Annotated in this window: 56 protein-coding genes; 25 read left to right on the top strand and 31 right to left on the bottom strand. The window is 38.2% G+C overall.

The annotated features are described in order from the left end of the window. Positions 1–27: 27 nt before the first annotated feature. A complete protein-coding gene (locus J0M15_13945) occupies positions 28–2,076 on the bottom strand; it encodes a transketolase (protein ID MBN8538152.1) in 2,049 nt (682 codons plus the stop codon). A 104-nt stretch (positions 2,077–2,180) separates the two neighbouring features. Between J0M15_13945 and add the strand changes: the two genes are divergently transcribed. From add to J0M15_13930, 3 genes are all read left to right on the top strand, one after another. Further along, positions 2,181–3,251, top strand: coding sequence for an adenosine deaminase (add, locus tag J0M15_13940; protein MBN8538151.1), 1,071 nt, complete (start codon positions 2,181–2,183; stop codon positions 3,249–3,251). Next, a complete protein-coding gene (gene pip / locus J0M15_13935) occupies positions 3,248–4,198 on the top strand; it encodes a prolyl aminopeptidase (GenBank protein ID MBN8538150.1) in 951 nt (316 codons plus the stop codon). Before add ends, pip begins: the two co-directional genes overlap by 4 nt. A gap of 87 nt (positions 4,199–4,285) precedes the next feature. After that, a complete protein-coding gene (locus J0M15_13930) occupies positions 4,286–5,236 on the top strand; it encodes a trypsin-like serine protease (protein ID MBN8538149.1) in 951 nt (316 codons plus the stop codon). Here the strand turns inward: J0M15_13930 and J0M15_13925 are convergent. The 3 genes from J0M15_13925 to J0M15_13915 are packed head-to-tail and all read right to left on the bottom strand — an operon-like array spanning position 5,207 to position 8,784. Beyond that, positions 5,207–6,025, bottom strand: coding sequence for an alpha/beta fold hydrolase (locus tag J0M15_13925; protein MBN8538148.1), 819 nt, complete (start codon positions 6,023–6,025; stop codon positions 5,207–5,209). The two genes, J0M15_13930 and J0M15_13925, sit on opposite strands and share 30 nt — an antisense overlap. Continuing rightward, positions 5,973–7,643 carry a 2-succinyl-5-enolpyruvyl-6-hydroxy-3-cyclohexene-1-carboxylic-acid synthase gene (menD, locus tag J0M15_13920; protein ID MBN8538147.1) on the bottom strand — a complete coding sequence of 557 codons (1,671 nt, stop codon included), beginning with the start codon at positions 7,641–7,643 and terminating at the stop codon, positions 5,973–5,975. The genes J0M15_13925 and menD overlap by 53 nt, the downstream gene beginning before the upstream one ends. Continuing rightward, positions 7,636–8,784, bottom strand: a complete 1,149-nt coding sequence (locus J0M15_13915; protein MBN8538146.1) for a chorismate-binding protein — start codon at positions 8,782–8,784, stop codon at positions 7,636–7,638. The genes menD and J0M15_13915 overlap by 8 nt, the downstream gene beginning before the upstream one ends. A 72-nt stretch (positions 8,785–8,856) precedes the next feature. Here J0M15_13915 and aroF point away from each other — a divergent pair, with 72 nt between their 5' ends. From aroF to J0M15_13890, 5 genes are all read left to right on the top strand, one after another. Next, positions 8,857–9,672, top strand: coding sequence for a 3-deoxy-7-phosphoheptulonate synthase (aroF, locus tag J0M15_13910; protein ID MBN8538145.1), 816 nt, complete (start codon positions 8,857–8,859; stop codon positions 9,670–9,672). 8 nt (positions 9,673–9,680) lie between these two features. Continuing rightward, the gene (gene ubiE / locus J0M15_13905; protein ID MBN8538144.1) at positions 9,681–10,406 is read left to right on the top strand and encodes a bifunctional demethylmenaquinone methyltransferase/2-methoxy-6-polyprenyl-1,4-benzoquinol methylase UbiE; all 726 of its coding nucleotides are present in this window, start codon (positions 9,681–9,683) and stop codon (positions 10,404–10,406) included. Between the two features lie 136 nt (positions 10,407–10,542). Further along, positions 10,543–11,325 (top strand): hypothetical protein, encoded by a 783-nt coding sequence (locus J0M15_13900; GenBank protein ID MBN8538143.1) that lies wholly within the window; start codon positions 10,543–10,545, stop codon positions 11,323–11,325. An 8-nt stretch (positions 11,326–11,333) separates the two neighbouring features. Next, the gene (locus tag J0M15_13895) at positions 11,334–12,194 is read left to right on the top strand and encodes a hypothetical protein (GenBank protein ID MBN8538142.1); all 861 of its coding nucleotides are present in this window, start codon (positions 11,334–11,336) and stop codon (positions 12,192–12,194) included. A gap of 6 nt (positions 12,195–12,200) precedes the next feature. Continuing rightward, positions 12,201–13,178 (top strand): hypothetical protein, encoded by a 978-nt coding sequence (locus J0M15_13890; GenBank protein ID MBN8538141.1) that lies wholly within the window; start codon positions 12,201–12,203, stop codon positions 13,176–13,178. Here the strand turns inward: J0M15_13890 and J0M15_13885 are convergent. The 10 genes from J0M15_13885 to J0M15_13840 all read right to left on the bottom strand — a co-directional run bounded on the left by J0M15_13885 (position 13,168) and on the right by J0M15_13840 (position 23,661). Further along, positions 13,168–14,691, bottom strand: coding sequence for a Tim44 domain-containing protein (locus J0M15_13885; protein MBN8538140.1), 1,524 nt, complete (start codon positions 14,689–14,691; stop codon positions 13,168–13,170). The two genes, J0M15_13890 and J0M15_13885, sit on opposite strands and share 11 nt — an antisense overlap. Beyond that, positions 14,692–15,306, bottom strand: coding sequence for a hypothetical protein (locus tag J0M15_13880; protein ID MBN8538139.1), 615 nt, complete (start codon positions 15,304–15,306; stop codon positions 14,692–14,694). It abuts the gene before it with no gap. Further along, positions 15,284–15,763, bottom strand: a complete 480-nt coding sequence (locus J0M15_13875; GenBank protein ID MBN8538138.1) for a hypothetical protein — start codon at positions 15,761–15,763, stop codon at positions 15,284–15,286. The genes J0M15_13880 and J0M15_13875 overlap by 23 nt, the downstream gene beginning before the upstream one ends. 96 nt (positions 15,764–15,859) lie before the next feature. Further along, a complete protein-coding gene (locus J0M15_13870) occupies positions 15,860–17,386 on the bottom strand; it encodes an alpha/beta hydrolase (GenBank protein MBN8538137.1) in 1,527 nt (508 codons plus the stop codon). Between the two features lie 257 nt (positions 17,387–17,643). After that, a complete protein-coding gene (locus J0M15_13865) occupies positions 17,644–18,537 on the bottom strand; it encodes a hydroxymethylglutaryl-CoA lyase (protein ID MBN8538136.1) in 894 nt (297 codons plus the stop codon). 7 nt (positions 18,538–18,544) lie between these two features. After that, the gene (locus J0M15_13860; protein ID MBN8538135.1) at positions 18,545–18,943 is read right to left on the bottom strand and encodes a biotin/lipoyl-binding protein; all 399 of its coding nucleotides are present in this window, start codon (positions 18,941–18,943) and stop codon (positions 18,545–18,547) included. Continuing rightward, positions 18,940–20,409 (bottom strand): ATP-grasp domain-containing protein, encoded by a 1,470-nt coding sequence (locus J0M15_13855; GenBank protein ID MBN8538134.1) that lies wholly within the window; start codon positions 20,407–20,409, stop codon positions 18,940–18,942. The genes J0M15_13860 and J0M15_13855 overlap by 4 nt, the downstream gene beginning before the upstream one ends. Positions 20,410–20,467: 58 nt before the next feature. Continuing rightward, positions 20,468–21,244: an enoyl-CoA hydratase/isomerase family protein gene (locus J0M15_13850; GenBank protein ID MBN8538133.1), complete on the bottom strand. Its 777-nt coding sequence runs from the start codon at positions 21,242–21,244 to the stop codon at positions 20,468–20,470. Positions 21,245–21,316: 72 nt separating this feature from the next. Continuing rightward, positions 21,317–22,924, bottom strand: coding sequence for a methylcrotonoyl-CoA carboxylase (locus J0M15_13845; protein ID MBN8538132.1), 1,608 nt, complete (start codon positions 22,922–22,924; stop codon positions 21,317–21,319). 38 nt (positions 22,925–22,962) lie between these two features. Beyond that, positions 22,963–23,661, bottom strand: a complete 699-nt coding sequence (locus tag J0M15_13840) for a hypothetical protein (GenBank protein MBN8538131.1) — start codon at positions 23,659–23,661, stop codon at positions 22,963–22,965. A 76-nt stretch (positions 23,662–23,737) separates the two neighbouring features. Here J0M15_13840 and J0M15_13835 point away from each other — a divergent pair, with 76 nt between their 5' ends. Beyond that, positions 23,738–24,259: a hypothetical protein gene (locus J0M15_13835; protein MBN8538130.1), complete on the top strand. Its 522-nt coding sequence runs from the start codon at positions 23,738–23,740 to the stop codon at positions 24,257–24,259. After that, complete coding sequence (locus J0M15_13830) at positions 24,260–25,327, top strand: methyltransferase domain-containing protein (protein MBN8538129.1); 1,068 nt, start codon at positions 24,260–24,262, stop codon at positions 25,325–25,327. Between the two features lie 159 nt (positions 25,328–25,486). Here the strand turns inward: J0M15_13830 and J0M15_13825 are convergent, their stop codons facing one another. Then, a complete protein-coding gene (locus tag J0M15_13825; GenBank protein ID MBN8538128.1) occupies positions 25,487–26,092 on the bottom strand; it encodes a hypothetical protein in 606 nt (201 codons plus the stop codon). Positions 26,093–26,328: 236 nt separating this feature from the next. Here J0M15_13825 and J0M15_13820 point away from each other — a divergent pair, with 236 nt between their 5' ends. Next, a complete protein-coding gene (locus J0M15_13820) occupies positions 26,329–27,468 on the top strand; it encodes an ATP-binding protein (GenBank protein MBN8538127.1) in 1,140 nt (379 codons plus the stop codon). On the opposite strand, the gene J0M15_13815 is transcribed toward J0M15_13820, so the two are convergent. The 3 genes from J0M15_13815 to J0M15_13805 form a co-directional block, all read right to left on the bottom strand. Beyond that, positions 27,443–27,787, bottom strand: a complete 345-nt coding sequence (locus tag J0M15_13815; GenBank protein ID MBN8538126.1) for a DUF4143 domain-containing protein — start codon at positions 27,785–27,787, stop codon at positions 27,443–27,445. The two genes, J0M15_13820 and J0M15_13815, sit on opposite strands and share 26 nt — an antisense overlap. Positions 27,788–28,103: 316 nt before the next feature. Then, positions 28,104–28,838: a hypothetical protein gene (locus J0M15_13810; protein ID MBN8538125.1), complete on the bottom strand. Its 735-nt coding sequence runs from the start codon at positions 28,836–28,838 to the stop codon at positions 28,104–28,106. A 24-nt stretch (positions 28,839–28,862) separates the two neighbouring features. After that, positions 28,863–30,479, bottom strand: coding sequence for a hypothetical protein (locus J0M15_13805; GenBank protein ID MBN8538124.1), 1,617 nt, complete (start codon positions 30,477–30,479; stop codon positions 28,863–28,865). A 137-nt stretch (positions 30,480–30,616) separates the two neighbouring features. Between J0M15_13805 and J0M15_13800 the strand changes: the two genes are divergently transcribed. From J0M15_13800 to J0M15_13785, 4 genes are all read left to right on the top strand, one after another. Then, positions 30,617–31,423: a TIGR02147 family protein gene (locus J0M15_13800; GenBank protein MBN8538123.1), complete on the top strand. Its 807-nt coding sequence runs from the start codon at positions 30,617–30,619 to the stop codon at positions 31,421–31,423. Positions 31,424–31,608: 185 nt separating this feature from the next. Further along, positions 31,609–32,004, top strand: a complete 396-nt coding sequence (locus tag J0M15_13795; protein MBN8538122.1) for a YccF domain-containing protein — start codon at positions 31,609–31,611, stop codon at positions 32,002–32,004. 158 nt (positions 32,005–32,162) lie between these two features. After that, on the top strand, positions 32,163–35,930 hold the full coding sequence (locus tag J0M15_13790) for a hypothetical protein (protein ID MBN8538121.1): 3,768 nt from the start codon (positions 32,163–32,165) through the stop codon (positions 35,928–35,930). Between the two features lie 76 nt (positions 35,931–36,006). Continuing rightward, positions 36,007–36,168, top strand: coding sequence for a hypothetical protein (locus tag J0M15_13785; GenBank protein MBN8538120.1), 162 nt, complete (start codon positions 36,007–36,009; stop codon positions 36,166–36,168). 53 nt (positions 36,169–36,221) lie between these two features. Here J0M15_13785 and J0M15_13780 read toward each other — a convergent pair whose 3' ends face one another. Further along, the gene (locus J0M15_13780; GenBank protein MBN8538119.1) at positions 36,222–37,265 is read right to left on the bottom strand and encodes an NAD(P)-dependent alcohol dehydrogenase; all 1,044 of its coding nucleotides are present in this window, start codon (positions 37,263–37,265) and stop codon (positions 36,222–36,224) included. 144 nt (positions 37,266–37,409) lie between these two features. Between J0M15_13780 and J0M15_13775 the strand changes: the two genes are divergently transcribed. Beyond that, positions 37,410–38,312: a cysteine synthase family protein gene (locus J0M15_13775; protein ID MBN8538118.1), complete on the top strand. Its 903-nt coding sequence runs from the start codon at positions 37,410–37,412 to the stop codon at positions 38,310–38,312. Position 38,313: 1 nt separating this feature from the next. Then, a complete protein-coding gene (locus tag J0M15_13770) occupies positions 38,314–38,550 on the top strand; it encodes a hypothetical protein (GenBank protein ID MBN8538117.1) in 237 nt (78 codons plus the stop codon). Here J0M15_13770 and J0M15_13765 read toward each other — a convergent pair. The 7 genes from J0M15_13765 to J0M15_13735 form a co-directional block, all read right to left on the bottom strand. Beyond that, positions 38,545–39,117: a GNAT family N-acetyltransferase gene (locus J0M15_13765; protein ID MBN8538116.1), complete on the bottom strand. Its 573-nt coding sequence runs from the start codon at positions 39,115–39,117 to the stop codon at positions 38,545–38,547. The two genes, J0M15_13770 and J0M15_13765, sit on opposite strands and share 6 nt — an antisense overlap. A 111-nt stretch (positions 39,118–39,228) precedes the next feature. Next, entirely contained in the window at positions 39,229–40,383 is a 1,155-nt protein-coding gene (locus J0M15_13760; protein MBN8538115.1) for an AGE family epimerase/isomerase, read from the bottom strand. Positions 40,384–40,524: 141 nt separating this feature from the next. Further along, positions 40,525–42,057: an FMN-binding glutamate synthase family protein gene (locus J0M15_13755; GenBank protein MBN8538114.1), complete on the bottom strand. Its 1,533-nt coding sequence runs from the start codon at positions 42,055–42,057 to the stop codon at positions 40,525–40,527. 106 nt (positions 42,058–42,163) lie between these two features. Then, positions 42,164–42,379 carry a hypothetical protein gene (locus J0M15_13750; protein ID MBN8538113.1) on the bottom strand — a complete coding sequence of 72 codons (216 nt, stop codon included), beginning with the start codon at positions 42,377–42,379 and terminating at the stop codon, positions 42,164–42,166. Between the two features lie 148 nt (positions 42,380–42,527). Then, complete coding sequence (locus tag J0M15_13745) at positions 42,528–42,710, bottom strand: hypothetical protein (GenBank protein ID MBN8538112.1); 183 nt, start codon at positions 42,708–42,710, stop codon at positions 42,528–42,530. A 12-nt stretch (positions 42,711–42,722) separates the two neighbouring features. After that, a complete protein-coding gene (locus J0M15_13740; protein MBN8538111.1) occupies positions 42,723–43,079 on the bottom strand; it encodes a GFA family protein in 357 nt (118 codons plus the stop codon). Between the two features lie 135 nt (positions 43,080–43,214). After that, positions 43,215–44,108, bottom strand: a complete 894-nt coding sequence (locus J0M15_13735; protein ID MBN8538110.1) for a hypothetical protein — start codon at positions 44,106–44,108, stop codon at positions 43,215–43,217. 275 nt (positions 44,109–44,383) lie between these two features. On the opposite strand from J0M15_13735, the gene J0M15_13730 reads away from it, so the two are divergent. Further along, positions 44,384–45,088, top strand: coding sequence for a hypothetical protein (locus tag J0M15_13730; GenBank protein MBN8538109.1), 705 nt, complete (start codon positions 44,384–44,386; stop codon positions 45,086–45,088). A gap of 253 nt (positions 45,089–45,341) precedes the next feature. Further along, on the top strand, positions 45,342–46,307 hold the full coding sequence (locus J0M15_13725; GenBank protein ID MBN8538108.1) for an SRPBCC domain-containing protein: 966 nt from the start codon (positions 45,342–45,344) through the stop codon (positions 46,305–46,307). A 300-nt stretch (positions 46,308–46,607) separates the two neighbouring features. On the opposite strand, the gene J0M15_13720 is transcribed toward J0M15_13725, so the two are convergent. Continuing rightward, the gene (locus J0M15_13720) at positions 46,608–48,020 is read right to left on the bottom strand and encodes a hypothetical protein (protein ID MBN8538107.1); all 1,413 of its coding nucleotides are present in this window, start codon (positions 48,018–48,020) and stop codon (positions 46,608–46,610) included. A gap of 416 nt (positions 48,021–48,436) precedes the next feature. Beyond that, positions 48,437–48,580, bottom strand: coding sequence for a hypothetical protein (locus J0M15_13715; protein MBN8538106.1), 144 nt, complete (start codon positions 48,578–48,580; stop codon positions 48,437–48,439). 178 nt (positions 48,581–48,758) lie between these two features. On the opposite strand from J0M15_13715, the gene J0M15_13710 reads away from it, so the two are divergent. Both J0M15_13710 and J0M15_13705 read left to right on the top strand, forming a co-directional pair. After that, positions 48,759–48,980 carry a hypothetical protein gene (locus J0M15_13710; GenBank protein MBN8538105.1) on the top strand — a complete coding sequence of 74 codons (222 nt, stop codon included), beginning with the start codon at positions 48,759–48,761 and terminating at the stop codon, positions 48,978–48,980. 11 nt (positions 48,981–48,991) lie between these two features. Next, positions 48,992–49,318, top strand: coding sequence for a type II toxin-antitoxin system PemK/MazF family toxin (locus tag J0M15_13705; protein MBN8538104.1), 327 nt, complete (start codon positions 48,992–48,994; stop codon positions 49,316–49,318). 67 nt (positions 49,319–49,385) lie between these two features. Here J0M15_13705 and J0M15_13700 read toward each other — a convergent pair whose 3' ends face one another. The 3 genes from J0M15_13700 to dacB all read right to left on the bottom strand — a co-directional run bounded on the left by J0M15_13700 (position 49,386) and on the right by dacB (position 53,497). Continuing rightward, complete coding sequence (locus tag J0M15_13700; GenBank protein MBN8538103.1) at positions 49,386–51,020, bottom strand: DEAD/DEAH box helicase; 1,635 nt, start codon at positions 51,018–51,020, stop codon at positions 49,386–49,388. Between the two features lie 36 nt (positions 51,021–51,056). Continuing rightward, positions 51,057–51,878 carry an alpha/beta hydrolase gene (locus tag J0M15_13695; GenBank protein ID MBN8538102.1) on the bottom strand — a complete coding sequence of 274 codons (822 nt, stop codon included), beginning with the start codon at positions 51,876–51,878 and terminating at the stop codon, positions 51,057–51,059. 125 nt (positions 51,879–52,003) lie between these two features. Beyond that, positions 52,004–53,497 (bottom strand): D-alanyl-D-alanine carboxypeptidase/D-alanyl-D-alanine-endopeptidase, encoded by a 1,494-nt coding sequence (gene dacB, locus J0M15_13690; GenBank protein ID MBN8538101.1) that lies wholly within the window; start codon positions 53,495–53,497, stop codon positions 52,004–52,006. Between the two features lie 163 nt (positions 53,498–53,660). Between dacB and J0M15_13685 the strand changes: the two genes are divergently transcribed. From J0M15_13685 to J0M15_13670, 4 genes are all read left to right on the top strand, one after another. Continuing rightward, on the top strand, positions 53,661–54,806 hold the full coding sequence (locus tag J0M15_13685) for a poly(A) polymerase (GenBank protein MBN8538100.1): 1,146 nt from the start codon (positions 53,661–53,663) through the stop codon (positions 54,804–54,806). 367 nt (positions 54,807–55,173) lie between these two features. After that, entirely contained in the window at positions 55,174–55,911 is a 738-nt protein-coding gene (locus tag J0M15_13680; protein MBN8538099.1) for a hypothetical protein, read from the top strand. A 176-nt stretch (positions 55,912–56,087) separates the two neighbouring features. Beyond that, a complete protein-coding gene (locus J0M15_13675) occupies positions 56,088–56,642 on the top strand; it encodes a hypothetical protein (GenBank protein ID MBN8538098.1) in 555 nt (184 codons plus the stop codon). Between the two features lie 168 nt (positions 56,643–56,810). Further along, positions 56,811–57,404: a DUF3341 domain-containing protein gene (locus J0M15_13670; GenBank protein ID MBN8538097.1), complete on the top strand. Its 594-nt coding sequence runs from the start codon at positions 56,811–56,813 to the stop codon at positions 57,402–57,404. Positions 57,405–57,671: the final 267 nt, after the last annotated feature.

Raw genomic sequence — 57,671 nt, 5'->3', positions numbered from 1 at the left:
GTCCTTGGCCAAAATAATGCACCAGCTTTAGATTTCTGTTAACTCCAAGGCTGAATTCAAAATACTTTTTGCATCTAAATGGTGTTTTTCATAGAGCTCATCTGCTAAATAAGCACTTTGTCCAAAGTGCCCATCTACCGCATGTACTTTAAGTTTAAATGGAATTTGTTCTTCGCCTAGGGCCTGACTGAGCATTTGCGAAAGACCCCCAATTTTTTGATGATCTTCGAGAGTAATTAAATTCCCTTTGGTTCTCTGCAAACTTTCTTTAAGACATGGAATATCCATTTGTGTGATGGAATGCATATTGATAATTTCAGATCCAATGTTTTTTTCCATTAACAAGTCTGCGGCCTTTATAGCGGCAGAAACTAAAGATCCATAAGTCACAATTGTTACATTCTTTATGGCCATATTATTATTCACATCAGAATTCATATTTTTTTCTAATAATTGTGATCTCAAGACTTGAGCTTTACCTAATTGATAATTCTTAGCACCAAAACTCTTTGGAAAATTCTCTCTACCAAGAAAGAAGATTTTAGTATTTGGCACTTCATTGTTTTTTCTCTTTTCAGAGAATTCATGAATCGCTTGAGTGATTAACTCGTGAGCCTCTTCACTGCAGGATAAACAATAAACATCGACATAAGGAATTGAAGAAACCATGGCTAGATAACTTAAAGCCTGATGAGAAGCCCCATCAGCCGCATCTTGAAAACCCGTATGTGACAAAATCGCAATCACTGGAGCCTGAGATAAGGAGGCCATGGTAAATGGCAAGGCTCCCTTTGTTACTCCAAACTGAGCGAAAGTATCTACGAAAGGAATAAATCCTAATTTAGATAAACCGGCTGCTGTCGAAATCATATGACTTTCAGCGATTCCCACGTCGAAAGAACATTCAGGAAATTCTTTTCTAAACTCAGCAACGCCTGTTGACCCCGGTAAATCAGAAGTTATGGAAACAATAGGCAGGCCATTTTTTTTTGCCAAAATCATGCTGCTTGAAACACCCTTTTGAATCTTTTCTCCACTGTCTTTCTTGCCACTTGCTATGATTTGATTTTCAATTTCAATGGACTGTTGAATCCACTCGTTAAACTGATCTGGATAATTTTCACCATGATAAATTTCTCTTAAAAACTCTGGCAATTCCTTTGGAGACTTAAGCGGAAACCCATGCCCACCCGAACTGCTCTCTGCCGTTTTCTTGGTTCCAATACCTTTCGTTGTTTTGGCATGAATCACCACTGGCACCCTGGGGTTTGCCCTCGCCGTCGCCACTGCTTTTTCAATCGCTGTGTAGCAAGCTTGCAAATCATTTCCATTTTCAAGAGTGTGTAAATCCCAACCAATCATTTTTAAAGAAGCAAACATTGGCTGCAAAGAAAAACTATCTTTATCGATACGTCCGCTTAATTTCGTATTGTTATCGCTAATAATTAAAACATAGGGAGCGAGTTGTCCCTTTTGGGCAAAACCAGGAATAGTCGCCAGAGCTTCTTTAGCTTCACCCTCCATGCAAGCCCCATCAGAGAGCGCACATAAAGTGACTCGATTATTTTTAGTTAAGTAATCCCCAAGAGCTAAACCCACAGTTTGAGGCAAAGCCGAGCCAAGAGGTCCATTGCTTAAAAAAACGCCCTCAGGAAACAAATGAGCCTCGCCATGACCTGTAAGATTAGATCTTATAGACCGAAAATGCTTTAAAGAATTAATCTCTAATCCTGCAATTTGGTAATTGGCCTTAATGGCATAAAGTCCATTTTCACAATGCCCGGCATCGTTGACAAAATGAAAAAGATCGAACCAATTTTTTTGTGACATTTTAGCTTCTTCAAACATGTAGCCATGAACAGCAGACATCAGCTCTGCGAAGGCCGCAGGGCCCCCATAATGAGAAGCGGCACCACCAAGAACTGCATTCATGTCCATCAAAGAGATTAAAGCTCTCATGGCTCTGGGATCAGATAACGAAATGCTTTCATTTTTCAGGTTCTTTACAGAGGCTGAAAATGTTGGTTGTTGGGTAGGATTCGAAAATAATTGATTTTTAATTTTAAGATGATTCATAGCCTTTTCTAAACTGAAATTTAGTCCTTGTCCACTGATTGACAAGAAATAAAATTATTGTAAATTATTTATTCTTATTTACACTACTCCACGTAGATCTTGCTGTGGATTTGCAAGAAAAAACTGAAGGTGTGTTAAAAGCTATGGCTCAAATTAAGTCTGGACTGTTGTCTATTAAAAACCTTCCTAAGGTGGAGCTTCACCGTCATCTTGATTGTTCTTGGCGATATTCCACCCTCGTTGAAATTGCTGAAAAACAAGGGCTAGCGAATAAAACTGATTTTCTTAAAATTGAAGATGATTTCTTGGTCACGCGACCAATGAATAATTTAGCTGATGTTCTAAAAAAATTTTCTCAGTCTCAAAAAATTTTTAAAGAGCCAGGAATTTTGAAGCGGCTCGCCTATGAAGTAATAGAAGACGCTTATAATGATGGGATTCGCATTCTTGAATTACGATACTCTTTGAATTTTATTGCCGAAAGCTCCGGCCGTTCCTACGATCAAATTCATAGTGACATCTTAGAAGGACTGACTTTGGCGAAAAATAAATTTCCTATTGCCGTGGGACTTATTTCCATTTTTCAACGGGGCCAAAAGGAAAAAGATCTTAAAAAGGTCTTGGATTTTACACTCAACAACAAGGATACTTTTGTCGGTGTCGATCTGGCTGATTCAGAAGAAAAATTCGTGGCTAAAGATTTTAAAAATATTTTTGATCCTCTTTATGAAAGTGGTTTTCCTATAACCATTCACAGTGGTGAAACTCCTGATAAATTGGCAGCACAAAGAATAAAAGATTCCGTTGATTTCCTCCACGCAACGCGCATTGGTCACGGAATTCAATTAATTACAAATAAAGAAATATTAAGCTATATCAAGAGTAAAAACATCCTTCTTGAAATTTGCCCCTTGAGTAATGAATTGACCCAAGCCTTTGTCAATTTAAAACAACACCCTTTCTTAGACCTATATCAATCTGGAATTCTTGTATCTATTAATTCGGATGATCCTGGTATTTTTAATACCTCCCTTTCAGACGACTACAGTTATCTAAATCAGAAATTCCACCTGAGTCTTGAAGATTACATGAAAATAAATACCATGGCCTACAATGCTTCTTTCATTCCTGAAAAAATAAAAGAAACCTATTGGCCATACAGGAGCCTCAAATGAACACATTTTTCCCAGAAATTGAACCTTACAATTCAGGTTATTTAAAAGTATCCAATCTTCACACTCTCTATTTTGAAGAGTGTGGAAATCCTTTGGGAAAACCCATTATTTTTCTTCATGGTGGTCCTGGAGGAGGAGTTTCTCCTGACCATCGCAGATTCTATGATCCACAGTTTTATCGAATCATCTTATTTGACCAAAGAGGTTGTGGAAAAAGTACACCTTTCGCAGAATTGAAGGAAAATACAACCTGGGATCTTGTGAATGATATGGAAAAAATTCGTGAACACCTAAAAATAAACCAATGGATTATTTTTGGAGGAAGTTGGGGTTCCACTTTAGCTCTTGCCTACGGGATCACTCATCCAGAAAAATGCTTAGCCTTTGTTTTACGGGGAATTTTCCTTTGTCGAGAATGGGAAATTAAGTGGTTTTATCAAGAGGGGGCCTCTTTAATTTTTCCAGATTTATGGGAAACCTATTGGAATCAAATTCCAAAAAATCAACGGGGAGACATGCTCTCAGCATACCATTCCCAGCTGACATCCTCAGATGAAAAATTAAAATTACAAGCAGCCAAAATATGGAGCACCTGGGAGGCTTCTACCTCAAAGCTCATTTTAGATAGTCAGTTTATTGATGACTATGAAGATCCTGAAAAGGCTCTTCCTTTCGCACGAATTGAATGTCACTACTTTATAAATAAAGCTTTTTTTGATACTGATAATTACTTACTTGAAAACATATCCAAAATTTCCCACTTACCTTGTGTGATTGTTCACGGACGATACGATATGGTTTGCCCTGCTAAAAACGCTTGGGAACTCCATAAGGCCTGGCCGGGATCTAAACTGCATTTTATCCCAGACAGTGGTCACTCCGTCATGGAAAAAGGTGTTACAGATAAAGTGATCCAGGCGACGGAAGATTTTAAAAATTTATTCTAGCTTTTTAGAGGCGATACTGCGACGGGAAAAAGCCTTTGTCTTTTTAATATAAAAATAACTTATAGTTGATTTAAAGATTATCAACTTGTGAAGAATTCGCAAAAAAGAGTAGAAATTAGCAAGGAGGCTGGAATTTCGAATTCTTATAAAATTCTCATTAATTCAAAACGCCTGAATATTTTTTCTTTTTGTTTTTCATTGATGTTATTGGTTTCTTGCGGAAAGAATTTCCCCACAATTGAAAACCAAAATAATTCGGATCCCTCAGCCCATTTAAGTATTGATCCAACGGTTCCATTAAGTTCAATTATTGGAGGGCAAGAAATTACTTCCAAATTGGATCCCATAGCCAAAACCACAGTACTTATTTACAATACTTTAACTCGACAAATTTGTACGGGCTCTTTGTTGGAAAATAATTTAATACTCACCGCCGCCCATTGTGTTCATCGGCAAATACAGTCGATGCTGATCTACTTTATCCAAAACTCAAGAACAGCAACAAAGGAAATGTCTCGTTTAGTTACCGGAGCAGTGACTCACCCTCTTTGGGTGACTAATAAAAATAATCTAAAGGATGCTGGCGATATGGCGCTACTAAAATATTCAGGAGATGCCCCACAAGGTTACACGGCGACTACCTTTTTACCAAACCCATCCTATCTTTTAAATAATACTCCTGTCGTTCTTGCTGGATATGGAGTCTCAGACTCCAGGACCAAGCAAGGTTCAGAAATTTTGAGACAAACAGCAACAGTTATTTCTAACAATCGCTATGCCTATACAGAAATTCAAGTAGACCAAAGACTTGGACGAGGATCTTGTCATGGTGACTCTGGAGGGCCCGCATTTATTGTTATCAATGGAACCCATTATTTATGGGGAATTTTATCAAGAGGGGATCAAGACCGCGAAGATAAATGCAATCAATTTAGCATCTACACTCTTATTCTTGCCCACTACAAATGGATCCAAGATACAGCCAAGGCGCTGACGTTAAATCCAAATTTAAATCAAGTTTCTATGGCTGCGAAATAATTCTTGAACCAGCAATTTTGCTATTTCTTCTGGCTGATCAAAGAGGACTCGATGACCTGAATTCTTAAGTATAAAACATTGCAAACCAGGAACTTGTTCCAAAAGCTGACGTGCGAGGTCTGTAAATTTAGTATCATCTTTACCAACAACATAAACAATCTGAGAAAAATAGTTCTTAATTAATAAGACTTTTGATTCTTGATTTGCAAGAGACCACTTTTCTAATGCCAATTTCAAATATTCTCTTGAGAAATTCATTTCCTGCCGTTGGGGCTCTGCCTTGCTTCCCGCAAATACGCTTTGCTGATTCCAACATTGCATTAAATCTTCCCAGTTAGTTGAAAGAAATGACTTTGCCCATTCACTATCGTTTATTCTTCTTAGATCTTTTTCTTCTTCTGACTTAAGCCCTGGATGAGTCGAAAGTAAAAAGAGTTTTGCAAACATCTCAGGTGCTTGCTCAAAAACAGCTAAAGCCAATCTTCCCCCGAGGGAATAACCAATAAGAATCTTTCTATCTGAGTGAGTATTTGACTGAACCCATTGAACAAAGTTTTTAGCAAATTCTTGAAAGGGGAAATTTGGAGATAAACTGGGAATATTAAAATAATCAGGACAGTAGAAATTAAGACTGCCTGTTGTTTCATTATTCTTGATAGATTCTTCCAAAGAGGGGCTGCCCAACAATGCCTTCCAGTCGGAGGGCAATCCTAAAAACCCATGAAGAAATATCAAATCACAATCCACACTTGTCCCACTCCAGCCAGAATTGTTTGGTTTGTTCTTCAACTGGAACCATTTCGATGATTCTAAATCCTGAGGAAATCGGTTTGGAAGGAATGGTCTGCCATTTTTCATAATGCCAATTCCACATCTTGGCCCAAGAAGAAAAATTTATTTCATGACGATTTAAAAAATACTCGCTCTCGAAAATTTTATTAAAAATCATTCCCCCACCATTATTGATTACGAGAATTGTCAGATTATCCACTTCTAATTGTCTTGTTATCCAAAGTGATGACAAGTCATAAAGGGCCGTTAGATCCCCCAAAATCGCCCAGTTTTCAACTCCTGAGGAAGCCCAACCTAAAAATGTTGAAACTTGACCGTCAATTCCATTGGCCCCACGATTAGCAAAAACCTTTGCTGGAATTGTTTTCTGGCAAATAGCTAAATCCCATTCTCTGATTGGCAGGCTATTTCCTAAATAGACATTTTTATGATGTAAATGTTTTGACAGTTTATTTACTAAGGCTGGTTCTGACTCTGGATATTTTTCAAACAAACGATTTAAATTGAAATACAACTCTTCATCCCGTGACTTCCAAATCGGTTCACTCATTAAAATTTGAGAACCAGAATCATATTCTTTTAGGTTCTGAATCGGAGTACAAAGTTTTGAAGGACGGCTTAAACCAGAAAATAAATTATTAGAAATCGATAGGACGGGAATATTTTTTAATTCAAACTCCAAATCCCTCCAGAATCGAGTGGTTGGAACGCCACCGATTCGTAAAATGGAATTGCAAGTTTTATTTAAAAATAATTCCTTCGTTATTTTTTCTGGAGTCAAAAGACTATACTTTTTAATTCTGGGATGATTGCGAAGACCCGAAATTCCCTCAACAAACAAGGGGAGTTGCAGGCTCTCCAAAAATTGAATAACTATCGGTTGGTCCGCTTCAGCTAAGGCGCTTAAAATAATGAGGGGTTTTGTTTCTTTTAAAAAGATATCTAGTTCTTTTAAAAAGCACTCTCCATTTTTCTCTAAACTATTTTCCTCTACACTATTAGTCGCGAAGTTCTTAGCTTCTAAGCCCTTATTCTCTGACATCAAAGAATGATAACGATTCTTATCCTTAACCACATCGACAATTGAATTAAATTGGATTTCAAGAGGTTCCTGATCAATTAAAGGTTCATCGAAACAGACATTTAAATGTAATGGAAAATTCAGGTGATCTTGATTAATTGCAAAGTCATAATTCTGAGCATCCAAATCAAATGACTTTCTAACGTAGTTCGAAAAAATGCCCATGTGCTCTATGGCCTGGGGGGCGCCCGTTCCGCGATAATTCTTGGGTCTATCAGCAGTTAATAATATTAATGACAATCCTGTATAATGGGCTTCGATAACGGCTGGTAACAGTTCGGCCACGGCAGTTCCACTTGTGGTCACAACAACTACTGGTTTTTGAATTTGCTGAATTCTGCCCAAAGCAAAAAAGGCGGCACTTCTTTCTTCAAAAAAATGATAAATTTTTAAGTGAGCATTTTTTTCAAAAGTTTTCACCAGGGAAGCATTTCGAGCACCTGCACATAAACAAAACTCAGAAACTCCTGAGTCCAAAAGGGACTGAATTATATAAGCTGACAATTGCATATTATTCAAGACAGTGTCATTCATGGATCATGATTTCCCTGAGACTCGGCTTTGATTCAAATACTTTTTTAACTGAATTCATCTTCCTTTCAATTTCTGAAAACTCTTTCTCAAAATCACTAAGCTCGATAATTCCACAACCAGCAGGAATACATAGTCTATTTCCTTCCCATTGTAGGCGACGAATACTAACAACAAACAAACTCTGATTTTTAATTTTAAAACCCCAAGGAGCTCCAAACCCTTGCCGCGTCGATTGGTTAGGAAGTTGAATAAAATCATTCCAATATTCCGATTTTGGATAAATACCCAAAGCCGATGTCGGATGAAGCCTTTCAAGTATTTCTAAGAAATGAGATTTATCTGATAGGTTTACTTGAATATCTGTTTTTAAATGATTTAAATGAGGAAATTCTGAAACATAGGTTTCACCTACTTGACAGGTTCCAAAAATTTCTAATTTTTCCTTAATATCATGGATAACCATTTCATGTTCTTTTCGTTCTTTCTCATCACTTAAAAAGTCCTGTTTTGCTGTGCCTTTAATAGAAGTTCCTGCCAAAGCCATGGTCGCAAATCTATTGCCGTCAATATAAAAAAAGAGCTCGGGAGTGAGACCTACAAAACCTTTTGTGGCTTCCCACTCTCCGTATGGGATGAGGTTATTTTCAGACTCTAAAAGTTTACTTATAAAGAGAATTTTTTGTAGATTATCAATCTTTGAATGAGTGTTTGTTTTTCCATTCTGGAAAGCTATAGGGACTGCCTTTTTAACTTTTCCATGAAGAATGGCCTCTTTTATTTTTAAAAAAGTTTCTTTAAATAAATCTTTATCTATTTTAAACCAATCAGGTTCAAAAAAACGATTCCTGAGTTCCTTTTGATAATTGTTATAACAAATATATTTGAATAAAAATTCTTTAAAAAAAGGAGTTGATAATTTTACTGTTTTTAAAAAAAATTGATTATAAACAGTCCCACTGATAAAATCACAGCTATAAATTCCATCAGGAAATTCTGAACTTTTTTCATATTCGTCAGAATTAATCTGCTGTCTAAGACCTAAGTTCCAAAATAAATACCATTCGTCTTGCCAACGAATAAATGATCCTGACCTTAAAAAGTTTGTAAAATCATCAAAAGTTATGTTAGGTTCTTCCTGCACAGTATTTTCCAGTAAATTAATCTGTCCTATTGATTTAATACTACTGTATGGACTTAATGGTAACAAAAAAATATGGCTATTGAAAATTCCAAAAAAAATGTAACTTTTATCAGCGGCGACAAAACCTATTCAATGGGAAATGGGCATTTTTATGTCATTGCGGGACCATGTTCCATCGAAAGTGAAGTCCAATTCTTAGAATCGGCTCGTTCCGTTGTCGCCAACGGGGCCTGTTTATTGCGCGGTGGTATATGGAAACTCAGATCTTCAGCCCAGGCTTTTCAAGGCCTTGGAAAAGCCGCCTTTGATATCGTCCAAAAAGTCACTTCAGAACTTCACACCGGAATAGTGACCGAGGTGACGGATCCAAGACAAATCGAGTCCCTCTATCCAATGGTTTCCATCTTTCAAGTGGGTTCGCGAAATATGCATAATTATGCTTTACTCAAGGAACTCGCCAACCAAGACAAACCCGTCCTTCTTAAAAGAGGTCTTGCTGCCTATATTGACGAGTGGTTGAAAGCTGCCGATTATGTAGAAACCTCTGGCCGAGCCCAAGTTATCCTTTGCGAAAGAGGCATTCGCACGTTTGAAACAGCGACAAGAAACACCCTTGATCTCAATGCCGTGGCTTTTCTCAAAAAGAATAGTCCCTATCCCGTCATTGTGGACCCTTCCCACGCTATCGGGATTGGCGAGCTGGTTCCTGATATTTCCTTAGCCGCCGCCGCGGTTGGTGCCGACGGTCTTATTGTAGAAGTTCATCCTGCCCCGAAAGAGGCTCTTTCAGATGGCCCACAGGCATTAACTCCGACTCAATTTTCCCAATTAATGATTAAGCTCGAAAAAGTATTAAATGCCTTAGATCGAAAACTTGAAAAAAAATGAAAGAGAATATGGATATACATTCATCAAAACCTGAAAAAATTAGACTTATGTTTTCCAAAGTAGCAAAAGGTTATGATCAAGCAAATAATGTTTTATCTGTTGGTATCCATCATCTTTGGAGAAAAAAATTAGTTCAATTAAGTGGTGCCAAATTAGGGGACAAGGTTTTGGATTGCGCCACAGGAACGGGTGATCTGGCAATTGAGTTCAAAAAGGTTGTTGGAACTGCTGGCACTGTAAAAGGCACTGACTTTTGTAAAGAAATGTTAGAATTGGCCCCTCGAAAGGCTAACCAGAATCTCTTAGACATTGATTTTGAAATTGCAGATGTGACAGCACTTAGTTATCCAAATGACAGTTTTAATTTGAGTAGCATATCTTTTGGCATTCGAAATGTTTCAGATCCTGTTCTTGCTATTAATGAACTTGCTCGAGTGACTCAAAACGGTGGTCGAGTTTGTATATTGGAATTTGGTCAGATCCCCATTCCTCTTGTTAATTCCATTTATAATTTTTACTCAACCAAAGTTTTACCCAAGATTGGTGGCTGGATAACTGGGGAAACAGAAGCCTACGAGTACCTTCAAGAATCGTCTTCCCATTTTCCATGTGGAAATGAATTCGTGAAAATGATGGAAAAAACACAAAACTTTTCCAAGGTTTCAGTTCGTTCCTTAAGTCTTGGTATTGCCTATATCTATATTGGAATAGTAAAAAAAATTGATAAAAAATAGTCTCGGCCAAAGTCCTTATCAAATTCAAATTCTGAACAAATAGTTAATAATTTTCTATTTTAATTCTATGATAACTTCAGAGCGTATTTGAAAAAGCTTTTCAATCACGCATTTAGACATTTTTTGAGGGCTTATCATGCATCATTTATTCTGTAAAATTTTAAGTGTTCTTCTGATTTGGAATAGCTTCGCCTTTTGCCAAGATAAAAATGAACTCTTACATGCCGATCCTTCAAAAGCGGAAGCCACTTTTTTAAATTCTTTAGATTATCCGGAATTACAGGTTGTTCCTCGAGCCAGTGAAAGGTTGCAAATGGACGCCTTCCGCGAAAATGACAATGGCTGGTTTATGTTTTGGCCATTTCATATAGCTTCTGGTGCCACACTGATGGCCGCCCTCATCAGTAAAAATAAATTTAATCCAGATAAGGAAAATGACGAAGTTTTTAGAAAAAATGCTGATTTTAAAGTTAATGCGGCTGTTGGATTATCTGTTTCTTGGTTTGCGTTAACTTATTTTATCTCTGCAGGACAGCCTTACACGACGGAGTTAAATAAAATAAATCAAATAAAGGGCAAAGATAAAAAATCACTTCTACTTCGTGAAAGAATTGCCGAAGAAGGAATGCAAAAACCAGCAGAATTAATTAAAATGTTAACCTATGTCTCCACTTTTACGAATCTTGTTGCAGCCGCTGGATTAATGGATAATGTCAATTCTGACTATAACCTCTATGCGGGCATTGCCATGCTGACTGCCTTCATGCCTATGATATTTAAAAATAAATATGTCGAAAATTATGAAAAACAACTTGAGTACAAACATAAAATTTATGCGCCCGTAGTTTTTACTGATTTCTATCGACCCAATCTTTATGCCCATTGGGCCCCCAGATTAGTGATGCAATGGACTTTTTAGGGTATGAAATGTTAAAAAATGTACTTTTTTCAGTCTTATTGGTACCATTTTTTTTGCATGCCGCAGTTGATGATTCGCTTTTATATCCACCCATTTCAGACGCTAGATTTTGCGAATCCGCCCTTGAATTTAAAAAGTCCTTCGAATTTTTTAAAAAAGAAAATGAATTAAATTTTAACGAACCTCAAGCGATTAAAGCCTCCATCGACATCGCTAAAAACTGTACGGGATCTTTCGAGAGATTTTCAAAAATCTTTCTTCTGTTAAAAAAATCAGGTGTTGCTTTGTCTAAGGCCTATGAAGTCAGTTTGGAATACTCAAGCTTTGATGAAGAACGCGCCAAAAACTTTTTTGTATTGTTTCAAAAATTGTTTTTAGAAAATTATTTGAATTTAGATTTTACGACGGCTTATAAAATTTCCCATTCTCTTTCTAAAGACTACAAAGGCGATCCCGTTAAGTTACGTGATGATTTTGTTAAGGTAGTCAAATTTTGTAGTTCGGAAAAAGATTTACTTTTAGATAAAAAAACTTGTACGGAACTTGCTTTGAATATCACCAAATACACGGAGTTATTTCCCAAAGGGGCCTATGATGATTTTTATTCCATTATCAAATTTGCCCAAGGCCATAAACGCTTGGGCCTTAATATAAAAGACACCTTGAGTTTGGCCGTAAGACTGATTTCCAAAGGCCCTAAAGCTTCGACAAATTTTAAAAAAATGATATCTTATTCATTGGATGGAGATCTGTTGAAGCTTAGTGAATTCCAAGCATTCCAATTGTCTCTGATTATATCGGACCTTTCCTTTGACCCGAAAAAAACACCAGATATAAAGCCGATTGAAATCAAATCTTCAAAGCAGTAAGGACTTATGCAGCTAAAATTAGTTTTCATATTTCTAATGACGATGACTATTTTTACATCCAGTTTTGGAGAGGTTCTTTCAAAAAAAAATGCGGTTCAAAAGCTATCTTCAGTAGAAATTCAATGGGAAGACTATAAAGAAGCAACAAAATATCAAGTTCAAGTGTTTAACTCGAAAAATAAATTCTTAAAAACCTTTGAATCCAAAACGAGCTTGTTAAAATTTAAATCGACTTCTGGAAAAGTAAAAATTAGGGGTCGATTTCTTAATACTTATGGACATTATAGTCAATGGAGTGAGTTTATTAATATTGAAGTGCCACCCGAGTCCGTCGAATTTAATAAATCGGCTGATATAAATGCCCAAGGTAAAAATGGGATTTTTGCGCCACTAACGGCAAAGGCTTCCAACTTAACTTTGAAGGGTAAATTGAAATTAGAATGGCCAGAATCAGCACAAACGAAAAAATATAAACTAAAGATCTACGACAAAGATAAAAAATTGGTTCAAGAATTGATTTCGAAAAACCCTAACGCTCAAATAGAACTTGATGCTGGTGAATTTGAATATTCAATCACGAGTATTGGAAATGATGACATTTTAGGGAAAGAAATTTTTTCTCCCCAGAAAATAAACATCAATGCGGCTCAGCTGCCAGACATCTTATTTAAAGTGGAATCTTCTAATAAAAATACAAACGATTTTAAAATTTTGATTCCTAAAAAACCAAATATCCTCATCTCCGGAAAATTAGAATACTCTTATCACCTGGAAGATAAATGGGAAGTTATCCAAGAAATCACCAAAACTGCAGAATCATGGTCCCCAGGACCAAATTTAAAACCAGGAAAATATAAAATATCCTTCTGGGGGAAGAAAGTTGGTTGGCAAAACTCAATTCCATTTAACTATGAATTTGTCATTAAACCAACAGAAGAATCCATTGAGTCAGTCATAAAGGAAATTCGTTCTATTACAAATTGAACTCTTCATCTTGTTCGATTTGTGAAAGAACCCAATCAAATTGACCCAGCGTAATTTTAGTTCCACAAAAATCACATTTTCCCGCCATGGATATTTTTAATTCTGCTCCACATGAAGGACAGTTCTTTACATTCTTGATTTTTGCATCCTTGTGATTGCTTCCTATCCCTTTTATGAAAGTCCAATATTCGGTGAAGGATATCTTTTTTGAGGAACTTCCTCTGATCACCGTACCAGATTGATTTTTAGTGTAATCTATCATGTTCGCAAATATTCTAACCGTAAAAGAGAGGTAGTAATTATCGCTATGTATGCAGACCGGGACAATCTTTTCGACTTCGATTTTTTCTATATAATTTTTTTCTTTTTTTCTTCTAAAGTCCTCTATCCAATAAAGTTGTGAATTAAAAAGCGAATCCGATTCGAAGGGTCTTGCCAGTTCCCAATTCTGATCAGACCATGATTTTTGTAAATTAAAGAAAATATCTTTAAACCTTTTATGCGTGTATTCAAGTTCACTTCTATCTTTAAAAACTGTTGCCAATTGTTTTTCAATAAAAGGGTCCTTTATTGTCGGTAAGTTCGTTCCCTCTTCAATAACGACAGAAGAAAGTAAAGAGGAAGAGTTAGCGGCCTGTGAATAAAATTCTTTATTGCTGTTTATATCATAAATAAACCAATCAAATTTTCCATTTTTGTTAGACTGACCACAAGAAAAACACTTTCCTGAGGTCGTTTCAGATATAGAGGCGCCACAATTTGGACAGGCTAAAGAAGTTATCGATTCTGGAGGTTTAGATTTAACCTGAAGGCCTCTTCGCAAATTCCATGATTCTTTCAAAAGGAATCTCTGTGATTTTCCATCTTGATAAAGTTCCGTATAGTTAGCTGTAAAATAAATCTTTACTTCAAGATACTCTAGAGTTTTTTTCATACTTAAAATTTGACAATTGCCAACAACAACTCCATCCACTTGAAGTAGAGTTTCATGTCTATTGTATTTGTTAATAATTGTTTCTGAAAAATATTGTGATAACAGATCTAGTTTTTTTTGGCCGCGGTTTTCATGAAAGTGTGAGTACAATGAAAAAATAAAGTCTTTAAACAAGGGATAAGAAAAAAGAGGGTCTATCGCTGTTAAAGATATCACAAAATCACGAGTCTGATTGAGTTCTTTATTCGTGTTATCTGATTCATACTTTGAATAGTAATCATCATAAGAATGAGATTTACGGTAGGATGAATATAAAATAAAAGCCAAGAAAATCAAAAATGGAATTCCAAACAAAGGATAACGAATTCCTATTCTAATGATCCAATAAATGAGCTCAAAAATAATTCCAGAGTCATTATTGCGGTAATATCCTGAACCACTACCAGAGCTCCATCCCCCCCGACTTCCCCCACCGGACCGTCTGCCGCCTCCATAGGAATCTCCACCGCCAACTCGAGCTTCTGCATCAAATACAAATATTCCAAATACCAATGTAACTAATAATATAATTTTAATCATTTAGAATCCTAATACATCATTTGATAATTCATTTTTGAAAGTTTCATCAGGCCATTTTTGGTGACAAAAAACACCAAACCCTCTTATAAAAGCACCTAATTCATTGGCAAAATCTTTTTTATTCATAGCTTGGTTGAATTCACTCTCAAAATTTAACAGCTCAGCGGCAGAGATTTTTTTTAAGACACCTACATCCGTCAATATAATTCCTCTTTTTTCCAAACGAGAATAATACATCAACATTCCAGATCTTAACTCAGTCATGTACATTTTTTGCTGAGAAAAATGAAACAAAGCTCTCTCTTCTACATTTGAGTTTTTCTTGTTTCGTCCTATTAAAAACTGCACCCCCATCAGCAGATGTAAAAAAATAACCAACACCAAATTTAGAAAAATTAACTCAAAGTAGATTAAAACAAAATTTTCCTCAACTTGACTAAAATGAGCAATGGCCAGTAATAGAAAATTACCTAACAAACAATATGCTAAAATGTGGTCCCAGTAGCCTCTAGCTTGGCGCTCAATGATTAATTTAAGTTCTATTTGGGTCTTTTGTTCAAACTCTTCAATACATTGAACAATTATCGCTTTTTTATTTTTCTTCGTTATTTTCATGCAGATTATCATTTTCGTTGTTAAACTGAGATTTTGCTTTTTTAAATGAAGTTTTTAAATCACTGACCGCCGTTTGAATCCCAGACTTAATATCTTCCCATGCATTTCCAGTACTTAACTTGAGACTGGCAATATCTGCTGCAATTTCAGATTTTCTTTTTTCCAAAGTATCAATTTGATCATTCCACTGCTTTTGAACTTCGGTTGTTGTTTTTTTTTGCGCCTTATTAACTTTGGCTTTAAGTGATTTAATTTCTTTATCTAATTTGTCTAAATTTGATTGAAATTCTTTTTCAATTTTTTCTTTTTTCTCTACCGAATAATCTTTGATATCATTCACTTTTGTATCGACTTTTTTACCCAGGTTTTCACCGACGCCTTCGGCGAAGACGAGATTCAAATTTAGCAGGCAAGTCACAAAGAAAAAACACAATAACATTAAAATTCTTAAAATCATAATAACCCCTTGTCATAGCATGGAGAGCGTATTTAAAAAGTCTTTAAATACGCTTTGATAGTTTCAATGTATATTTATCAAGGAAGTAGTCAATCTCTAATATTGAATCCTCTTAATCCCTTCTAACTCGCCTTCAATGGAGGAAAAGTCTTTTGGTCTCTTTAAAAATAGCTCCCAGGTGACTTTTTTTAAATTTTCATTTTTTTCATTTTTGGTAATAATTGAATTTAAATTTTTAACAAATTCACTATCTATTTTTTCGCCATTTAACGCTTTTATATAAAGATTTCTATGCGCCAATTTAATTTCATCATTTGCTGAATTAATTTTAGACAGCCCCGGATTGTGCCCGCCCTTAATTGAAAACATAAAAAAAACAGATTTTTTGGGAACCATTTTCCAGTGATTTAAAGCCCCTGTTGCAACAGTGGCGGCATCATGGGAGCCTTGCAGATAGTAAATAGGTACTAAAACGGGATATTTAGCTTCCTCATAACTATCTTGATTTTCTTCCTTGATATCATGTTTGTAGCATTCATCTCGCCAATATTTTTTTAATGTTGTCGGTCGTTCGATAAACCCTTTTTCAGAATCATAGTCTAAGGTAAATTTATCCTTCTCGAAGGCCTTTAATTCCTTACAATAAAAAATTGATAAAATGTTGTCATCCACAGCCCCAGGTTGTTGAGGTTTCTCAAAGCGAGTTCGACTTAATGTGTATTTTCTCTTTAGTTCTTTAAATGCCTCTTCATTAAATCCACCCTCAAGAGGAAATAGCTTATCTAATAGATTTTCCTTCAAAGATTTAAACCCCGCATCGCGATAGCCGGCGATCATAAATTGTTGCATGATGATTTCAAATTTTTTGTCTCTATCGTTTAAAATCAATTGATCAAAGCTATTTTTTTGTTTTTCATTAAATGATTTGATTATCAAATTCCATTTGTCTGAAAAATAATTAAATCTAGAAAGATTTTCAACAGACCCAACAACTCCTTCAAGGACTAACACCTTGGTGTTAGCCTTAAAAAAAGAGGAATACATAGTTGCAGGAATAGTTCCATAACTGAGGCCATAAACAGACCATTTCTCAATTCCAAAATGTTTTCGTATCTCCTCCATGTCATAAATAGTATTCTTTGAAGAGTAGATTTTTTGATCAGAATATTCGTCCCATGTATTTGGCGTGGAGCAACCAACTCCTCGTTGGTCAAAATTAATCTGATTATACCCGTCAGAAAGAATGTCTTCAAATTGATGGGTATTCTGCCCAGGTCCGCCATCAACAAATACAAAAGAAGGCAATTTAGGATCAAAGGGTTTACGAGTGTAAGCATAAATCTGCATTTTGTCAGTACTGCTTGTTTGGTTGTCATAATTCTTTGGAACATCAATCCAAACACCGTTCTCATGACTGAGTTTTTCATTTGTATTTACGTAAAGTTGGCAAAAGGTTTTTCCATTGATAAAATTATCTTTTGTCACTTTTAATATAAGGGTTTCATCAATTTCGCTTGAAAATTTATTTTTGTTTTCGTTCGATTTTTGACAAGAATTCAGAAAAAGAAGCACACTCAAGACGTAGAATCCATATTTCATGGATCTTAAAATCAATATCCCCATACTAACTCCCCCTAGACTCTTTAATTCGTGGAACCTAGTACAGACTTAGAAAGACTCAAAGAAAATTTAATAAAATCGGTCTTTTCTCTGTGAAAATTATCTGAAAAGGATATTTTTTTCATTTATGTCAAAAAATAAAACACCTTAAATCCAGAAACCAAAGCCAACCCGCAGGGAGTCCCGACCGACAAGAACGAAGAGTTGAGTCATAGACGTAACCCCCGCTGAGCCTCATTCCTAGTTGGCCTAATAATGAATCACATTCCTACTTGTCCCAATTTTGATGGCAAAGGTTTTCCCATTTCCTGAGTCAACCAGGAATGGATTTGAAGTATTTTTCTTAAATCAATGTGAGTATTCACTCCCGTTTTTTGGAACATATACAAAACATCTTCTGTAGCTACATTTCCTGTGGCAGCGGGAGCATAAGGACAGCCACCCAATCCACCAATGCTGGAATCAAAAACCCTGACTCCCAGATTATAGGATTCTAATATGTTGGCTAAAGCCTGCCCGCGAGTATCATGAAAGTGCCCCGCTAATTTTTCAACGGGTATCGCTTTCTTTAATTTCGAGAATAAGGATCTGACTTGGCCCACATGCGCTTTTCCAATGGTATCCCCAATAGAAATTTCGTAAGCTCCCATTTCATAAAGTTTTTTTGCTAACCTCACCACAACGGCCTCTTTGATTTCACCTTCAAAGGGACAACCAAAACAGACGCTTAAATAACCTCGTACTTTAATTTTATTTTTTTTTGCCAGTGAAAAAACTTTTTCAAATCGAAAAAAACTTTCCTCAATGGAGCAATTAATGTTTTTTTGAGAAAAAGATTCAGAACAGCCAGCAAAAACGGCCACTTCCTTAACTCTATTTTCTATGGCCTTAAACATCCCTATTTCATTTGGAACTAATACAGATAAATTGTTTTTAGGAGAGTATTCATTTAGTTTCGCAAAAACTTGGTCACTTCCTTCCATTTGTGGGACTTTATCTGCACGAACAAAGGCTCCAGCCTCCATAAACTTCATACCAGAATCTAATAGTTTTTTCCCAAGCTCCACTTTTTGATTTACAGTCAAAATTTTGGATTCATTTTGCAAACCATCTCGAAGGCCCACTTCAACTATTTTTATACTTTTTGCCGACATATCTAAATTATCCTTTTTCGAGCTCGACCAATAATTTAGCCAGGATCACTTGATCGTTAATTTTACAGTTAACACTCTTAACTTTGCCATCAATACTAGATTTTAAGGTGTACTCCATTTTCATGGCTTCCATCACAATCAAAGAATCCCCGGCCTTCACCATTTGTCCAAGGGTCACAAAAATTTTGGTTATTTTTCCAGGCATTGGAGATAGCACTAAATTTGGATTGGATACAGACGTCTTTGTCTTTCTCTTAGAAACTCTATGGCTATCTAAATCCATTGCCAGAATTTGCCCAGATACATGAACCCAAAGGGTATTTTTAACAACCTCGGCACTTGCCTTTGAAGTCTCTCCATTTTCAATCAACTCAAAATTTTTTATGACCCCATTTTCATTTTTCATGACCACATTCTCCAATCAAAACTCCAAGGGTTTGATTTAGTTTTCTTGATTTCTTTTTTGCCTGTGAAATATTTTTTTATCTGAGAAATATTTTTTTCGTCGATCGGTGATAACCTTTCTGGAAGAATCGGGTCTTTAAAATAAGTTTCAATAAATCGTGTGGTCATTGTTCCCTTTATGAATTCGGGATGGGCTAAAATAGCCAGTAGATAGGGAATATTTGTGTGGACCCCAAAAATCAACGTTTCCTTAAGGACCTTGCACATTTTTTTTATGGCACGATTTCTATTTTCGTCCCAAACAATAATTTTTGCTATCATTGGATCATAATACGAAGTGATGGTATCACCTTTTTCAAAACCATACTCATACCTTCTTCCAGGTCCTTCTGGAAAAAACACTGTTCCTAATAATCCCGTACTTGGAAGGCCTCCTAAATAAGAATTCTCGGCATAAACTCTGCACTCTATGCTATGCCCATGAGCTGTTTTATATTTATCTTTGGTTAAGATAAAATCATTTTGTGCTGTTAAAATCTGAGCTTTGACAAGATCAATCCCCATCACTTGCTCGGTCACCGGGTGTTCTACTTGTAGGCGGGTATTTACTTCTAGCAAATAAAACTCTTCATCTTGAAATAAAAACTCAACAGTCCCAGCCCCTTTATAGTTTACACTTTTTGCAATGCTCACGGCACATTCACCCATCTTGATTCTGAGCTCAGTAGAAATGGAGGGAGATAAGGCTTCTTCAATTATTTTTTGATGGCGACGTTGCACCGAACACTCCCGGTCCATCAGATGAGTAACTTGCCCGATGGAATCGCCAAAAATTTGAAATTCAATATGCTTAGCTTTATCTAAATATTTTTCCAAAAAAACTTTTGATGAACCAAAGGCCGCTAGGGCTTCTCGTTGTGCCGACTCGATTTGTTCCTTGGCCTCACTTGCTGCTTGAATCAACTTCATTCCACGTCCACCACCGCCAGCCGCGGCCTTGACAATCACAGGATAGCCAATTCGTTCAGCCTCCTGAGCAAGAAATAAAACCTCCTGATTTTCTCCTTGATACCCAGGCACTAAAGGAATCCCAAGCTTTTTAGCCAGAGCTTTACAATTGACTTTATCACCAAGGGCACGAATCGATTCTGGAGACGGTCCGATAAAAATAATACCCGCTTTAATACATGCCTCTGCAAAATCAGGATTCTCAGACAAAAAACCAAATCCTGGATGGAGGGCATCGACTTTTCCTGCTAAGGCTCCCTGAATGTTGGCTTCAATGTTCAAATAACTTTCCGCTGTTGAGGCCGGACCAATACAAATTGATTTAGTTGCCATTCTGTAAGCTCGTGAATGAGTATCCACATCTGAATGTAATAAAACGGTTTCTATTTCAAGTTCTTCACAAGCTTTTATAATTCTGACAGCGACTTCTCCACGATTGGCGATGGCAATTCTTTTAATTTTTTTATTTTCTAAATTTACATGATGATTCACAAATGATTATCCTTTTGCCCCAGGCTTAGTTTTTTTTCCAAATCGGAGATGACTTTTCTAAAAAGCTTTTGATTCCTTCTTGTCCTTCAGAAGACACCCTGAGCTCAGCAATGAGTTTTGTTGTTAATGATTCAGGACTGGTTGTACCTAAAGACCTTAATTCCCTTAAAAGTTTTTTTGTTTTTCGAACCGCCTGAGGACTGCATTCTTTGTACTGATGGAGATGGGTTTGAATCGCCGAATGACCTCTACCTGCAGAACATATCTCATTGACTAAGAACAACTCTTTGGCTTGATTTTCATCAAATACAGAAGCAGAAAGCATATAATGATGAACTAGAGGGTTGGCTTTCTTTAAAACAAAACTGGAAATAACAGCTGGAGAAATTCCCAATTTCACTTCACTAAAACAAAAATTTGTACCCTTCTCGGCAATCACGTAGTCACAATTGGCAATCAGCCCCAAAGCTCCGCCGTAAACAGCGCCATGAACTAGACCTATGAGTGGAATATCTAGTTGGCTCTGGGCTTCAAATAATTGATATAATTCCTTTGCATCCAGAATGTTTTCTTCAAAATTATAATTCACCATGGAGCGCATCCAATTTAAATCAGCCCCTGCACAAAAAGCTTTTCCTTCACCTACCAAAGTCATTACCTTAATATCTGATCTTTGTTGCAAGGCTTTAAATACGGAGCTCAACTCCTTAATCATTTCTGAGTTGAAGGCGTTTCGCACCTCTGGTCGATTTAATTTAATCTGCAACACCTGATCTAATTCCGTCAGTATCAGGGTTTTCAACTGAGCATTCATCATATTTTCAATCCTTTATCATCAGAGTCATGTTGGCATTTGATTTAATAAGAATGAGTTTCACATTCTAAAAACACCCTGCCTGGGCTCACTCCATTTTTTATTTAAACTCGCGGCAATTCCAAGTGCAAGGACTCTTCTTGTTTCCTTTGGATCTATCACTCCATCATCCCAAATCCTGGCGCTAGAATAATACGCAGAACTTTCTTCGCTATATTTATCTAGAATTGGTTTTTTAAATCTCTCTTCTTCTTCCAAACTCATTTGTTGTTTTTTAATAGCTAACTGATCTTTTTTTACTGTCAGCAATACATTTGCAGCTTGTTCTCCGCCCATCACGGAAATTTTAGCATTGGGCCACATCCAAAGTTGCCGTGGCTGAAAGGCCCTTCCACACATTCCATAATTTCCAGCACCATAGGAACCACCAATAACAACAGTAAATTTAGGAACAGAGGCATTGCTTACGGCCATAACCATTTTAGCTCCCTGCTTTGCAATTCCTTCATTTTCATATTTTTTACCTACCATGAAACCCGTGATATTTTGCAGAAACACTAAAGGAATTTGTCGTTGTTCACAAAGCTCTATAAAATGAGCTGCCTTTAAAGCGCTTTCACTAAACAAAACTCCATTATTTGCAATAATTCCTACGGGATAACCCCAAATGTGTCCCCAACCTGTCACCAACGTTTTTCCATAAAGTGGTTTGAATTCATGAAAATCACTGGCGTCTACAAGCCGAGAAATAATTTCTCGCACATCAAATGATTTTTTGGAATCCTCAGGAATAACTCCATAGATTTCCTCAATAGAATAAGCAGGCTCCTCGGGAGGTTCCATCTTTAGATGAACCACACGTTGTTTATTCAAATGTTTTACGATCTCACGTGTTACTTCAAGGGCATGGGAATCATTTTCGGCGAAATGATCTGTCACGCCACTGATTTCGCAATGAACATGGGCCCCTCCCAAATCTTGGGCCGAGACTTCTTCTCCTGTGGCTGCCTTCACCAGAGGCGGACCGCCTAAAAATATAGTTCCATTTTCATTGACGATCACATTTTCATCACTCATTGACGGGACATAGGCTCCTCCAGCGGTGCATGAACCCATGACGATGGAAATCTGCGAAATCCCTTCAGCTGACATTCTAGCCTGGTTATAAAAAATACGACCGAAATGTTCTCGATCAGGAAAAACTTCAGACTGAAGTGGCAAAAAGGCTCCTCCACTATCCACTAAATAAATACAAGGCAATCCATTTTCTTGAGCTATTTCTTGTGCTCGCAAATGTTTCTTTACGGTAAGAGGAAAATACGTTCCACCTTTTACCGTGGCATCATTAGCAACAATCATGACTTCAATGCCGTGGATGACACCAATCCCAGTTATAATACCAGCACAGGGCGCTTCGTTATCGTAAACACCCCAAGCAGCGAGCGTTGAAAATTCCAGAAAGCTGGTACCAGGATCCAATAAGTTCTGAATTCGTTCCCTTACGGTGAGCTTACCGCGAGCTTTCTGTTTTTCCTGAGAGTCTGAGCCTCCTCCAAGTTTTATTTTTTCGACTTGTTTTTTTAAGTTTTCTATTAAGTCGAGCATGTACCGTTTGTTTTTTTTAAAATCTTCAGAGTCGCTATTAATTTCAGTTTCTAGTACTGCCATAAACTTCCTTCCATAAATTTCCCTATTAATGCCTTTCTTTACTGATGTGTCGTAAAGGTTGTTGATTCTAATACGGGAACGATGGAAATCCAAGAATTCAAGTTCATCTCTGCTGCCAGAGCTTCTTTTTCGTCGAAAAATAAGATTTTATGTTCCACCAATGCTTTTTGTTCGGCCCTTAACTGAGCTAATACCATTTCTCTTTGTTCCGATTGAATCTCAAATCTGGCCCTGTAGCTTTTAAATTTTTTCTCGTTCAAAACCGAAGATACTTTTTCAAAATGAATTTTTTGTATTTTAAATTGAAAGTCTCCGATGGGAGCATGTCTGAGCCAAAGCAGTTTAAAACTTTCAATTCCTGCTGTCATCAAAGCTGATTCCAGAAAGTAACCTTCTTCATCTAAATTTCTTGATCTATCTGGCAAAATCACTTCAATTTGAGTGTCATTAATTTTAGCGACCCTTAATCCCATCCCAAGAGTTGAGGACCTAAAAAAATCCAAAAAATAACTCAACGCTTCTCTGGTCATTTGCGGAGACCATTTTTCAACGTAGGTCATAAAATCTACAATATGAGGCCTCAATCCTTTAACTTCGAAAAACACTTTCAGATGTTGCCAAAGTTTTTCTTCCATTAGAACCTGCGCCTGATTCCAATTTCCAAGCACTTTCTTTTCAAATTCATTCTTTTTATTCAAACTTTTATTTACTAGTGAAGACATCCATTCTGAATACATAGTTCCCCCAATTATAACTTTTGCCAAAAGCTTGTTACAAAGATATACTCATATCACAAATTAGAGGAAATGTTCTATGATGAAAATTTTGAGTTTAATAGTCTTTGTCATTTTGCTAGTCTGGTCATGGCATCTAGTTCATAGCAATACCCCACTAGACTTTGAGACGCACTCTGGCATTCAAAATAAAATGATGGAGTTAATTGAAAATACCATTCGTAGCAAAAAGCCAGATTCCAAAGATATTGATATTGTTAAAATTTGGACTCAAAACGTCGGCGACCATAAAATCAAAGCTACATTCACCTATCGTTTTAGCGAACCTTCTGGGACTGAAATGGTGGAAAGACTTATCGAAGGAGAAGCTGTGCTTTCTAGAGATATCTCTGATAACCCCACGGTTGATAAATGGGTCATTCAATCCCTCTTAACTAAAGGTGATAATATTTCTTTTTCCGAGGGTTCATTAGTTACCACCGACAATCAAACTCCAGATGAAAATCTTTCCACAACCAAGCAACAAATCCCTCCAGTAGAAAGTCCAAAAATTCAAAACGCTGAAGGTATAAAAGCAGAACCACCTCATGAACAGAAATAAATGATTCCGCAGGAAATTCCTAGTCTGTTTTTATCCACGGATGAAGATGGTTTTTTAATTGATGACGAAAAAAAAATTACCAATTTGGAAATTGGCTCGGGTGTTTTAGCAAATTTGACTCTACTTCCTAATAATTCATTTGGGTCTTGGTATCATCATCAACCCGTGATTGTTGAAGCTTTTGATTCGCCCTTGATAGTTCAGTCTATAGAAAGAATGGTTCTACCGGAAAAAAACCTCAACAAACTATTGAAGCTTCATTTTCATTATGACTATTGTAAATTCGTAGCTGTTCAAAATCTTTTTGTTGATCACTGGGACAGACTCCATGGCGAGCTTGAAAATGGCATTCCTTTTACCTTTTCCAGAAAAGCACAAGAACAATTTTTTGAAATGCTAGAAGAATATACCGATGAAGAGTTTGAGTGGCACGGAGAAACAGAAAAATTCCATCCCTTTTGGCTAGAGTCATCAGCCATTGATAGCCCTCAATGGTGGAATCATATTTACGTGAATGAAACCCCAGGATGGAATTTAGAATCACCTGCTGAAACTTTGAAGGATATGTTGCCACGATTGAAACTGCCTAAATCAAAAATTTTAGTTCTCGGCTGTGGTGATAGTCATGACGCTGCTTTTTTTGCGAGCCATGGCCACCTGGTAACCGCAGTTGATATTTCCACCCATGCCATTGAAAGATCTAAAAAACTTTATGGTCATTTAGATACTCTTAAATGGTTAGAAGCTGATTTATTTAATTTACCCGAATCATTTCACGGTCAATTTGATTTGATTTTTGAATACACTTGCTATTGTGCCATTAATCCACATCGACGTAAAGAGCTGATCAAAGTTTGGAATCAGTGTCTTCATGATCAGGGACAGTTGATGGCAACTTTTTTTTGTATGCATAAACGACAAGGACCACCCTTTGGTTCTACGGAATGGGAAATTCGGGAATTCCTGAAGAAAGACTTTCAGTTTTTATTTTGGGGCCGCTGGAAAAAATCAATACCCCGAAGGCAAGGTCGCGAGCTCTTTGTGCTGGCTAAGAAAAGAATAAAATAAAATGATTCTTAGAGCGTTTTTGGAAAGCCTTAATTTGAAAATAACCAAGAACTTGCTTCGTCAGTAAGAACGAGAATTTATATCTAGACGGGCCCTAGACTGCCTTTCACCAGCGAAGCAAGTTCTGTTTCTTAAAAATTAAATGAGATACCTTGATGCTTAGTAATTTCTTTCAAATTGAACGGTAACTGATTGGATAAACACAGCCCCCGTAACTCCTAATCTCAAAGTAGAAAAATCATTATAGTTTCCATTATTGAATCTTGAATAAAGATATACGCTTTCTCCGTAAGTTTGCTTTGAATCGACAACCCTTCCGTTTAGCAATAAATCGATGGAAGCCCTGTTTGTAGAACCTACTTTAACGAAAACACTTCTGATTCTATATCGACTTAAGTCATATCCTAAATTGAGCATCGCTGCCAAATTAAGAGATTCATACTGTACCCAACGATTTACAAATACGGATCTCTCAAATGTATATCCAGGATCATAATAAGGTGGCTGTGGAACAGGATGTGGATAAACGGGAATAGGTGTGGGAACTGGAACTGGATGAATAGGCCGAGGTGGATAAATTGGCCCCGGTCCATAGTGACCACCATGATTTCCATGACGTCGATCAAACCGATCACCTTTATTGCCGCCCCGATCAAATCTTTCAAATTGCTGAGCATTAGTTGTTGTCACAATTCCCACTAGAATTAAACCAGTAGCCATTGCTAATGATAAAATCTGTTTTGAAAAAAAGTTATTTTTTTTCATAGTTTCCCCTTTTTGGTATGGTTATTTTAGTCCCCAGTTATTAATACTTCTCTAGTGAGCCATCGTAAGCAAACTCCATTCCATATCAATTTTCAGTTTTTTGGAGCCATTTTGCTCCTGCATCTACAGACCAACATCATCAAGACGCTGCTGGAGATTTCACGAGTTATTTCTTATACAGACGAATTGACTCGCGAGTTATTTCTTGTTAGCATGAATTAACTCGCAAGGAAAAAATGAACTACTCTAGGTATCTTAGACAATTTATAGAATCGGACCTGAAATCAAAAATGGTTTTTATTGGCGGCCCAAGACAAATTGGCAAAACCACTTTGGCACTAAGCTTTCTTCAACCCAAAAATAAAAATTCATCAGCCTATCTAAATTGGGACATCATAAAACATCAAAAATCGATTAGAACTCTAGAGATTCCATCAGATCACCCTTTGATTGTTTTTGACGAAATCCATAAGTTTTCGAAATGGAAAACTTTACTAAAAGGGTTTTACGATGCCTATGTCCCAGAAATAAATTGTATTGTTACTGGATCTGCCAGATTGAATGTCTTTAAAAAAGGTGGCGATTCTCTTCTAGGTCGTTATCATTACTTTCGAATGCATCCACTTTCCCCTTTTGAAATCAACAAGAACTTTCAAATGAGTGATCTCCAAGGGCTACTGAAATTTGGTGGTTTCCCTGATCCTTTCTCAAGAGCCGAGGAGAGATTTTTAAGACGCTGGCAAAAAGATCGCTCCGAAAGGCTCGTTCAAGAAGACCTTCGGGATTTGGGAAGAGTCAAAGATTTAACTTTGATTGAAATGCTTATGGAAGCTTTACCTAGCCGAGTTGGCAGCCCTCTTTCTATTCAAAGCCTTCGAGAAGATCTTCAAGTAGCTCATGAATCGGTTCAGCGATGGATTGAAATATTGGAATATCTCTACCTTGTTTATAGAATTCCCCCCTTTGGATCGCCAAAAATCAGAGCCGTAAAAAAAGAACAGAAATTATATTTCTGGGATTGGACTTCGGTTGAAAATAGTGGTCCTCGTTTTGAAAACTTTGTAGCAAATCAACTTTTGAGGTATTGTCATTATCAAGAAGATGTTGAAGGTTACAAAATGGAACTCCGATTTATTCGAGATATCGATGGCAGAGAAATTGATTTCGTCATTCTTCAAGATAAAAAACCTCTCTTTGCTGTGGAATGCAAAACTGGAGAAAATCAACTTTCATCTCATATTTCTTATTTTAAAAATCGAACAAATATTCCTCGATTCTACCAAGTACATCTAGGAAAAAAACATTTCGGACATCCAGAAAAGGAAGGCCAAATGATACCCATCGATCTCTTTATAAAAGAAATTTTGAAATTGTAATTTTAATAAACCCCTCTTCTTTCAAACCTAAAAGACCCTTTGCGTGTTCAGGCTTGAAAGTTGTACTTAATTTAAACTCAAGAGCTAATTCATTTTCTATGATCAGATCGACTTCATTTTCTTTAGATCTCCAAAAATAGATATTTTTGCGAATTTTTGAATAGGACAGATTGGCTCGAATTTCTTGGATCATAAATTGTTCAAAGTTAACTCCCAAATCCGAACTATTTAAAGGCATTGGCAATCGTCTTGAAAAATAGTTTGAGACTCCACAATCGAAAAAATAAAATTTTGATTTGGTCGTTGCTTTTCTACTCATTGTTTTTTGAAAGGGCAATAACTCGAAGCCTATCAAAGTGTCTCTATAAGACGATGTACTTCATCTAGAAGCATTGGTAATTTTTGAATTTCGTCAATTATTACAACTGAGTTATCTGATTTGATTTTTTCTCCCAGAGCTTTTGGGCGTCTTAAAAACTCCTCATAAGCATCAGCATCCAATAAATCAAAAACCAATGACTTTCGAAATTGTTCTTGAATCAAATCGGCAATGAGTTGCCAGTTTAATTGTTAAAATCGGCAACTCATTGCCGATTTTGGATCTGAATTTAAAACAGATCCTAGACCTGCGATGGTTATTTGTTAACTGGTTTGGGTTTGCATTCTTCCTCAGAAGGATGAAATTCTCTCGTGCCAGGTCTGGTATTTTCCTTATAATCAACGTTAACAATGACTGTTCCCGTTTCTTGAATTCCTTTTTCTAAACAAAAACCGTTCTCGTCAACTTTACCACAGGCATAAAATTCATAGCCAATATTATTTTCTCCGGCAGTGACTTGAAAAGAGAGAAATCCAGGCGACATATCTAAAAAGAGGACAGCTTCGTACATATCAGGATCATTAAATCGATAGGATGCTCGACCACTACAAAGAGATCGATTAATAATTTTCCAATGACCTTTATAGTTTGTTCTTTTATTTTCCTGCGTGACCTTTGGTGAAATTATTAAATCTCCACCATGGGGTGATACCACGGTTTCCATTTCATCACTTTTAACCGAACCATCACAAAGGTATCTGATGGTTCTTTGAAACTCCCTTGTTATAGAAATATTTTTGCTAAATAAAACTTCACTTTGCTCTGGGCTTTTTGTATTACAAATGGCCTCTTCTTCTTTTTGTTTTTGAGGTTGTCCTCCCGTATTGTTTACATTTTGATTGGTGTCGGGACTTTTTCCACAAGATGAAATAACTGATACGAGCAATGTCAGAAGAAAAATAAAAACTTTAGTTCTCTTCGTACTCAAATACTTATTATGTCCACAAAATTTAGCTATTAAATTTTGTGGTTCCTCTAAACGATTTTTCATTGAATTACCTCCCCATAATTAAAATTACTTATTAAATGAATCTAATAGTCGCACTGACTCAATAGTTGAGTGATTATAAATTCCAAACATAAAATCAATTCTAGATGTTTTAATAACTTTATTTTTAAATGGTCTTTGCTGTAGAGGCGGATTCGTTTTATATAAACCATTATCGTTCAATACCACATTTATTTTTTCATTATTAAAGTCATATCTAAAAACGATATTATGAACTCCCTTTGGAACATCGCCATAGAATAATTTAACTTCGTTTCCCATGACATCTAATATGATTTCTGAACCAGCATCCGTACTGACACTTAGATCGGCCCTAATTTCAACTTCAAAAATTTCTTGGAATGAAGTTTCAAAATATAACCGACCGGTTCCCGTAAGTTTTCCCCGACTACAATACAGGGGAAACCTGTAACTGTTAAAATAAGTGGGATCTTTATGTTCAGCTAAAATATCTACACAACTATGTGAATCCAAAATGACACTTGGATTAAGAGTTAAATGGAATAATGTTTTTTTAAAATCATTATTCCATTTACCATTACTCATTAATTTCCTAGGTCTTAATTTTTCGTAAGTTAGTACTCCTGAATCAACTGCGGCCTTGATTTCTTTTTCTGTCGTATTTAAGGAAGGACAAATAGCTGAATATTGGTACGTCTCGTTCAAACGTTGACCAGGCATTCGATTTTTTTGTTGGCATTCAAAGCCTGTGTCAAGCTCATAAGTTTTTGATATAGCTTCTTCTTTGTATAAATATCTTCCAATTACTGGTGTATTATAACCAAATAACTTTCCTAAATCCTCGGTGAAACCTTTTGGGAAATTTAATAAACTATGAGCCGGCCCGTAGTTTAGCGGAGAAAACACATTGTCATCATAATCTAACTCAGAAACTTCTTCTGGATCTTTTTCGATGATATAGTAAACAATTTTTTGAACTTCTTCATTGGTTAAATTAAAATCAAGCTGAATATTTCTCATTCTTTCATGTAAAATACAGGCCGCTTGGCTTTTCAAGTTTGCGTGATTCCAAACAGGTAAATTTAAAAAAATTCTTTCGGTATTTTGATCAAAAAAGGCTCCCGAAAAAACATTTAGATTCTTTGTTGAAAAATTTGAGGGAACACTGATTTCATAAATATTATTTATGGTCAGGGGTGTTCCTAGAAATAAGAAATAAAATCCTTGATATTCACTTGCAGCCTCGCGAAGCATTATTCCATCGTGAGTGATTAAATTAATTAATTTTCTGGCCCTCGGTTTCCATTTACTTAATCTTTCTTTTAAATAAAGAAAACTCTTTAATTGTCTATAATCAATCCAAATTCCAGGGTGTGATTTATTTAAATAATCAGTGATCTCAATATGATCGCCAGATTCATTGTCAATGACTTCAGTGTTATTGACGTATAAATCCCAAAATATAAATTGATGTGATTTTTTCGATTCAACAAAAGTGCCGCCGCCACCAGCATCGCTGCCTCCCCCAAACTTTCCGCCGCCAACTTTTCCACCGCCATCAACATTCCGGCCGCCTTCTGAAAAGGCAGGGGAATGAAATCCAAATAGGAGTGAAATAAGAATTAGAACTTCAATAATGTAAAATGGATTCAGTTTTTTCATTAAACGGGCTCCTAAAATTTGATATGTGGAAAATAAACTATGCCTTGACGCAATGCTAGATAAACTTTTACTAATTTTTGGCATAAACATTGGTAAAATAGTAAAGTTTATCTGTAACTATCCGAAATTATTACTAAATGAATATATTTAATTACACTAATTATAAGCTTTATGTGAATGAACGAATTAAAAACTTACCTAAGCGTGGTCACGGAGAATACCTTCGCATAGCAAAATTTATTGGTTTACACACGACCAGTGTCAGTCAAATTTTCAAAGGGAATAAAGATCTCAGTCTTGAGCAGGCCGCCAAATTAGCACAATATTTTGGTTTAAGCGAATTAGAAAGTGATTACTTTCTCAACCTAGTTGAATTTGAAAAAGCCGGAAGTGTGGAGTTAAAGGTTTTGATAGAAGCTAGATTAAAAAAAATTAAAGATCATTCTTTAGATTTAATAAACAGAATACCGAAGGATAAAATACTTTCTGATTCTGAAAAAGCAAAATTTTACTCACTGTGGTATTATAGCGCCATACGTTTGCTTGTTGACGTTCCTGAATATCAAAATCGAGAATTAGTTGCAAATCGTCTTGGTTTGTCATTGAAAACTATCAATGAGTCTATTGATTTTCTATTATCAACGGGATTACTTGAATACGATGATAAAAATCTTAAGGTAGGATTAAAAAGAACTTTTATCGAATCTAGTTCCAATTTGGTAGCTCGTCATCATATCAACTGGCGATTAAAAGCCATTGAGCGTTTTGACACTTTAGAATATCTCAAAGATTTTGTTTTTACCTCTCCAATGACAATTTCCATTGAAGATGGAATGAAGATTCGCGAGCTGTTGAGCCAAACTGTTGAAAAAATTATGAAGCTAAATTCATCTTCAAAGTCAGAGGATCTTTATATTTTAAATATAGATTGGTTAAAATTCTAACCCCTTGTCCCTTCTGTCCTTTCTTTGTCTTTGCTTTGTCTTTGCTTTGTCTTTGCTTTGTCTTTGCTTTGTCTTTGCTTTGTCTTTAAGGGAAATTATCTAAAGTGACGTTGCCGTCGAAGATGGCCAATTCGTTGACAATGCATCAATCCTTGGTAGGGTGGGAAATAGGCAAAAATTTTAATATGAATTTATTAATGAATTTACTTTGGCTTTTTTTCGGTGGCTGGACAACGGCGGTCTCGTGGTTTTTGTCTTCCTTTTTTATGGTGATTTCCATTATTGGTATTCCTTGGGCGCGGGCCGCTTTTAATATTGGATTATTAAATCTTTGGCCCTTTGGTTCAGAAGTTAGAAATCGAAAGAACCTATCTGGCGAAGATATTGGCACTGGTTTCTTAGGTTTTATTGGCAACGTTCTCTGGTTCCTATTTTGTGGTTGGTGGTTAGCTCTTGTTCATTTGGGTTGGGCTCTTCTTTTAGGAATAACCATTATTGGAATTCCATTTGCCATTCAACACTTGAAATTGGCAAAGATTTCTTTAGCCCCGATCGGCAAAGCAATCATCTTTAGTTTATAAAGCAGCTCAAGTCATGTGGGCGACATGCCGGGAGTCTATCCCCTAATGAGACAGCTAAATTTGTTTTTGCTTATTTTTGAGCTTTTTGAGTATTTTTTTTCACTTCATCTCAAAATGAGTCTCTTGTTTTTTCAAAATATCCCGATCTATCTTCTAATATGACCAATATAAAAACACTAAAGTTTATCTTTTTTATATTTTCATTTTTCTTCTTAACTGCATCGCAAGTGTTTGCGATAGGTGCAGGGATTACCTACAACGGTCGCATTCTCAATCCCAACGGAGAGCCTGTTCAAGGAAATAGCGTTCAATTTAAACTGCAAATTCGTACCATTGGAAGTGAGAACTGTCTGATGTACGAGGAAGTGCAAGTTAAAGACATGAGCGGCTCTGATGGGGTTTTCACTTTAACTATCAATGACGGTTCGGGCACTCGACTTGATTCTGCCGCCTATGGATTAGATCAGATCTTTGCCAATCGAGGTGCTTTTTCGTTCCCTACAAATTATTGTGCTTCAGGAAATAGTTATGCTCCAAATCCTTCCGATGGCAGGAAGTTACAAGTTTATTTTAACGATGGCACCATCCCCGCTGGAGAGTGGGAACCGAGTCCTGCGATGGCCATTAATTTTATTCCTTCAGCTATTGAAGCCATGCAGGTGGGCGGATACAAAAAAGAACAGTTGCTGAAATTAGCTGACGGTGTTTCAACAACTGGGTCTGAATTAGATGCCACGAAATGGACCAACCTGCAGGCCTTGCTCGCAGGGAGTTCTTCTCAGTATGTGACTCCGGGTTCTGCGACTTTTACGGCGGCTCCGTCATGGAGCGGAACTCCGAGTGTGGGGACAGACTTGGTAAACAAAACCTATGTGGATGCTCAAGTTGCTGCGGGTTTACCCGATGTGGGAACTCCAGGAACCTATGGGAAAGTCACAACAGACGCCAAGGGCCGTGTGACCTCAGGAGCCGCGCTGGTGGAAGCCGACATCCCCACCCTGAGCACCGCAGGGAAGGTCAGTGGATCGGCGATCAACACCGGAACTGTCGGTGGAAATGCAGCGATCAACACCACGGGAAATTTAGTGAGCACGGGAACTGTGAGTGGGCAAACGCTGTCAGCAACTCAGTTGCGAGTTTATAATGGATCCAATTACTTGCAATTCACCTCACCCACTCTTTCAGGAATTACGAATTTTATTCTTCCCCCAGGAGACTCGACAGGAACACAGTACCTACGTTCTGATGGGGCGGGGAATTTATCTTGGGGCTCGCCGGGATCGGGTTCTGGAACAGTGAACTCAGGTTCAGCGAACCAGCTGGCCTACTATGCCGGAGCCGGCAGCGCGGTCAGTGGTTTGAGTACTGCTAATAACGGCGTTTTGGTAACTAGTGGTGCCGGAGCTCCCTCCATCTCTTCAACTCTTCCCAGCGCGGTGCAAACGAATATCACTAACCTTGGCACGATCACCTCAGGGACTTGGAACGGAACCGCGATCGCTCCACAATATGGAGGCACCGGGATTAACGCCAGCAGTGCGGCGAATGGGACTTTGGCCATTGGCAATGGTTCGGGATTTACCTTGGCGAATTTAACTCAAGCAGCGAATCAGGGAGTCACCATCACGAATGGTTCAGGATCGATCGCCCTGGGCACCGCGCAGGATATCCGCACGACCGCCTCGCCCACCTTTGCAGGAATGATTTTAAATAACGTGGCTACGAATTTGACCCAATCGGTATCCGTAGGAACAAGCTACGGGATCACCTGGCCGGGAAGTGTGGCCTCCACAGCAGGTTCGGTACTTACTTCCACCACTGGAGGCCTTCTGAGCTGGACCGCCGCTGTCCCCGCAGCTAATGGAGGAACGGGTCAGTCCAGCTACACGATCGGAGATTTGCTCTATGCTTCGACTAGCTCGGCACTTTCGCGATTGCCAGCAAGTACCAGCGGTTATGTGCTCACCAGCAACGGAGCAGGCACCGCGCCCTCATGGCAAGCTGCCGCAGGGGGTGGCGCGATCTCGGCCCTGACTGCCGCAGCCAGCACGAACAGCATCGATAACACAAATTACGCCCAGACATGGAATTGGTCCACGGCCACCACTGAGAACCCGATGGTATTGACAGCCAATGCTTTGACCACAGGAAGTCTTTTGAGCGTGAGCACCTCTAACAGCTCGCTAAATTCCACCAATGGCTTGCTAAACGTGGCCAATACGGGAGCCTCCACCAGCGGCGTGCTAGCTAGGTTGCAATCCAACTCCACCGCAGGCTCAGGGCTAACGGTTCTAGCCAATGGGAATGTGGGAGTTGGGACAGCGACACCAGCAGGGATATTAGACGTGCAAGGTGGGACTTCAACTGTCGGAGCAGGAAAAGGCATCAACTTGGTCGCGCAATCAGCACTGCAGTGGTCTGGTTATTATCCTGGTGGCTCAATCTCAATTTCCGCAGGGAATAGCTATGGTGAAGGAATCAATGGAGGAAGTGTTCAAATCACGGCAGGGAAGGCCCAATATACCGGTGCGATTGGTGACGGAGGATCTTTGACGTTAAGTGGTTCATCACATTGGGGGAACCCTGGTGGAGCAACTCTCTCTGGTGGAGTTGGCCGAAATGGATTTGGTTATGCGGGGAATTTGTATTTGAATACCTCCACCTCAAGTGCAGGTGGTCCAGCATATTTAGTTGCCGGAAATGCCTATAGCGGAAATTCAAACGGAGGACCTCTTTATCTCTTTGGAGGGTATAATGCCGGAGCAGGGGTGCCAGGTAATACCATTCTCGCACACAATGGGACAAGTGGACATGGCAACGTAGGGATAGGAACAACGACACCTTCGAGTGCTTTGGAAGTCAGCGGCGATATCACGGTTTCGAAAAACGTTGGTGGTCGAAGTCTGAATATTGCCAACACGAATGTCGACGGCGAAAATGCTACGTCGTTCTACATAAATGGGGCTCATGCAAATGGTGCAACCGCAGCCCAGGGTGGCGGTATTCATTTATCTTCAGGTACAGGCAAGCTCACTGGCAACGGCGGCACGCTCGATTTGTCTGCAGGCACTAGCGGTAACGGTGGCGCAGGCGGTCCTGTGAATCTCCTGGGCGGAAACGCGTCGGGTGGTTCATCAACGGCGGGTGGAGCTGTAAATATACAAGGTGGCTTGGGTAAAACCACCGGAGGTGCGGTGAATATCCTGGGTGGATTCACGAACACCGCCGGATCAAGCAGCCCTGCTGGCAATGTCAACATTACTGGAGGTCAATCCATTGCTGGAAACAATAATGGTGGCAGCATATTTCTGAATGGCGGCACAAAATCTGGAACAGGATCCGTTGGAAATATCATAATGGGAAATATAGGTGGGAACGTAGGGATTGGTACGGCGACTCCAACTTCTGCGCTAGATGTGGGAAATGGACAAGTTAAAGCAGGATCTTTCTCCTCTGGCCCAATAGGTCTAACTGTAAATGGCGTTGGACAAAATAATACTTTTCTTAGAGGAATCTCTTCAACCACTGATACGACAGTGCTGATTGGTTCAGCCTCGGGAGGAGTGGGAGGTTACATCAATCTTTGGGATGCGACTATAACACAAACAGTTCGTTTAGCTGGCAGTGGCGATTCTTACTTAAATGGTGGCAACGTCGGTATTGGAACAGCCAGCCCGGGAGCTAAATTAGATGTTACGGATGCAAGCACAACAACCAGTGCGATTATCGTTCCTCGCGCAGGAACCTTCACGGGAACGACCGTTAATGGAATGATTCGTTACAATACAACTTCGACTCTTTTTGAGTTTTATCAAAACGGTGGTTGGGTGAATTACACGACAGTCTCTGACGGTCGCTTGAAAACCAATGTGATTCCGATCACTGACGGCTTAAGTATCGTAAGGAGACAGTTACCGCTCTCTTGAGTATGGAAAGATTGTTTCTGTCGCTATCGCCGCCATTAAGGAACTTTATAACAAAATTCTAGACATCAAAAGTGATGTGGAAGATCTCAAAGCCAAGGACGCCGCTAAAGATCGTGAAATTGCTTCTGTAAAGGCAGAAAATGCTGACCTCAAAGTTAAGGCTCAAAAAGCAGAGGAAGAAAATGCGGCACTGAAAGTCCGCCTCGACAAAATTGAGAAAAAACTCAACCTGAAATAGATCAACTATTAGAAACTATTTTAAAATAGGAAGAGTCTTTCTGTTTGCCGCTGTTATATTTTTGCCATATCCATTACAAATCGATAGCGGACATCACTTTTAAGGATTCGCTCGTACGCCATGTTAACCTGTTCTGGTGCGATCAGTTCTATTTCTGGAGTTATCTTATGATGAGAACAAAAATCCAACATTTCTTGAGTCTCTTTGATGGAGCCTATGACAGATCCTGCAAAATTTCGACGCATTATAATGAGTGGAAATGGAGAAATTGATAATGGCTTGTCAGGAGCGCCAACAGACACAAGCGTTGCATCAAGCTTTAAGAGACCAAAGTATTCATGCATATCAATGTCGGCAGAAGAAACGGTGTTGATAATTAAATCAAAATAATTTGCATATTTCTTAAAAATTTCTTTGTCATGTGTTGAAATAAAATGGTGAGCCCCCAGCTTCAGGGCATCTTCACGTTTTTTTTCTGAGTGACTTAGGACAGACACTTCCGCACCAAGAGCTCTCGCAATTTTTACCCCCATGTGCCCAAGTCCACCTAACCCCATGATGGCAACTTTTTTTCCTGGCCCTGCCTTCCAATGAGACAATGGCGAATACAAAGTAATCCCTGCACACAATAACGGAGCCGCTTTATCTAATGGAATTGATTTTGGAATCTTTAAAACATAATTTTCATCAGCAACGATGACATTAGAATAACCACCTTGAGTACGTGATTTCCCATCGCGTTCATAGGAGTTATAGGTTTGAGTATTACCCTCAAGACAATATTGATCCAGTTCTTGTTTACAGTGAGCGCACACACGGCAAGAATCAACGAAACAACCAATACCCACAGAATCGCCAACTTGATGTCGGCTCACTTTTGATCCTACCGCACGAACCACACCAGCTATCTCATGCCCTGGAACCATTGGAAACATGGATCCTCCCCACTCATTCCGGGCCTGATGAATATCAGAATGACAGATTCCACAAAACTTAATATCGATGACAACATCATGCTCTTTAGGCTCGCGTCGCTCGAAAGTGAAAGGTGCTAGTGGCGTTTTCGCAGAAAGTGCAGCCATTCCTTTTGCTTGAATCATATGATTATCTCCTGTGTTGATAAGTTTTCTGTAAGGTAAAATAAGTTACAAAAGGTTAAACTACGGCTAGGCCCTTGACTCCGTCAAGATATCATTATTACATGTACGACCGTGTTTACATATAATAACTCTGCCTTAGACATGATTGGGAATACTCCATTGATTGAACTTAGTCGCCTGCATTCTGGCCCTGGTCGACTATTCGCAAAAGCTGAATTTGTTCAACCTGGCGGGAGTGTTAAAGACCGTGCTGCCAAAACGATTATTGAAATGGCCTACGAAAAAAAAATTCTTTCACCTAGAAAACCTGTTATTGAACAGACTAGCGGTAATATGGGTGCAGGTCTCGCTGTTGTGTGTGCCATAAAGGGTAATCCTTTTACTGCCGTAATGTCAGCTGGAAATAGCTTTGAACGAGTCAAAATGTTGCGTGGTTTAGGAGCTGAAGTTCTTCAAGTTGACCAAGTAGATGGAGAACCAGGGCAAGTAACTGGAAAAGATATCGCCAAGGCGACCGAAGTGGCCATTAACTTAGCTAAGGAGCAAAATGGTTATTATGTTGATCAATTTAACAATCCAGGAAGTATTATAGCTCATGAAAAATCCACAGGTCCAGAACTGTGGAATTCGCTTGGCAAGAATCTAGATGCCTTTATCACAGCCGTTGGAAGTGGGGGAACTTTTGTAGGCACTTCCACTTTTTTGAAAAACAAAAATTCAAATATTAAGTGCCTTGCTGTAGAACCTCTAGGCGCTGAAATTTTAGCAAAAAAAATTGTTTCAAAACCAAAACATCAACTACAAGGAATTGGATATGGGATTAAACCTCCACACTGGTGTTCAAATTTAGCCGATGGTTACTTGGCTGTTTCTGATGAAGAAGCAAATCATTACCGAATGCTGCTGGCTTTCAAAGAAGGTCTTTATGTGGGTTTTTCAGCTGCAGCTAATGTTGCTGCATCGGTAAATTATTTGAATTCACATCCTTCAGGAGAGTTATTGACCGTAGCAACTATATTGTGCGACACTGGATTAAAATACTGAAATGAAAAAAGCAGATAAGAACACACTTGAACAACACATGGCTTATCTAGATAAACTTGCAAAAGATGCAGAATTATATGGAGGTAGTTTTAATGAAAATTCCTCGAAAGCTGGAATGATTGTTTTCAAAGCACGAGATTTTAAAACTGCCGACAACTTATGTAAAAATGATCCCATCATTATAGCTAAACTTTATACTTACAAACTTTATGAATGGACTATTCTTCTGACCTCATAGTTTCTTACGTACACGCTGTTTTCCTCCTGTTTTATTTCCAACAATTTCAAAGCCGGCCTTTAAAAAAAGTGGTTGAGTCCCTGTCCATGCAAAGGCAGCAGGAATCTTATCTTTGTAGGCTTTGCTTGGTTTTACCGGGTAACCTTCTAGAATTTTAAATTTCATTTTTTTCATAACTTTTTCAGCGTGTTCCAATAGTTTTCCAGCTATACCTTTACCTCGATAACCATTTTTTACAAAAAAACAGGGAATAGACCCTACATCGTTTGCGTCAGTACATTTAAAACTGGGTGCTCGATCTAGTTTTGGATAATCCTTTCGTCGATCGAAAGAGCACCAACCAACCGGAACTCCATCAGCATAGGCGAGGACTCCATGAGCTTTGCCACTGGTCACTAATTTTTTAAATCGGTTTTTAGCATTGTTACCTTTTATATTTTCCCAATTCTCTCCTTTTTCAGTTCTCCAAGACATGCACCAACAACCACCGCATGCACCATTGCTACCAAACAAAATTTCTAGGTCGTTCCAGAATGATGGTTTCAGTTCCTTGGTTATGATTTTCACATCAACCTCCTTAAAATAAAATTTGTGTTTCCAATATGAGGATTTCTTTTAAATAATCTAAGTCATCGTAATATGAAATATTTAAATAGGAATAAAAGAAATAGTTTCGTTTCAACCAAGTAAGTTTCTGAATTGGATATACTCCGACATGGCTCCAATAATATGATAAAAGGAACTCGCCTTAGCTGGCTGAATTGTGAACTCACCAGATTCCTGCCATGTATCGTACCAAAGTCCTTGGATAGGCACATCAAGAAATTGAAACAAAGCATGCAGTGATTCATCAGCTGTTCGGGCGTAGGGCGCACGGTCTTCAGTTTCCAGCCCTAATTGCAAGGCGGCCTTAATACGTTCGCACTGAGGCCAAAACCGAGCTGTTTTTTTATGGGGAAGCAAATGACTAGAGACCTCATCATAGGCGCACTTCTTGGTCGGCGAAATTCCGTACTGTTCACTTACGTCATAAAGTTTTTTTCGAAGAGGTCGCAATTCTTTACCCGTGAGCTTCTGATATCGACCTAAAAGCCAGACCCACTCGTAGTGATGGCCTGGTTCAAATATAAAAATGCCATTTGTAAGAATTGGTTTCCATTTTGAATCAAAGTGTTCTGCTAATAATGTTTTTTCAGAATCAATAAACTTATTTAGACAAAGACTTAAAATCTCATCAGCCATGATTTTCCACTCAGGATCTGAATCAATTTCCATCCAATATAAAAGAGCTTCAAATAAGTGCATATGAGGGTTGGCTTCATATTGAATTTCTTGGCTCAAAATTTCTGAGAAACCACCTTGAGGAAGCTTACGTTCACGATTCAGATAGGCAAGCAACTGTTTGGCTCGGTTTTTATAGAAAGTATCAGATAATACTTTGAAAGAATGGGCTAGGCCGAATAACGCAAAGGCTTGTCCATAAAGATCTTCTGGTTTTTTAAGTGGTTCAAAATTTTCATCGATAGCATGCAGAAATCCTCCAGAAGGCAATGAGTAGTAGCGTAGAATAAAATCAATACCCTTCTTTATAGAAGCACGACATTGTTCGCCAGAAATAATTCCCAAATTCATCGCTAAATGACTGCTAAAAATTTGTCTGGCTTGCACCATCACTCGACGAGGGGAGGGAGTTGGCTCGCCCTGTAAAGAAAGACATTCGTAAAAGCCGCCATTTTTCCAGTCAATTCCCTTATCCAACCATAAAGGGCAAGCGAACTCAGTTAACCATATCTTTGCTTGATCTGTAGATATTAAGGTTTCCTTTGATTTCATCGCACCTAGTTCCTTTCAGAACTTGATTTTAATATTCACTAGTGTTTTTTATTAACATCTTTTTTTGAAATTTAAAAGAAAGTAATCCAAATGTTTTACGCACAAACAAATTAGATATGATGGTTAGTTAGCTAATTCTACTCAAGCTACTTTCTGTGAGGTTTCTAGGTATTCATTTTTTACAGCGAATCGATAAATGTCTGAATACTGTTGAATTCCATTTGCTGTTCGCTTTTGAATTAATTGAGGCTTGATTTTCATCGTGGAATCAATACCCATGGCTCCCATCATTTCAGCAACGGCTTGCAACGTTTCATGGTGAAAGTGGGCTACTCTCTTGGCTTTGTCAGGAACATTAAGTCCATGCATGAGCTCTGGATCTTGTGTCGCAATTCCTACGGGACATTTATTCGTATTGCAGCGAAGGGCCTGAATGCAACCTAGGGCTAACATCATTCCCCTTGCCGAATTGCAAAGATCAGCTCCTAAAGCTAGGTTTCTAATCACATCAAAAGCGGTGATGACTTTACCGCTGGCAATAATTTTAATTCTATCCTTAAGGCCGAATCCCACCAAGGAATTGCGAACAAAAATTAATCCATCGCGAAGAGGGGTTCCCACACTATTTGAAAACTCAGGCGGTGCCGCACCTGTTCCACCTTCAGCACCATCGACGGTGATAAAGTCAGGAGTAATCTGGGTATCTATCATAGCTTTACATATTTCTATAAACTCAGATTGAACGCCGACACATAATTTAAATCCAATGGGTTTTCCCTTACTAAGAACCCTTAGTTCTTGAATAAAATAACAGAGCTCCTGAGCGGTTTTGAAAGCAGAATGTGCCGGCGGAGAAAGAACGTCCTTACCCATAGGAACGTCACGAATGGCCGCGATCTCTGGGGAGAGTTTTTTTGCAGGAAGGATTCCTCCATGCCCAGGCTTGGCTCCTTGTGATAATTTAATTTCGATCATTTTTATTTGGTTATTAGCAGCTACTTTCTTAAATTTCTCAGGGGAAAAGTTTCCCTCAGCAGTGCGACAACCAAAGTAACCAGTCCCAATTTGATAAACAAGATCGCCTCCGCCCTCTAGGTGATGGGGGCTGACGCTACCTTCGCCAGTGTTGTGATAGAAGTTACCTTGTTTGGCTCCAGAACTTAATGCAAGGATTGCATTTTGGCTTAAGGCGCCGAAACTCATGGCAGAGATATTAAATAAACTTGCAGAATAAGGCTGAAGACAATCGGGTCCTCCAATAGTAACCCTAAGGGTTGAGCTTGGAACCGAAATGGGGTGTAGCGAATGATTTACCCATTCATAACCATCTTGGTAGACGTCTTTTTGAGTGCCGAAGGGCAGGGTATCGACCTCACCTTTGGCTCGTTGATACACGACAGATCTTAACTCGCGACTGAAGGGCATTCCATCCGTATTTGATTCAACAAAATATTGATTAATCTCTGGCCGAATAGACTCAAAAATATAGCGAAAGTGTCCAAAAAGTGGAAAATTACGTCTTACGGTATGTTTAGTTTGAAAGTAATCATTTAATCCAATTGCCAGTAAGGGACCAAAGAAAACCAGAGACCACAAAGCCAATGGAAAGAAATAAGTGACTGCTGAAAATAGAAAAAGAAAAACAACAAGGATAGATCTAAATTCTTTTCGCATACAAATGCTCCCAGAAGGTCAGATCGACAAAAATAAAGCAAAGCTCAACATGACTTAGGGCCTGTTTGATTGAAGTAAACTAAAAAGACTTCTCACAAATTCGGGATTAGGTCTGTAGATCTTCAGTTCCTGCATTTGTTGTTGAAGAACTGTAGCCAACTTCCTCGATATGAATAGGAACAGATGTAAATTCAACTATCTCATTCCCCATCACTAGATGAGTGACATTTGCAGGATTAATGCGCGAAAAAACGTAATCGATCATTGCCTTGGCTCGAGTCTGCAAGGTGGCGCTGTTAAATCTAGTGTTGGCTAGATCCAATGGCAGTTTTTTTCCAGGAACATCAACGGGATGTATTCATAAAGTGACCTTGATTCCATCTGATACAGCCAAAGCATTCAAAGCTGCAAAGGCATTGTAAGGATCAGAGAAGGCTCCTGAAGTTGTTCCCGAGCCAGCGGCTTCAATATCACTCCTGATCTAAGATATCCATGCCAAACTGTCGAGTTCCCTTGGCGACGGGGGAAGATTGACAAGCCAAACCAGCATTTGGAGTCTGATTTTCAGAAGTATCTTTTTTAGATGAACAACCATTAAAAATTGAACTGATGACGAAACCAATAATGATAACTATAAATACCACGGAACTCATTTTAAACTCCGTTTAAATGTTAATAGCTTTCCCATCAAAGTTTTTAATCACCAATTTTTCAATCTCAACCTCTTCGAGGCATCTCACATTGATGGCCATGACGGGAGATCCATCAGGCATTTTTCCAGATACAAATGCTGTCACTCCACAAGTTGAGCAGAAGGTGTGATGAATAGATTTTTTCCCGAATTGATAGTCAGTTAAATTTTCGTTCCCAGACTTGAGCTTAAATTTGTCGGCTGAAACAAAAGAGAAGAGCGTCCCCTTGCGAAGGCAGATCGAGCAATTACAGGCCATTGCTTCCTGGAGATTCAGTTCAACTTCAAATTTAACGTTACCACAGTGGCAACTGCCCTTATGTGCTGTCATTCAATCCCTCCCTTAAGAAGTTTGCTCTCTTAAACATACAACAATGGGCTCAAATGTGAATTAAATTATTTTATTTTACCCACAATAGTAGCTAAACTAACTTCAAATATAGCTGCAAGACATGATAATTTTGGTTTATTTTTTAGTTAACTCTCGATTTATTAACTTCATTGAAAATTGTCTCTGGATGATTGACTTCCCTGGCACCGTGACAGTCTCTTGTAATTCACCCCGATAGAGCAGTCCTGTGAGTGCTCCTTCCAACGGGACATAAAAACCATATTGATAATTCGTGAATAAAATTTGCAATTTTCCAGCAGCTTCAAAGGGAAAGCTGTTTCCCATTGTTATAACTTTAAAGTAGCCACATCTTATATTATCGATGGTTTCAATACCTGAATAAAGTATTGTCGTAGCGGCATTATAAAAAACTCCCTGTGGCAATTTAATTTCTTGTCCTGGCTTTTGAAATATTTCTCCCACTTTGAGTGTGCTTGGAATATTATCGATCACACCCTGTATGGTATGCACATCAAGTTCCTTATAGTATACGAATTGACCCACCTCATTCTTCATATAGGGTTTATAGATTTCAGCAGTTGTACCAATAGCTGCTGGATCATTTTTATATACGTAACCAAAATTTGCAGGAAAATTTGGAATAATTTTTTCTAAGGCAACCGGCGCTGTGGCATTAAAATTTTTGGGATCGGCACTTCGATAGCTAGCTCCGTAAAATTGCAACCTTCGTGATAGAACCCCCGACTCAGTTTTGAAAATATTAATTTTTAAAGGGATTCTTAATTCTTGAAATAGAATAAGATTTTTTGGTTGTTCGAACCCCTTTACTCTCACCGTATCATAGGTTGATTCGGTATCCTCAAATAAATATTCAAGCACTTCACCATCAACATACGCATGCTGTGAAACTTGGTTATTTGTTTCAAATAGCTGAAGATTGGCAAAAACTGTTTGGGAAATACAAAGCACCGCTGAAACTATCGCAACAAAAGCACAGTTTGATATCATAATCCTTTCCTTTTTATAATTGGCTTGAATTTTTATCTTAAACAATTGATTTTCACAATTAATTAAAGAATCTTGAAATGTTTACTTCTTTTTTCATGGATACAGAACAAGAGGTTTATTTCTATTAAAAAAAAGAAAACCATATGATAGAAATTCTTAATCTGAAAAAAGGGGTTCTTGGTATGAAAAAAGTAAATTTAATTTCTATTCTATTGGCAGGGCTAGTTGGCCTTGTCGGTTGATCCGTAAAAAATCCAGATGATATAAATAAAGACTTGGATAAAAAAATTCAAGAGGACAATAAAAAAAACCAAGACCTGCAAAACACTTTGAACCTACTTAAAAAATCTATGGAACAGGGTGGGCAGCCAGGAAATGTCAAAATTTCGGGCGTCATTGTTAAAGATAACTCCAAAATAGATATACGGATTTCACTTTTCTCTAAAAGTGGTGTTGGCAAAGATGGAACGGAACCTGTAGTTGGAGATAAGTTTAAACCCGCGATGTCTTCAAAGATTGAAAAACTGAGTATTTCAAATCTCGTCGAAGATAAATCATTAGTAGCAGTTGGTTGTGACGAAAAATTAACAGACGAATTTGCCAAAGAAAGAGCCTTAAAGGTTCAAAAAATTCCACAATCATTGACAAAAGATGTGATGACAATTCAGGCCAAGACTATTGTTCTTTGCGGGAAACTTGATGATATAAAGTTTCCCTATCTTACTGTAAGCGCTGATGAGCTTATTTTAAATAGTGTGGATTATATTCAATTTAATTTCTTCGGCTTTACCAACTTAAATACCAATAAACTTGTGTTGATGGGAAAAAATCAGATTCAATCAAAAGGTGTTGATACGGCTATGACCGTACCTATGGCTCCATCTATTGAATTAAATGTTGTTAATGAAATTTCTTCTGATGAAGAGGGTCAGTTGTTAATTATAGCAATTGGCTCTAACTATAAAGCCGACGAAAAATAATTTCCAAATTTAACTAGAATTCATGATGAGTGTCTGAAGCTTCCAACAACTTCACTTCCAATTGCAGCAGGACATATAGCTGTGTCAAAGACAAAAAATAGGAATAAGACCTTTGTACCGCACCATAAATTTATCGGTGGGGACAGGCTCTTTAAATAGATCGTTTCAAAGATGGCAAAGTTGAATCTTTTAAGACTGACAACTTACGTTTAATTAAAGTAAATTTTTAGAAGCTAGAAGAAAGGCAAAGAAAATGTCGGTAAAAAATAAGCCAAATGAGATCTATATCACTCGAATCTATGATGCTCCACTTAAAATGGTTTGGGAGGCATGGGTTGATCCAAAGAAAGTCGCCCAATGGTGGGGGCCTCGAGGCTTTACATTAACCAGCCATAGTAAGGACGTAAAGACTGGTGGTACTTGGGCCTACACAATGCATGGGCCAGACGGAGTGGATTATCCAAACAAAACCCAATTTTTAGAGGTGGAAAAGTATTCACGAATGGTTTACGACCATGGTGGTAGCGATGACAGACCGCCCCTTTTTCGTGTGACGGCTTTATTTAATGAAATAAAAGGTAAAACAAAAATTGAAATGACGATGTTATTTGCTAGCGCCGAGGTTGCCGCAGAAACTAAAAAATTCATCAAAAAAGTAAGTGGAGACTCTACTTGGGATCGCCTTGCCGAATACTTAGCAGAAGAAAAGGATCATAAAAATATTTTCGTTATCAATCGCTCTTTTGATGCTCCTATAGATATAATTTATGGCATGTGGACCGACCCAAAGAATATAGCCCAATGGCTTGCGCCAACAGGCGCAGAGATGAAATTTATAAAAGCAGATATTAGAGTTGATGGCAGTACTTTCTGGCGTATGGATGGGGCCAACGGCACCATGTTCGGTCGGGCTAAATACTTGGATATGTTACACCCCACCCGCATTGTTTATACTCAACAATTTGTCGATGAAAACGAAAAAGTCAGTCGACATCCTTTGGCGCCAACCTGGCCAGAGACAATGCTCACAACAATCACTCTAGCTGAAGAGGATGCAGAAAAAACACGAGTGACAATAGCATGGGAGCCCTATGAAGATTGTAGCGTGGAAGAGATTGATATCTTCAAAAAATCTCGAGCTGGGATGACACTAGGTTGGACTGGCTCCTTTGATAAATTGGAAGCTCATCTAGAACAAAACAACAATAATAAGGTGTAGAAGGTGTAGGAGGTTGATCTGATCTGTAGAAGTTTAGATCTGAACTGACAATTTCAAATCGTAGGTTCGATTTGGTCAGACACCCAGTATGAAATTGTGGCCATTCTTTCGCTTTGGGAATTAATGTGAACGGCGGAGTTATTTCCGCCACCATTTTGAGAAATGAAGGCTAAGTTATACTTTAGTCTATACTCTAGCTTGAAGGGTCACTTGCTTTTTTTCGGTACTATTGATTTTAAAAGCTCGAGTCGTTGTTATGTACGCGGTATCTATCACAAGGTCTTTATTACTTCCACTTTTCTATTTTCTATAAAACTCGCTGCACATAATAGAAATTTTTGAGCTACGAAGAGTAACTCCTTTATATTTTTCCATTTCCGAAATCACTCGTTCGATTTCATCAATTGAAAAATTTATTCCTGTCTTCAGGTTATTTGAAAAACCATCCATAACAGAGTTAAAACCCTTAAGGTTGAATGTAGGTTTACCGGCATTTTTTGAACTCATCAAGTGTTCTGTCAAAGTGATAGATTTTCCAGATACTACTAGTCCGTCGAGAAGACTTGTAAAGAATGAATTTCTGGTTTCCCAAGTTCTTCCAGTAAGAACAAATTTTTTCACGTTTTTCGAAAACATTTCCGGTTTGATATTTTCACTCACTGGAGCGCCTATGACTTCAAATCCTATTTTCGCAGCAAGTTCAGCTACAATACCTTCACCCCCGTATATAGTTCCGGCAGTCAATATTACCATTTTGCTCGGGTCCAAATTCCTTAAAATAGCCTCTACAGCCGCACGAAATTTTTCTTCGCTTTCTTTGGGTACCTCAGTTGTAGCCCAGGTACTAAACCCTAGGAAAAATTTATCTTTGTAGATTGATTTTAAATCCTCAGGGTTCAAATCGATAGAACCGGCAGGAAGACTCGGAATAACGGATTTGGCCTGGTTTAAAGTCATTGCATCTGCAGCTTCTGCAGCACTATGAAACGATCGCGCCGAGTTGCTTTCTGAAAGTGCATGGGTCACTTCAGCGCTCTTCATTTTTTTTTCGTTAAAAAGCGGATTGTTAACTACGTACACTGGAATTTTGTATAAATCTGCTCGAATAGCCTCTCGAGCCGCCTGATTTCCGCCACCCAACATGAGTAGGGCAGTAGAGCTTCTGATTGCAGTCTCAGATTCTGTTCCAAATCCTTTTCCAAATTCAACATAAAAGTCGGTCATTAAAGCCGGTTGATATTTTGCCGCGTCCAAGGCCGAAACGCCTACAACGCGAAATCCCTTTTTTACTGACAATTCATGGAAAAGTCCGATATCGCCAGAAGCTGTACCTCCGGAAATAAATACAGTGCGAGCTGGGTCAAAACGTTTCAACGCCGATAAAATTTCTAATTCGGCATCTCGCTTTCGTTGATCTTCAGATCCATCGGTAGCGAAATCAGCGGAGCGTCCAACAACCATTACAACCTCATAACCCTCATTTTTAAGTTGAGAAAGTGGACCACCAGAAAGTACAGATAGGACAGGACTGTCCGGATAAATTTCTCGTCGTTTTTTTTCTGCTTTTTTTAAAAAATCACAGACATGGATCATCGAAATTCTAAAAACATCAGAGTCTATTCCCGTGGCAACCTTAAGATTACAAACCGTGTTGCCAAAAGAGGCAGAGCAGATAAATATCAGAAGGATGATGGAATATAGTAGACCTAGCATAGAGACTCCTTTTTAATAAAATTGCGCCGAATTTTGCCTACAGTAGTCTAAATTTATTTAACACAATCCTATAAGCAAGAGCCTTTAACTTCCATTGATGGCTCTATAAATTGGATTGCAGAATTAATGCCTAGGTTTGTATCAAAAAGAGAATCTGTTTAATGCATCTAACTTTTTTCCATGTCGCTCTGAATTCCAGAAACCAATGATTAAAATGCATTTAAATTAACCTAGGCTGAATTTCAGGGACCAGACAAAAGCGAAATAACAGCAACCAAGGCGACCTAGCCATTTTATTGAAAAAGTGCAAATATTTCTGATTGTCCGATAAAGTCGAAGCCCCTTTTCGGAAGTGTTAGATCGGATCCAACCTTCTACAAACCCCTAAATTTCTACAAACCTTCTACAAATAAGGATTAAGTTGAAGCTTTATCACCTAAAACTTCTTTAAGCTTTCCTTTGGCAAGGATTGGTCCAGTTTCAATTTCATATTCATCGCAGATTTTGTTAAGATGTTCAAAGTCAAGCCAACCAGACGCTAAGCTTTGGGATGCTTCCAAATACGACCCATTTTTTCGATTGTAATTCCAAAGAATGCCATAGAGGAAGGCAGCCGCGGACTTTTCAGCTTAGTCAAAGGCCAAGTCTTAACTTTCAAAACGAGGATTTAAATCACATCGAACTTAAAAACATATTTGCTAATTTATGTTATTGTGCTAAAATGTCAAAGGAGGATGTATGGGCGCTACACGAATTACTGCTGACCTTGGTGATCCTATGTTGCTGAAGCTTTTGAAGCTAGAGGCTCAAGTGAGTGAAACATCTATCAAAGATGTCCTTGTTAAGGCTATTGAAGCCTATTTCTCTCATCGAATTGAGACACGCGCTCTTGGAAAAATGTGTGAAAAGGCCTTCGAAGAATGGGATAACCCTTTGGATTCGGATTATGACAAATTATGAGTCCAGGAGATGTGGTTTTAGTCAAATTTCCGTTTGCGAATTTAGAGACCTCTAAAAAGAGACCAGCTCTGGTTTTGAATCAGATCTCATATGGTAAAACCCAAAATTTGTTAATTATTGCGATGATAACTTCAAAAGTTGATGGGGTAAAACTCCACGGTGATGTAGCGCTTAAGAACTGGGAAAAAGCTTCTCTTCTTCATCCAAGTTTAGTTAGAGTGAGTAAAATTGCGACAATCGACGATGATATAATCGAAAAAAAAATAGGCCATCTTAGCGAGAAAGATATTGAATTGGTAAAAAAGGAAATCAAAAAAATATTTTCTTGGTGGCTATGAGCAATTAATCCTAATATCACAACGAAAATTGACGAATCAGTTGATACCTAATGATACATTAAGAAAATTAAGTGCTTTTGAATAACTTTTGGAAAAAACCTACAACCTTAGCTCCAAGACTAGTGGTTTTTTTGTTGGTGTGTTGTTTATTCGGTACACCCGACTTTGCTTTATAAGATCTATGAATAGACTTTACAGAAGAGCCTGATCTTGCCTCAGAAGCAGATCCTGTTTTTGGTTTTTCGTACTTTCTATGAGGTCCCTTCGCTGGACCTTGGCTGTTTGAAACAGAGCTTGCAGCCACATTTGGTTTTTTAGGGCCCACATGAGGCACATAAGGTTTATCTGTAAATGGTTTTGAAAACTTTCTTCCTGTGTTGTCTTGGTTTTCTCTTGGAGGTCTGGACCTGCCTCCACGCCCTTGATCATTTCTATCAAAAGATTTACGACGGCTATCGGAATAAGAAGTTTTTTTATCAAACTGATTTGATCTTACATCTCTGAATTCTTTAAAATCCTTCACGAGTTCACTGTCATCTAAATACTGATTCTCAACTTTTCGTTTCAGAAATTCCTCGATACGATAAAGAGATTCCACATCTTTGTCGCTACAAAGGCTCAAGGCGGTTCCTAGGGCATTGGCCCGACCGGTTCTGCCAATTCGATGCACATAGGTTTCGCAGTCATTGGGAAGCTCGTAGTTGATGACCAGATCTACACCTTGAATATCAAGTCCTCGCGCCGCAATGTCCGTAGCGACCATGATATTTAAATCATTAGTCTCCTTAAACTGAGAAATGACCTTCGTTCGTTGAGCTTGTGTTAACAAGCTTGAAATTGCAATGGCGGGAAGTTGATTTTGACTTAAAAACTGAGCGACTCTTTCCACATTGTGTTTAAAGTTTGTAAAAACAATAGCTTGTTTGGGTTTATATTTTTTTATTAGTGAAATGAGATGTTGTGGCTTCTCGCCATCTCCGACATGAAATAAATAATCTTTCACATTTTCTGCAGAAGTTTTATCTCGAGAAATATTTATCTCTACGGGATTTGATCCAAACTGATAGGCTGTATTTAAAACTTCTAAATTGAGGGTCGCACTAAAAACAAGAAATTGTCTGTCATTAGGAATTCGCTGAAGGATGAATTTCATATCGTCCTTAAATCCCATATCAAACATCCGATCAGCCTCGTCAAAAACAATCCCTCGAACCAACTTCAAATCAACTAAGTGATCCTTATACAAATCAATTAATCTTCCAGGTGTGGCAAAAATAAATTGAACTCCCTTTTTTAAAGCATCAATTTGTTTTTCATAACCGGTTCCGCCATAAATAGAAACGGCCTTCAATGGAAGATTTTTAGCTAGCGAATTAAAATTTTCTAAAACCTGCTCAGCAAGTTCCCGAGTTGGCAATAAAACAAGAAAAAATTGGTTGGGCTTCCAATCTTTGATCACCCTTTCCGTTATCTTTTCAGCTTCTGGATTTTGAATGGATTGTTCGGTTCTTAAAATACGTTCAATCAGAGGAATCAAAAAGGCGGCTGTTTTTCCCGTCCCTGTTTGCGCCAGCCCAGCGAGATCTTGACCCGTCAGCAATGGTGGGATGGCCTGGTCCTGGATGGGGGTAGGCGTTTTGTAGCCTAAGGATAAAATATTTTCTAATAAAATGGGGGATAAATTAAACTCAACGAAATCCAACGAAACTCCAATACAAAGATTTATTTACTTGTAGAATCAATAAGTATTATAGCCAATAAAATTTTTCAATTCATTCAAAAATAATTCTGGTTGCTCTGAGTGGACCCAATGTCCCGCGTCAGACACCTCAACGCCAATTATATTTTTATTAGATTCAATGACTTTTTTGAAAATATCTTGAGAAAGATCTTTAGATTTAGCTCCTCGAACAAATAAGCAGGGCATGGTTAACTGCGAAAACCAACTCCAAATACCTTCCGTTGGTGCAAACTGGGCCGATTCTAAAATGGCTTTTTTCGAAAATTTCCAATCCACAACACCCTCTGGTTTAATTTCAAGATTTGCCATTAAGAAGGGGACTAACATTTTGAGGTCTTCATTTATTTTTATAAGTTGACTAAAGTCCTGCTGAAAGAATGACTTTGCGTTTTCTAAGCTGCGAAACGGAGTCGGAATGGCATCTAACATTGTCTGAAAATAGCGTCCTACGGCCTTATGGGACTCTGGACTTATATCCACAATGACTAATTTTTCAATTCTTTCTGGGTGTCGATTTGCAAAACAAAGGGCATTTCTTCCCCCCATAGAATGGCCAACGAGAATGATTTTTTCCCAACCTAACTCGTCTAATATTTGTAACAAATCACTTGCATAGTTTTCTGGTTGATAACCTGAATCAGGTTTGAAAGATTTTCCGTGGCCACGCTGATCAAAAACTAGGCAATGATATTTAGAGTTTAAATCTTTCGTGATTCTTCCCCAATTATTTAAAAATCCCATCAAACCATGAAGAAAAACAATTTTAGGAGAGTCTTCTTTCCCCGTAAGGCGATAATTTATATTTTGAAGAAAAGACATTTCTCGTCTATAGCAAGAAAAAACAATTCCTGTCTATAAATTAGATTGTGTTTTTAGAACCTGTTTGGAAAGTCTTAAGGCTCTTCAAATAGGTTCAAATAGATTCTAATAGGATCTAATAGGGTCTAATACGTTTGAAGGATTTTTTCTAATATCAAGTCCTCTGTTTTTTTAGTTTCCCCATCGTTGGATTCAACCCCATTTAAAATCAAAGCAAAGGTGAGGGGCTCTTGTTTTTTTGAAGTCAAAACTCCGGTGATAGAACGAACTCCACGCAGGCTTCCTGTTTTGACTCGTGCCCTACCTGCAAAGGGAAGCAATCTGGATTTAGCTGTTCCATCTATTCCTAATAAGGAAAAACTAGATAAATACTCAGGAGCATAAGGACTTTTTTGCATTCGATAAATAAACTGAGTTAACGCCGAGGTCTTGATGAGAGCTTCTCTGGATAAGCCAGAAGCATTAGTTAAAATAATTCCATTGGGATCAATAGAAAAATCTTTCAAGCAAGATTTTAGTAAGACCATTGATTTTTCATAGGTTGCAGGTTGATTGCCGTCGGCAATTCCAGCCGCTAAGAAAGTCATCTCGGCACCTAAATTTAAAGATAACTTGTTAATATCCATCAAAATTTTAGCCAAAGGTTTGGAGCTATTTTTCCAAAGTAAAGTGCTTTTAATTGATTTTGTTTCGATAACAAACTTAATTTTTGCCCACTCTCCTCCCGTGTCCAACCACAGCCGATGTATTAACTTGGTATAGTACTCATAAGAGTCCTCCACAGAACGGTATATCCCTTTGGGCTCAGAATCTGAACGAATTTGTCCAGAGAGAGTCGCTTTTTGTTTGTTGGGATCGTAACTGACCGCAATGGAGTTTCCACTGCCTACTTTGGTTTGATTAATCACTTCCAAATTGAGAACTTGTGCAGGCAAAGTCACAGCACGAGTTTTTAAATTATTACGATGATCTGCCGTTACCCAAAAAGAAAAGGAATTCTGATTCATCGACACCGCTGTCAGGTCGGCGGCAAAGGATCTTCCGTTATCCCCCTCAAAACCCTCTGCCATTTTTAGAAAGGGAACTCCGAAGTAACTAACATCAAAAATCAAATCTCCTTGGATTTTTTTAATTCCGTGGACGTAGCGAATTTTTTCAATAACTTCGCGCAAGTCCTCAATGACAAGGCTGGGATCGCCACCTCCGTGAATAATTAAATCACCCTTTAGAGTGTCTCCCTCTAGTTTACCACGATATCCAAATAAAGTTTCAAATTGATACTGAGGTCCTAAAGCATTTAAGCTACAACCTGTCGATACGGTTTTAGCAATACTTGCTGGCGCCAAGGCCTTATCCCCATTGATATGGATCAACTCTTGACCATCCATCCCGCGCAAAGAAAAAGAATACTGCTTGGTTTGTTTTGCCAACAAAGACCGAATCTCATTTTCTATTTTTTCGGCAGGAGCTGACAGAGTAAAAAAGAAAATAAATGATATATAAATAACCCTAGGAAACCAATGAGAAGATCCGCTAAATGATCGATGAATTGATCCCCGACTTGAACCGCGAAATGATCGATGAAAAGACCCGAAAGATAAAAATTTTATTTTTTTCATAGAATCAAATTATCCGTGGTAAGAACCTAGAGTCAATCTGTCTAAACACGATATTTTCAAATTGATAATCAATCTAAATACTGAGCTTGCTAAAAAATATTTTTTTATAAAATAAAGACTTTGCATTGAAAATAGAGAATATTTCAATTATAGGTTATATCTTATGCGTTCAAAGTTAAAAATAAATCTCATTGACCCAAAGGCTATGCAAATAGTTGATATTCTTCAAAAAAAAGGACATCTTGCATATTTGGTTGGCGGCTGCGTAAGAGACATTCTCATCGATCACGAACCAAAAGATTTTGATATCGCCACCTCTGCCAAACCCGAAGAGGTTAAGAGGCTTATTTCTCATTCTTACTTAATCGGCAGAAGATTTAAACTCGTTCTAGTAAAAAGAGGGATTCACCAATACGAAATTTCAACCTTTAGACGCAGTAAAGGTATTGATGATGACACCGAATCAGCAGATGCGATCGAAGGCGATAATTATTATGGAAATCAAGAAGAAGACTCCCAAAGGAGAGACTTCACTATCAACGCCCTATTTTTTGACCCTATCAAGAATGAATTGATAGATTATTGTGATGGACTTGCTGATTTAGCTAAGAGAGTGATTAAATTCATTGGCGAGCCTGACGTTAGAATCCTCGAAGATCCCATTCGTATTCTTCGAGGCCTGAGGCTGTCTCATAAATTAAATTTCTCTTTAGATCCAGAATTCAGAAAAGCAATTATTAAAAATGCAGACAGTTTAAACTTAGCTATTTTGCCAAGGAAAAGAGAAGAGTATTTAAAAATTTTAAAACTTAATTTTGCAAATTTGGTCTTTATTGAAATGTATGATTTAGAAATTTTAAAATACATACTGCCCTCTTTAAATGAACTCTTTCATCAATCTGAAGCGATTGAAACCTTTTCCTATTATCTTCATCTTTCTCGTTCTTTCATTTCTAATTATTCTGAACCTATAGATATTTTTTCTTCCATAATTTTTGCCTTTATTAAAGCTCATCCAGAATTAAGTTCATTGGAGTTTAAAGATCTAGAAGAACATCCCAAGTTGGCTAAGTTTATGAAAGAAGAATTGGGTGTTTTCAAACTGGAAACCACTTATTTTTTAAAAACCCTTAGCTTCATGAATGCTCTAACAAATAGAGAGCTCTTCCAAAGAAAAGGAGAAAGACGAAAAAGTGCTTTCCTATCCCACCCCCATCTGCAACTTGCAAATGAACTTAGTCGCATGGAAAACTCAATCAAATATTCTGAATATTTTTTTTGGAAAACCCAAATTGAAAACCGTAAGTGATCGTTAAATTATCTAAAGCTTCCAACCCGAGTTCAGAGTCTGCTAACGCCAAGAGCAAAAAATCTTTCTAAGTAATAAATTGGGGGAAATTTTCCCTCAAAGGCTTACAAAGTCCCAATTTACCCCGCAACCAGCTTATGGAAGTGCCTTCTTGGAGACCAGGTGCGGTCTCCATCTTGCTTTATCATTCTTCATATAACTACAAAAAAGGAGTAACTATGAATAAAGATATTATGAACGGGAAATAAAGACCAAGTTAAGGATACGGCGACAAAAACTAAGAATTTCTAAATTAGAAATTCTATGAACCAAGATATAAAGCCTATTTATGCAAAATAAAAAATAAACCATTGAAAGAGAGTATCTAATGAATAAATCAATTTTTACGACGTGCCTCGTGCTGATATCCGCATTCGCGACAGCCCAAACAACCTATCCTAATGAGCGAAACGAAGGATTGCCAGCACAAACAGAGGGCTCTTCGCAACCGCCGACGCCAGCAACGGATAATTATAATGCCGCTTCAAGCAATGCATTAAATGCTCGAACTCTTTCGAGAGGTGGTTTCTATATAGAGCCAATGATCTTGACGACACAGGAAGAAACCTCCATTAAAACCTCGCAACTGCCTTTTATTACTAATGATACCACGGGCACATCTCGAGGCTACGGTGTGGGATTACGCTTCGGTGGTCACTTTAATGAGATGGTTCTTTTGGGCATAGATGCTCGGTATTCAAAAATTCAGGCCAATGATTCCTTTTATCAGCAGGCGGATTCAAAAGCATACGATATCGCTCCTATGATCACTATACAAACCCCCTATTACGGTGTTCGATTGTTAGCAGGTTATGTGATTGTTGGTGAAAACGATCCTAATGCTGGCTATCGCGACTTAGATTTAAAATTTAAGGAAGCTTCAGGATTGAGAGTCGGTGCCGGTGTATTTGTTTCATCCGTGGGTATAAATTTGGAATACCAAGATATTTCCTACAATTCTACAGAAATTCAATCATTGGGTTCCTACTCACTAAATAAAGTAAGTGCTGTTGACGCTAAAAATCGCGGCTACGCTTTAAGCTTGAGCTTTCCTGTTGAACTATAACACGTTCATTGGTTAGCGCTTATAGAATATAAACGCTAACCTACAAAGGGAGATTAAGAACGAGCGCCCTTTGAAACGGAATCAGGTTTCTGATGAAAAATTTAAATCGATTAGTGACGAGATTTTAAATAGTGATCATTTAACAATGATGATTTAACAATGATGAAAGGTACTTTATGAAACAGAGAATATTTTCGTTAGTATGCGTCCCCCTACTTGTGATTGCGTGTGCGCTCCCAGTTTTGGCGCAAAAAAATACGATGATGGTGAAACCCCGGCCAGTAGCAATTTCCACCGAGTGGAAGCCTCATTTTGGCCTATTGATAGGTGCGGCCCAGCCTGAATCGACCGGCATAACAGCCACAGAAGCTGGGATCGAAGTGGGTTACCAACCTTACATTCCATTTGGTTTAGCAGTTGAGTTTAACCATTCAGGCATCAACTCTGGCAAAGGAGCAAGCGACAGAAATACATTTTGGGCAAAAGGCAATTACAACTTTGGCGGAACAACAGTTGTATTGAAAAACAGTTTCGTCGGCTTGGGCCTAGGTGCGGTTTTTAAGCCAGGTGGTACGTCGATGGCGCTTGCCCCACTAATCGGCTTTGACATTCCGATAAAAGAGGAACGAGAGAACTACTTTTCACTGGGCGCCAGCATGAAATACGCCATCATATCTGATAGTGAAGTAGATACGATGACGTTAAGCGGAGCTATAAAATATTGGTACTAAGGCTACAACAGTTCCAGATAAAGCGAAGAATTTTTTTAAGATCAACTAGCAATGATTTTTTAATTAACATACGTAGGAGTTTTATGAAAAAGTACAACGAAGTTGGCATGGTATTAATTGCAATTGTATCGGAATAAACAATAAACAACTAATACAATGGGAGGTTCTATGAACAGTAAAAAAAAATCCGTGCTTGGAATTTTTAAATCAAGGTATCAAGTGGAACAAGCGGTGGAAGATTTAAAAGTCGATGACTTTTTAGCATCAAATATTTCTGTGCTTATGCCAGAAAGCGCTGGGTCTCGGGACTTTGCGCATTCCAAAGGAACCAAAGCCCCTGAAGGTGCGGCCACTGGAGCTGGGTCAGGTGCTGTGATCGGCGGTGCGCTTGGTTTGCTTGTCGGAATCGGGGCCCTGGCCATCCCTGGAGTGGGTCCGTTCATTGCAGCCGGTCCGATTATGGCAGCTCTTGCGGGAGTAGGCATAGGCGGAACCGTAGGTGGTGTGGCAGGAGCACTCATTGGACTGGGCATTCCTGAATACGAAGCAAAACGATACGAAGGTTTTGTCAAGAATGGTGGAATATTACTTTCGGTTCACACCGATTCCGATGAAGATGTAACAAAAGCAAAAAAATGCCTGGAACGTTCTGGTGCAAGCGATATTTCTTCAACTGATGAGACCAAAGGCGAACGGCAATCACCGTCATACAAAAAAAAGGACTCAGTGCCTGGTATAAATAATATGAATACTCAGAGCTAGAGACTTAAACCGCGCCTGTAAAAAAGCAGTGAAGCGGAAATCGAATAGCCCCTTTTTTTTCTTTATTGAAAACAAAGGGGCCATTTGGCCGCGGAAATTTTCGGGAACCAAGGCACTTATTTTGCGAAGACTGATCTTTGGGTTTCTTAGGAACTTTCTAAAATTAGTGGGAAATATGTGGAAAACTAGGTTTAGATAATTTCAACTTTTACTTAAAGTAAGACTTTAAGTTTTAACAGGTCCAGATTTCAATTTAATTCCAAAGTA

The organism is Deltaproteobacteria bacterium, from assembly GCA_017302835.1.
Lineage (GTDB): Bacteria > Bdellovibrionota > Bdellovibrionia > Bdellovibrionales > Bdellovibrionaceae > UBA2316.
The sequence above is the reverse complement of the archived record's forward strand: the minus strand, read 5'-3'. Positions and strand labels throughout refer to the sequence as shown.

Excerpts from the sequence above, each read along its gene's own strand:
- J0M15_13835 (MBN8538130.1), top strand. The coding sequence starts at position 23,738 with ATGATGAAAATTTTGAGTTTAATAGTCTTTGTCATTTTGCTAGTCTGG.
- J0M15_13720 (MBN8538107.1), bottom strand. The coding sequence starts at position 48,020 with ATGCTAGGTCTACTATATTCCATCATCCTTCTGATATTTATCTGCTCT.
- J0M15_13815 (MBN8538126.1), bottom strand. The coding sequence starts at position 27,787 with ATGAGTAGAAAAGCAACGACCAAATCAAAATTTTATTTTTTCGATTGT.
- aroF (MBN8538145.1), top strand. The coding sequence starts at position 8,857 with ATGGCTATTGAAAATTCCAAAAAAAATGTAACTTTTATCAGCGGCGAC.
- J0M15_13675 (MBN8538098.1), top strand. The coding sequence starts at position 56,088 with ATGAAACAGAGAATATTTTCGTTAGTATGCGTCCCCCTACTTGTGATT.
- J0M15_13710 (MBN8538105.1), top strand. The coding sequence starts at position 48,759 with ATGGGCGCTACACGAATTACTGCTGACCTTGGTGATCCTATGTTGCTG.
- J0M15_13860 (MBN8538135.1), bottom strand. The coding sequence starts at position 18,943 with ATGAAAAATGAAAATGGGGTCATAAAAAATTTTGAGTTGATTGAAAAT.
- J0M15_13870 (MBN8538137.1), bottom strand. The coding sequence starts at position 17,386 with ATGGGGATATTGATTTTAAGATCCATGAAATATGGATTCTACGTCTTG.
- J0M15_13890 (MBN8538141.1), top strand. The coding sequence starts at position 12,201 with ATGCAGCTAAAATTAGTTTTCATATTTCTAATGACGATGACTATTTTT.
- J0M15_13790 (MBN8538121.1), top strand. The coding sequence starts at position 32,163 with ATGACCAATATAAAAACACTAAAGTTTATCTTTTTTATATTTTCATTT.
- J0M15_13735 (MBN8538110.1), bottom strand. The coding sequence starts at position 44,108 with ATGATATCAAACTGTGCTTTTGTTGCGATAGTTTCAGCGGTGCTTTGT.
- dacB (MBN8538101.1), bottom strand. The coding sequence starts at position 53,497 with ATGAAAAAAATAAAATTTTTATCTTTCGGGTCTTTTCATCGATCATTT.
- J0M15_13900 (MBN8538143.1), top strand. The coding sequence starts at position 10,543 with ATGCATCATTTATTCTGTAAAATTTTAAGTGTTCTTCTGATTTGGAAT.
- J0M15_13800 (MBN8538123.1), top strand. The coding sequence starts at position 30,617 with ATGAATATATTTAATTACACTAATTATAAGCTTTATGTGAATGAACGA.
- J0M15_13880 (MBN8538139.1), bottom strand. The coding sequence starts at position 15,306 with ATGAAAATAACGAAGAAAAATAAAAAAGCGATAATTGTTCAATGTATT.
- J0M15_13845 (MBN8538132.1), bottom strand. The coding sequence starts at position 22,924 with ATGGCAGTACTAGAAACTGAAATTAATAGCGACTCTGAAGATTTTAAA.
- J0M15_13945 (MBN8538152.1), bottom strand. The coding sequence starts at position 2,076 with ATGAATCATCTTAAAATTAAAAATCAATTATTTTCGAATCCTACCCAA.
- J0M15_13865 (MBN8538136.1), bottom strand. The coding sequence starts at position 18,537 with ATGTCGGCAAAAAGTATAAAAATAGTTGAAGTGGGCCTTCGAGATGGT.
- J0M15_13885 (MBN8538140.1), bottom strand. The coding sequence starts at position 14,691 with ATGATTAAAATTATATTATTAGTTACATTGGTATTTGGAATATTTGTA.
- J0M15_13875 (MBN8538138.1), bottom strand. The coding sequence starts at position 15,763 with ATGATTTTAAGAATTTTAATGTTATTGTGTTTTTTCTTTGTGACTTGC.
- pip (MBN8538150.1), top strand. The coding sequence starts at position 3,248 with ATGAACACATTTTTCCCAGAAATTGAACCTTACAATTCAGGTTATTTA.
- J0M15_13725 (MBN8538108.1), top strand. The coding sequence starts at position 45,342 with ATGTCGGTAAAAAATAAGCCAAATGAGATCTATATCACTCGAATCTAT.
- J0M15_13810 (MBN8538125.1), bottom strand. The coding sequence starts at position 28,838 with ATGAAAAATCGTTTAGAGGAACCACAAAATTTAATAGCTAAATTTTGT.
- J0M15_13830 (MBN8538129.1), top strand. The coding sequence starts at position 24,260 with ATGATTCCGCAGGAAATTCCTAGTCTGTTTTTATCCACGGATGAAGAT.
- J0M15_13760 (MBN8538115.1), bottom strand. The coding sequence starts at position 40,383 with ATGAAATCAAAGGAAACCTTAATATCTACAGATCAAGCAAAGATATGG.
- J0M15_13755 (MBN8538114.1), bottom strand. The coding sequence starts at position 42,057 with ATGCGAAAAGAATTTAGATCTATCCTTGTTGTTTTTCTTTTTCTATTT.
- J0M15_13820 (MBN8538127.1), top strand. The coding sequence starts at position 26,329 with ATGAACTACTCTAGGTATCTTAGACAATTTATAGAATCGGACCTGAAA.
- J0M15_13680 (MBN8538099.1), top strand. The coding sequence starts at position 55,174 with ATGAATAAATCAATTTTTACGACGTGCCTCGTGCTGATATCCGCATTC.
- J0M15_13795 (MBN8538122.1), top strand. The coding sequence starts at position 31,609 with ATGAATTTATTAATGAATTTACTTTGGCTTTTTTTCGGTGGCTGGACA.
- J0M15_13840 (MBN8538131.1), bottom strand. The coding sequence starts at position 23,661 with ATGTATTCAGAATGGATGTCTTCACTAGTAAATAAAAGTTTGAATAAA.
- J0M15_13825 (MBN8538128.1), bottom strand. The coding sequence starts at position 26,092 with ATGAAAAAAAATAACTTTTTTTCAAAACAGATTTTATCATTAGCAATG.
- menD (MBN8538147.1), bottom strand. The coding sequence starts at position 7,643 with ATGAATGACACTGTCTTGAATAATATGCAATTGTCAGCTTATATAATT.
- J0M15_13695 (MBN8538102.1), bottom strand. The coding sequence starts at position 51,878 with ATGTCTTTTCTTCAAAATATAAATTATCGCCTTACGGGGAAAGAAGAC.
- J0M15_13770 (MBN8538117.1), top strand. The coding sequence starts at position 38,314 with ATGAAAAAAGCAGATAAGAACACACTTGAACAACACATGGCTTATCTA.
- J0M15_13895 (MBN8538142.1), top strand. The coding sequence starts at position 11,334 with ATGTTAAAAAATGTACTTTTTTCAGTCTTATTGGTACCATTTTTTTTG.
- J0M15_13775 (MBN8538118.1), top strand. The coding sequence starts at position 37,410 with ATGATTGGGAATACTCCATTGATTGAACTTAGTCGCCTGCATTCTGGC.
- J0M15_13805 (MBN8538124.1), bottom strand. The coding sequence starts at position 30,479 with ATGAAAAAACTGAATCCATTTTACATTATTGAAGTTCTAATTCTTATT.
- J0M15_13745 (MBN8538112.1), bottom strand. The coding sequence starts at position 42,710 with ATGAGTTCCGTGGTATTTATAGTTATCATTATTGGTTTCGTCATCAGT.
- ubiE (MBN8538144.1), top strand. The coding sequence starts at position 9,681 with ATGGATATACATTCATCAAAACCTGAAAAAATTAGACTTATGTTTTCC.
- J0M15_13670 (MBN8538097.1), top strand. The coding sequence starts at position 56,811 with ATGAACAGTAAAAAAAAATCCGTGCTTGGAATTTTTAAATCAAGGTAT.
- J0M15_13685 (MBN8538100.1), top strand. The coding sequence starts at position 53,661 with ATGCGTTCAAAGTTAAAAATAAATCTCATTGACCCAAAGGCTATGCAA.
- J0M15_13740 (MBN8538111.1), bottom strand. The coding sequence starts at position 43,079 with ATGACAGCACATAAGGGCAGTTGCCACTGTGGTAACGTTAAATTTGAA.